Below are 40993 nucleotides of genomic sequence, written 5' to 3' on the forward strand. Positions count from 1 at the left end.
TCCCACTGTTCGGGTTCAGATAATCCTGCAACTGTTCCATTACATATGTAGTAAAAAAAGAATGCTGATATGGAACTAATTTATATAAAAATACACTCATCTCCCATATATCAGTAGGTACTAACATAAACGCCTTATCCAACTGATCATATCTTATTTGTTTTTTTTGATATTTCCCATGTTCAAAATTATCAGCTAAACAAACCTCTTTGTTTGCATCATCATAACCATAAATAAAAGTTGGATGACGAAATCCATAATTTCCACCAAAATCTCTTCGAAAAAATTGATCCAAAAAAGTGGATAAGTAATATCCATTGTTCAAGGCATTCTTTACAAATTCATGAAAACTTTTATACTGCTCCGAAATAAACGATCTTGGTATTATATACTTATTGATAAATGGACATAAATCAAATATATTAGGAGCCAACTGATGTATTCCATAAGGATAAAATGTAATGCTAAAATCAACGGCATCATATTGATAATTTATATAATGAGCTCCTCTCAACTGTATAAATTGATTCATTATCCAATCCCATCCTGTTTCCTGATTTAACAGCAATCCAAACAAAAAGTTTTGTTCCGGCCAAGCCCCTATTTCCACATCACTTAACGGTAAAATCACTTTCTTTTTTGGTTTACTTCTAATTAGCATCCAACTGCCCCTTTATCGAAATCATATTTTCAATCAACTGACTAAATTTTCCAAATTGGCTAAAATTTTCTGTCAGCAAATCCACATCATCAAACGTTATTTTAAAATATTCTTCTGCATCTACAATAAGCTGCATTATTTCTATAGAATCCATCTGTAAATCTTGAATTAAATCTGTATTTTCCGATATACAAATTTCTTTTGAATTACCACAATTGCATTCAATTAAACTAACTAATTCCTCTTTTACATTCATAAATTCTAAATCTCCTCAACTCCTTTATTTCTGACTTCCCTTCTTCTCATAAATCCATTATGCAACAAATTCACAACAATTAAAGCCCAATGTTGTGAATTGGGCTTTAATTGTTGTGAATTTGTTTTTGATTTATATCGTATGTTGTTGCCTAAATTTGCAAAAGAATAATATTAATAGTCCGAGCCTACATTTTTCATCATCTCTCCCATATAATCTGATATCTGCAGTCCTGCTGTTTTCCGTCGAGATGCCACAATCAGCAGTCTTTCTCCCCCTCGAAGAATTAACATATGCTCCCGGTATTCCTCAACAGCATTATAATTTACCAACTCTGACCGGCTGATCTGAATAAATCGTCCGGCATCTGTCTGTCGTTTCACCTCTGACATTTTTCCATAAAACGTGACCACATCTCTATCTATCGTATGTATCTCTATCTTTCTATTATCTGCTCTAAAATACAGGATACGGCTAAACGCGATATAATTCTTATTTCCCTTCGCCTGATAATAAAACACATTTTGTTCTTTTTGGTAAAGCCGGCTATATAATTCCCAAACCGCTTTGAGCTTCTCTTCCGTAACCGGTTTTACCAGAAAATCCATAGGACGTATCGCAAATAACTCCATGGCATAATCTCTGCGGCTGGAGATGAAAACGATTTTGCACTCCTCATCGCCAAGCGTATCCCGAATTGCCCGACCTACAGCGATACCATTCATCTGCTCCATTTCAATATCCAGAAAGATCAGATCAAAATGGTTTCCCTGTTTCATATATTTCCAAAGACCTTTGCCATCAAAAAACACGGAAGTTTGAACCGGCACATCCTCATTTTTTCCAAAACCGAGAATAATACCTTCTAATTGATGACATAAAATAACATCATCATCACAAATTGCTATCCTCATATAATTAACTATACCTCCACGAATATCTGTACCATTATACCTTCTATAAAATAATAAATCTTTCTAGTGATAAGGTCAAGCAATTTGTCTTAAAATCCATTTTTGAATAGATTTTTGTCCTGCTACATCTTCCCTACGATTCCTACTCCATATCCATAATGTCCATCCGGACGATTCGCCCATTTCACAACAACGACCGGTTTATTTCTTTGATCCCAGCCATAAAACTCATATCCTACGATCATCTCCACATGGTAGATTCCTTTGTACCGGCCATTGGATGCGCCTGTCTCAAACATGAGATCTCCCGCCTTAAACTTGAGCTTTGAAGCATTTTTCTGACTAAATCCACCTTTCAGCAGTTTATGATGTCTTGCCAGATATTCCGCCTCTCCTGCTGCAGTCGGTGCGTAGGACGATGCCCCGAATTTGACACCATATTTAGAATACGAACGCCACACCAGCGAGCTGCAGTCATAATACCCCTTCAACATTCGCTTTGGCTGACTATATTGACTGGTAGAAGCAATTCTCTGCGCACACCGGATAACCTTCTTTTTCTTTTTGGTGGTAACTGATATTACACAGCCCAGACGAATGTCTCCGATCTTTGCACTGATAATGGTATTCCCTTCCTTTTTGCCCCGGACTTTTCCCTTTCCAGAAACAGATGCCACCTTCGGACGGCTTGATTTCCACTGAATTTTTCCGCTGTAGCCTTTGATCTTCAGCTTCTTTGTTTTGTGGCGTACCAGCAAAACAGAGGTGTTCGATATTTCAACCACTGATACCCTTAATTGTATCTGAAATTCTTTGTCATACAAGCGGAACGTGACAGTAGTCGTTCCGGCGTCACTGCATGAAAGGATCAGCTTTCCCTGAGACACTCTCGCTGATACATACATTTTGCTGTTGGAGGAGGAGACCTCATAGGTCAGATCTTCGTTTTCATCCTCATCAAAAAGACCGGTATCTCCTCCCTTAATATCAATAGAGACACTGTGATCTGCGCTGTAACTGTTTTTTACAATATAAATATCCACGGATTTTTTTGCCAGAGATACCCCGCTCATATCCGGATATACATAAACAGTATATGTTTTTTCCAACATGATCTCGTCATATCTGCCATCCCATCCGGTCACGGTCACAGTAGTGCTTCCGGTCTTAAGCGCACGATATCCGCCATCTGACGTCATCTGCAATATACTGCTGTCTCCGCTGCGGTAACGAAGCTTTGTCAGATTCTCCAGCGCATACCCGTTAAACTCCTTCCATTCCAGATCAAATTCACCTGCTGCCCCCACGGTTAATATAATATCCTGATGTGCATTTTTCAAATAAATATCCGCTTTGGGTTTTGCCGTCACTACCGGCAATGGTGTCGGCTTCGGTGTCGGGCTGACAATGCCACCGCCGGAAGCTGTGGCCGACGGACGTGCCGTGGCTGTCGGATAAGCAGCCGCCGACACACAGGCACTCTGCCCCATCGGAGGCAGAACGGCACTGATACATATTGCAGCTACAATGCTCCATACCATAAATTTACGTTTCTTTTCAAAAAATGATCTCACGATTTTCCCTCTCTTTCTACGCTTAAACAAAATTTCCCGCAAGCCGTTAGTGACAAGGCAATTTCCAGACACAGCTTCGGGTATTCAGACCCTTAAAAACCAAAAATCATATTCAATACCCAGAAACATCAGAAACAGTCTGGGCATATTATAGTTTTTGGTGTGGGGAGTTTGAGTCAAATACCATTAATTTTTAACATCATTCTATTTCAATGGACTCTCCTTTCGAAATAGAATATATTATTTTTTTCTTTACCTTACGTCCTGTGACCCTCTGTAATGCATCCGCATAATAGTCCAGCTGGATCCGGTATTTGTCCACAAGCTCATGAATATCCCGCTTTACGCGGTCCGTCTTATAATCCACCAGTATGATATCCTCGTCCTCCATAAACCATGCATCAATAATTCCCTGTACCAGCACGGTATCCGTATCCTCTCCCGAAATCTCCGGATGCAGTCTCTGCGCAGGAATTCCCATCATAAACTGCTGCTCCCTGTAAAGTGTTCCGTTTTCTGCGGCCTTTCTCATTCGTTTTCCCAAATCTGTCCGCAAAAACGTACAGAAATCCTTTGCATAAACAATGTCCTTTTCCGGTGACGTCAGATATCCCTTCGCCGTAAATTCATCCAGCCATGTCGCAAATGCCGCCGGCGTTGTGTTTTCATCCATACGCTCATATGGCAGGTGCTCAAAGATGGAATGATATATGGTGCCCCGCTGCGCTCCGGAAAGCTTTTCCTCTCCCTGCAGGAACCGCGGTTTCGGAATTTCGGTCTCGCGGGCAGCTTCCTCCGTTTTCTCCCCCTCATCTTTCGTTTCATCCTCCATGTATTCTACAGATATAGACTGTCTTTCTTCTGTCTGACCAAACACTTCTGGCACATCTGTCGCCTCAGCCCACACATCCTCCTCCAGCTTCTGCGCCTGCATCTCCATACGCTTCAACTCCGTCACCGATATTTTTACCGGTATCTGCAGCTGCGCCTCATACGGATAATGATAATCATCCTCGGACTTCATTTCCTCCTGAATCTCCGGATCATAACAGATATTTTGTTCCCAGTTCTGCAGCTTCTGATAGATTTCTTCATCCTCCACAAGACTCTCTGCTACCCGTCCTGTCACCATACTGCTGTCCCATTTTTCGACCTCAAAATAAGGCGCTGCCGACGCATCAAGAACCAAAGGCATGATCAGCGACAAATAGCTTCTCGCCGAGATCAGATCCGCCATACAATATTCCGGACTTTGATCACTCCATTTGCCCAGATCCTTTTCCAGATCTTTAGACACGCCGGTGATGATGAGCTGCTCCTTCGCTCTGGTCAACGCAACATACAGCACGCGGATCTCCTCCGCCAATGTCGCTGCCACCGAACGGTCAGCAAGGAAATTTTTCAACAGTGTTTTTTTCTTGTATCTTTCCTCCAGATTAATATAATCAATCCCAATGCCGTAGTCATTATCCTTAACAATTCCTCTGGCATCCATCAGATTAAACTGCGTTGCTGTTCCTGCGAGAAACACCACCGGAAACTCCAGTCCCTTACTTTTATGGATACTCATGATCCGTACTGCATCCATTCCTTCATTAACCAGAGATGCCTCTCCAAAATCCACCTGGGATTTTTTCATATTTTCAATATACTGTACAAAGGAAAAAATGCCATGATTTCCTTTTCCGGCATAATCCAGTGCACGCTGCAGCAGCAGCTCCAGATTTGCCGCACGTTTTTCTCCTGCCGGCATTGCCGACATTATATGATAATATCCTGTTTCCCGGTAAATCTGCTGCAACAGATCATACACCGGCAGAACGCCGGCACGCTGCCGGTATGTTTCTATAATGTCCAAGAAACCGGACACCTTTTTCCGGGTATTTTCCGATATATTTCCCCCGGCATTTCTTAAACTGTCATAGTAATTGATTCCCTGCTGCTGCGCTCCAAGCTCCGCCAGTTCATTGTCCGTAAAGCCCCCCAAAGGCGAATGGAGAACCGATGCCAGCGGAATATCCTGCCGTGGATTGTCCAGAACCCGCAGAAAATTCAGGATCACCTCTACCTCCATGGAACTGAAATATCCTGTCTTTGTCTCGGTGTACGCCGGAATCCCCATCTGGGAAAGCACCTCAATATACTTGTCCGTAATCCGGGACGGACTTCGCAAAAGCACCACAATATCCCGGTAACGCACCGGCCGGTAATCTCCTTTATCGTTAATAAATAACGGCTCCTCTCCCTGTACCAGCTCCCGTATTTTTTCACCGATCACAGATGCCTCCAGAGAGTCCTTGTCCATAAAGCCTTTATCCCCCTGAATCACCAGAACCTGTGTTTTGCCTGCTGTCCTGTGAGAATCCTCCGGGAATACTGCCCCCGGCACCAGGCTCGCCGCTTCGTCATAGACAATGCCTCCCAGACACTTCTGCATGATCTTTTCAAATAGAAAGTTTGTAGACTCCAGAACCATTTCCCTGCTTCGGAAGTTCTGATGCAGATCTATTCTCTGTCCCATTTTCGGGTCACTTCCATACGCCTCGTATTTCCCATTAAACAGCTCCGGACGTGCCTGCCGGAAACGGTAAATGCTCTGCTTTACATCTCCCACCATAAACAGATACGGTCGCTGTCCCTGCTCTGCCCGGCTCAGACTGGACAAAAGAGCTTCCTGGATATAACTGCTGTCCTGATATTCGTCAATCATGATTTCCTGATAATACTCCTGCAGCTCCTTTGCTACCGCACTTGGCACATCTCCCTGCTCATGATCCACCAATATCTGAAGCGCAAAGTGCTCCATATCATTGAAATCCAACACACCGTCCTCTCTCTTCCGGACAGAAAATGCCTCCTCAAACAGCTTCGTGGTCTGTACAAGACCTTTGACTGCCGGTGCCATCTGTTCATAGGGACCCTGCAGCTCCTCCCGGAAATATTTCTCCTCCAGCTTCCGGATTCCCTTGTCGATATAAGTTTTTCTCATATCCTGAATAACTTTTTTATTTTCTGCCTTGCTGGAAGCAAGCTTTTTCTTTTGAAAACCACAAATATACCTTGCGTAATCCTCATAATCCGACACCGCCGCACACTGTTCCAGCTGCTCTACATCGGACCAAATCGCCGGCTCGTATTCTTCCGGACCATCCTGCCGGCATATTTCCAGCGTCCGTCTCGCCTGAGCCAGATATCCCTCAAGCATATCTGCCATATATCCCTGCAGCTCTGTTATCCAGTCTGTTGTCTTCTTTTCATAAATGTCCACGATCCCATTCAGCCAGTCCTCCGGCCATGGCGCACTCTGGGACATATTATGTACATCCAGCACCAGATTTCCGGCTGCACTGTCATCTCGTCCGGTAGAAAACGCATCGATCATGGCAATAAAATTTCTGTTTTCCTCTGTCTCCGGTTCTGCCTCCGCCCGTTGATAACACTCCTCCAATACCTCGTCCAGTACTTCCTGCTTCATTAATTTAATCTCTGTATCATCAGCCACGCGAAAAACCGGGTCCAGATCGATCACATGAAAATAATTGCGGATAATGCTCTGGCAAAAGCTGTCAATCGTAGTGATCTGTGCATTGTGAAGCAGAGAAAGCTGTTTCTGCAGACGCTTGTCTCCCGGATGCTCCACCAATGCTTCCTCCAGTGCCTTTCCCACACGCTGGCGCATCTCCCCGGCGGCTGCATTGGTAAATGTCACCACCAGAAGCCGGTCAATATCAATAGGATGTTCGGCATCGGTCACCTCCTGTATGATCCTCTCCACCAGAACTGCCGTCTTGCCAGAGCCTGCTGCCGCAGATACGAGAATATTGCTGTCTCTTGCGTCAATAACACGCTGCTGATCCTCTGTCCACTTCATACTTCCCATATTCCCGTTCCCCTCCTATTCTGTCTTTGCCTCGTTAGCATACTTCTCTTTTAATTCCATATAGACCTGCTCATCCTTTAATTTCATGAGACTGCGGTATTTGTTTCCCAGCCGCGGATCAAACTGGCAGACCCCGTGATATGGACAATATTCACAAGGCGTTTTATCATTTTCCCGGCGATATGGATTTACTTCGATCGCACCTCCGAGAATATCCTCACTCATCTTTTCCAAAGTATCCTGCGTATACTTCATAAAGTAGTTAAACTCCTTTTCCGCTACGCAGTTTTTCGTTGAAGTCACTCCATCTCCGCCAATTCCCTCTACCACCGGATCAGCTTCATTGAGCAGTCCCTTCATTCGAAACTCTTTTATCAGTTTCTTTTCCTTGTCCTTTGCATCGACAGATTCCAGAATCGGATCCTGGGGATGAAAATAAAATATACCGGCCGGAATGATCTTTTTCCGGTTTCCCGTTTTTCTCTTTGCCGCATCCACTGCCGCCTGAAGATAAATAACAAGCTGCATCTGTAGACCATAATAGAAATCCGACAATGATACATCCTTGTCTCCTGTCTTGTAATCCACAATGGAAATATACTCCGCATCTTCTCCGGTCATCTGATCCACTCTGTCCACGCTTCCCCGCAGCCGCAGCGGACCGTGAAGCTGTTCAAAACGAAGCTCGCTGCTGACTGTCTCAAAATTCCCCTGTCCCATCTGTGATGAGATCGCCGCAATTGTCCGGTGCAGCACACGTTTCATAGTTTTCATCAGATAATGGTTTCTTGCCGTATCCTGCAACACTCCGTTTTTGTACTGCTCTGCCACCTGTTGAAAATATTGCTCCGCCTTTTGTCTTCTTTCGCCTTCCTCCACATCCTGCCAGCTTCTCTTATGCAGGATCAGATCCTTCGTGTAAAGCTCCAGTGTTTCATGGATCACATTTCCAATATCATAAAATTCCACGGTTCTTTCCTGCCGTTCTTCCAAATGAAGACCATACTGCAGAAAATGACGGTATGCGCATGACGCATACAACTCAAATCGGGATGCACTTCCATAAAGTGTGTCGCCGTACAGCAGTTCTGCATTCTCCCGGACAAGTTTTGCCTTTTCCGGCTGATAAAAGGCTGCTGCCAGTATTTTCTGCAGTTTCTCCGGATCATGCTCCTTATAATAGGTATAGATCTGCTGCCATCCGGTATCCTCAATACTCCTGTCCCGAAGCCCCTTGATCAGGTATGTCATACCTTTATCCTGTCCCAAAATACGGACAGTATCCCGACATTGATCTTCCACATGAACCGTGATGTCCGGATACAATCTGCGCATCCGCTCAATAAGATATGCCGGCTTTTGCTCCTTACCGTCATTGCCTACTTCGCACAGACACAGATACAAATGCTCCTCCGGCTTGGTCAGGGTCAGATACAGATAGAATTGTTCTGTATAAAGCTTCTGACGTTCTGTCGGTGCCATCTCGAAATCTTCCTGCTCCAGAAAGCTTCTCTCTGACGCTGACAGGATACCTCCTCCACCACTTCTGGAAGGAATATTTGCGTCCGTGACTCCCAGAAAGAATAAGTGCTTCACATGATTTAACCGGGTTCTGGTGAGATCGCCTACGACAATCTGATCAACCCCCGGCGGGATCAATCCCACTCTCGCTTCACTGAAGCCGGTGTCCAAAAGCTCCCGAAACTCCTTGAGAGACATCTTCTCACTTCCCAAAAGCTCTACCAGCCGGTCCAGCACATCCAGTATAATGCCGTAAATCTGGTCATACTCCTTGGCAGCCCCCGCATCTCCTATTTGCCGAAAGGCTTCTACATCTTCCGTCAGCTTTCCATAGAAATTCTGCTCTTCCATAAACTGTATGAGAGCTTCTGCAAATTCTCTGACTGTGTGCTTCCTTGTTTTGATGCTGATATATATTTCCTCAATGTTTTTCCATACATTTTGACGGATATCATTTATTTTTTGATTAAACTCCTGCCCCTGTTCTTCATCCCGGAACGGATATATTTGGGCTGCGTTCCATTCTCCCTTCCATCGGCCCGCTCCGCGAATACCCGATGCCAGCAGATAATTGTCTAACAGGTCCGTTTCCTCTGGGCTCAGCATAGAGTATTTCCCCCGCAGATACCGTATTACCGTATCGTACCGGAAATCATACTGAATCATGTCCAGCAGGGCATCCAGCATATTTACAAGTGGATTGGCAAGAATGGTCTTTTTCTGATCCACAAAGCATGGAATCTGCGCCTGTCCGAAAATATCTCTCGCCAACGGTCCGTAAACCTCCATATCTCCTGCCACCACAGCAATATCCCGATAGCGGTATCCTTCCCGTCGAAGCTTTTTGACACACTCCGCCACAAAGGAAATCTCCTCCTGTGGCTGTTTCAACAGATGAATACTGATGTCTTCTCTGTCATCTCCTTCAACAGCACCTTGATGATATGCCTTCACCGGAAATCGAAATAATGACCGTTCCAGATGCCCCAGCTGTTCTGAATCATGAAATCTTGTTTTTTCAATCTCCTCTCCCACCCGGATAACTTCCGGTTCTTCCATTCCGTTGTCTTTGATCATATGCAGAAAATGTGCTGTCGTTTTTTTACTCAGATAAAACAATTCATGCTTTTCTCCCGGCTGAAAAATCTCCTGGGACTCGTCCATGGTCACCGTCACATAGATGTCGCTGCAGACCCGCATAAGCTCCTCGATCAACTGATACTGCACCGGCGTAAACCCGGTAAATCCGTCCAGACAGATCACCGCATCCTTTAAAAGCTTCGACTGGGACACCACACCACTTAATACGGTAAGTACCTCCTCGGACGTGATATAATTGTCTTTCAGATATGTGCGAAAACTGTGATATGCCACCTTCATATCCTCCAGCTTGCTTTTCAATGCCATACGGGAGCCGGCAGCCTGAATCATATCATCCAGCCCTTCTTCATCAATTCCATACTGCATCATTTCCGAAAGAAAGGATTTGATTTCTGCTACATATCCCTTTTTATGGACATTCCTTCCAAAATAATGTAAATTCTTTTCCTGCTCCAGCAGTACCTTATGAAGGATCAGCGTCTTGCCCATATCGTCCAACGCCGGCAGACTCGTCATACCTGTCTCTCCAAAAATGCGGTATGCCAGGCGCACAAAGCTCTGCACTTCTATATTCATAATCCCCTGATGTTCACTGATATCAACAATCTCTTTCTGAGTCTGCATCGTTGCCTGCTCCGGCACGATCATCAGAAAGGTTTTGTCCTTTTCCGCCTGTGCCCTCTCTACAACGGTATGATTCACAAAATAAGATTTTCCCCGTCCGGAACCTCCCAGTACGAAATAAACTGCCATTTTATGCCTCCCATTCCTGTCTTCCTCAAAAATATTATACTTAATCCGCTATAATTTTCTTTTTCAAATAATACCTCTTTATTATACGTTATTTTCTACCGCAAGAAAAGCGTATCCTTGTTCTATCTTTTTCCTTTTGGAATATACTGTAATAACCGGAAATTTATCATATTGGGAGGTTTTCCTATGTCGCGTACCAGAATTGTCATTTTTCAAATGAAGGAAATTATTTATACTGCTGTTTTTGTGGGGCTGGGCATTTTACTGCTCGTGCTTCTTTTCTTTATGTTCTGGCCGGGCAAGGGAAAAGAAAGTGCCGGCACCTCTTCCCCAGCGGCAATCTCCGGCTCCAAAAAATCTGCATCCACAAGCTCAGGTAAATACATAGCAGGGGTATACAGCAGTGAACTTACCCTTGGGGAATCCAAAATAAATCTACGGGTCTCTCTGGATAAAGACCGCGTAAAATCCGTGGAAGTAGTCAATCTGAAGGAATCTGTAGAAACTATGTATCCTCTGATCAAGCCGGCGGTAAAAGAAATCTCCGACCAGCTTGCTCAGGATATTGCCCCGGATCAGGTTGTGCTGTCCGATGACTCCCCCTATACCTCCCAGCTTATTCTTGACACGGTCTGTCAGGTTATGAACGAAGCCTCGACGGAATAATGTCTAATTCATAAGCCATTTTTGATTATATTATTTTCTTATACAAAATCATTTCAAAAACAAAAAGACAGCCTTTTATGAATTTAGCTGATACGAAATCGCTTCATAAACTGCTGTCTTTTTAAGTTATATATTTCTATTCTAACAGATATCTTTCTGTTTTTTATATTCTCCGGGGTATGACCTTTTCAATTCATTTTGTTTATTTGTGACGGACTGCATTATTGGCTGCAACCGGCTGCTTCTCACTATCCCCGTCACTCTGAAAGATCAGATGACGATACGGAGTCAATGCCTTGATCAATACACTTCCAAGAATACAGCAGGTTATGACCTCACCGGCTCCCACTGTTAATGCCTGAAACGGAATAGATATATCCACACCGTGAACCACAAACGTCATACCATACGCATAGCGGAGAACAAATGGTATGATCACCATATTGGCAATAACCGGCGGCAGAGTTACAAGAAAGGAATGTTCTCTCAATGCATAGCTCCCCAATGCTCCCAGCAATGTTGCCAGACTGCCAAAGATCACATCCGGAAGCATCGCTCCTGTCAGCAGATTACTTAACAGACATCCGATAAAAAGTCCGGGGACTGCAGCAGGGGTAAAGAATGGCAGTACTGTCAGTGCCTCTGATACTCTGATCTGGATCGTTCCTGATGCAAGATTAAACGTGTTGATGAACATTGTCATTACAATGTAGATTGCAGCAATCATCGCTGCCTGTGTGATAAAATAGAGTTTTTTTGTCTTCATTTCTAAATCTCCTTTAGTTTTGTTTTACGAGTGGAAGGTCTCGAACACTCGGTATTTCTGGTGATAAGCGAATTGCACCCCTTACAAAATCGCTGTTAACTATCCTATCACGTTTCTCGTGGAAGTGCAAGACATTTACAGAACTTTGCACACTGCCTGCTACACTATTCCGGAAACAAAAAATACAGCCCTGTGGATCACTCCACAGAGCTGTATGTATCTGCTGCTTTAGCAATATACTGTATGTTTCATACAATAATTACCTGAATACGCGAATATCTCTCACGCTTAGTTCTGAAGCTGATCCTCCAGAGACTTACGTGTAGCAGCCTCTTTCTGAGACCACTCCAGACACTTATCGTAACCATATCCGGCAGTATCCTTCTTCATCTTTGCAACAGCCTTGTCGAACTGTGCATCGTTCTTAGCATAAAGAGCGTTCCAAGACTCGTTCTTGATGGTATCTGTTACCTGCTTCCATACAGTCTTTAACTCATCAGACTTAGCGCTTGCAGAGTAATCGGTTCCCGGAGATACAGTATATTTACCCTTCTCCATGTAATCGTTGATACCCTCGCAGCCTGTCTTCTTCTTCCAGTCTTCCTGAATGTCATACTTAGAAGACTCCTGTGTAGAAGCCCAGTTTTCAGCATTGTAAGTCTCACCATCTGTCTCAGGGTTCTCAGCATCAATATTCCATGTAGATACAGCCATCTGAAGCTGACCATCCTGGAATGTACCCTCATGATCCGGCATCTTAGTCTTCAGAACCTTTCTACAAGACTCACCAAGTTCTGTAAGGTGTGTTTTCTTATTGTCATCATAGTACCAGCACTCATCCTTAGGACCGTAAGCGTACTCAAGACGTCCGGTTGGAGTACAGAAGTAGTTCAGTACTTCCAGTGCAAGCTCCGGATACTCACAGTTAGCACCGATAGATGTTGTATAACCTGTACCAAGAGTACTCATACCGTAAACGATAGGAGATGCCTCACTTGGCTTCATACAATACATATACTGACCTTCTTTCATATGCTTATCAGTATTGAATGCAAGTGATCCAGAGTAATTAAAGATAGAGAACAGTACACCACCGTTGATTACCTTCTCTGACATCTGCTCATATGTCTGCGTCATAGAATCAGGATCTACAAGACCCTGACGATACAGATTGTTGTACCACTTCAGCATCTCAAGATATGGACCATTCTCCTCAAGTGCATCATGATATTTGCCTGTAGCAGGGTCATAAAGACCGATACCTAACTCATCATATCCATAGTATGCAGTTGCAGTTGCCTTTACATACATAACCATTGCATCATCCCAGTCAGGCCACAGAGAAACAGCATATGTCTTTCCGCCTGCATCATCCTTCGGATCCATCTTCTGCATCTTCTTAAGAAGATCAGCCATATCGTTCATATCCTTAACCTTTGGATATCCCATCTTCTTGTACAGATCCCAACGTGTATCCCAGGTATAGAAGAATGACTGATGATCTTTACTAGATGTAGCAACCTCGCCGCCCCATCCGTAAAGCTTGTCATTTCCATCACCAAGAATTGTTGCTGAAAGTCTCTTATTCTTTGCAAGTGAATCCTGCATATTGTCATATACATATGGAGCATTTTCTTTGAGGATGTCATCCTCCTCCAGATCATAGAGCAGACCCGCCTTGATTGCTGCTGCGTAGTTGTCATCTGTATGACCCCAGATAATAATATCTCCAAGATCCTTATCTGACATTCTTGTCTGGAATGTACCACTCTCTTCAGGTACGATATTCAGCTTTACATTAAATTTCTCTTTAATGATATCTGCTGCCCATCCTTTCTGTAATCCTGATGAGTTTGCTACCTGGCTGTATACAGTCAGGGTAATTGGCTCGTTGCTGTTGCTGCCAAACTTACATCCTGTGGCTGCAACGGTTGTTCCTGCTACCATACTGGTTGCAAGGAGCATAGAAAGCATTCTCTTTCCCAATCCTTTTCTCATAATATCCATCCTTTCTTTCTTATTGTGTTTTACACCTACCCAATTATACTATGTCAGTCGTGCAGCTTCCATAAAAAAAGCACACGAAATACACTCTTTTTGTATTATATATCATCCTCATCCCCTGATATAGGCTCTCCGTTCAGCTGCATTGCTTCCTTTTCCTCCTGCTCTGCCATGAGATTTTCTCTCTCAATGACCGTAAAGAAGGAATTGGCAAATCCACTGATCGTAAGAATGATACACGCCGGTCCGATCAAAAGTCCGGCAAACATCGTAGTCAGATTCCATAGGATAATAGCCATCTCAATCACCAGAAGTACTGCCAGAAATGCTGTCCTGCCAAGAAACTTCGCTGCTATGGAATAGGAATTACGCATTGTATTGACGATGCTGTTTTCATAGCGTGCCAATAACGGAAATGCGAATACTATATGCATAAAGATCAGATAGATACCGATCACACCAACGATCAAAAACATCATATTATGCTGCTTCGCTACATGATATAACTGAAAATCAAGATATACCGCATAACACGCAAACAATGCAATAACCCCCAGGATACTTCCCTTTTTCAGATTTGCCTTAAATTCCTTCCAAAAAGGACCGGCAATATATCCTTCCTCATCATTTACCATCTTCAGGGTAATCGTATAAGCTGCTGTCGTCGCTGCTCCCATCGTAACGATTGGAAGACTGCATAAAAGCCACATACAGTTAAGCTTAAACACATCCATCAAACGGTTCATAAATTTGTATAAGGGACTATCAACACTAAAAAACTTCATTCTGTCTTATTCTCTCCTTCGTGTAATCAGACCATTCTCCTTATATATACACATAGACTACATATGGTTAAAATACCAGGGACGCCAGTGTGCCCCCGGTATCTCATAATCTCTCAGAATATCAGTCTGCACTCTGGCATTAACCCTTTACAGCTCCCAGCATGATACCCTTTTCGAAGTATCTGTTCATAAATGGGTACACAATCAAAATAGGAATTACGGAAATCATAGAGATTGTATACTTAATAACCTTCGTGTTCAATGCTGCGTTAAATGCTGATCTTGCGGCCTCACCACCCTGATTCATAGATGCCATCAGGTTGGATGACTGATTCAGGTAAATATACAGTCTGTGCTGCAATGTATACAGTTTTGGTGAGTTACTCATATAAATCAAAGAATCCTGGAATGAGTTCCAATGACCTACCGCACCGAAGATAGCGATTGTAGCAAGAATTGGTTTACTCAGTGGCCAAACGATCTTTGTAAATACCTGCATATAAGATGCACCATCAATAAATGCACTTTCTTCCAACTCAGCCGGAATAGACTCGATATAAGTCTTAACCAGGATAATGTTGTAAGGAGCTACGATACCGGGAATGATATAAACCATATAGTGGTTTGTCAGACCCAGCATTACCAGGTTAAGGTATGTAGCGATCAAACCTGCGTTGAAGTACATTGTAATTACGATTGCACGATACCACAGACTTCTGTGCCACATTTCCTGCTTTGTTACCAGATAACCAACGAAAGCAGATGCAACAACCATCAACGCAGTACCAAAAATTGTTCTGGTAACGGATACGACAAACGCATAACCAAGATCACCTACACCGGTAAGTGCCTTGTAGTTGTTAATATTAATTCCGTGAGGGATAAAGTTGATCAATCCCTGCTGTACCATCGTATTATCTGAAATCGTGTTGATGAACAGATAATAGAATGGGAAGATACAGGTGATGGTGAACAAAATGAAGAATGCATAGTTCAAAATATTGAACACAATGTCACCTGGTTTTAATTTGTACATACGCTTATGCTTTTTGTTGTACTCTTTTTCTCTCTTAGCATCAATTTTTTCTTGTGCTGTCATAGCCATTTGTGTTCACCTCCTTATACAATACTCTCGCCACGGAGTGCCTTAGAAAGGGAGTTCGCTCCGAACAGCAAGATTACACTGATGACCGATTTAAACATACCGACCACGGTTGACAACGGAATACTACCACCACTGCCAAGACCTAGGTTGTAAACGTAAAGATCGAGAACCTCGATATGGTTCTTATTCTGTGGTGTACAGAAGACCAGGTACTGGTCAAGACCATTACTAAGTACTGCTGCAACTGCCATCAGTAACAATACAAAGAAGGTAGGCAGAAGACCAGGCACTGTGATATGCCACATCTTCTGGAAACGTCCGGCACCATCCACCGTAGCTGCCTCGTAAAGCTGCTGGTCGATACCTGCGATACCGGAAATATAGATGATGGCACTCCAACCAACACCCTTCCATGTTCCCCAGGCCCACATCTTAACCCAGGTAAAATGATCTCCCATCAGGAAGTTATGACCATCCGCGTTCTTTGCAAGAAGACCAATGCTCTTAGCAAACTCATTGATGAAACCGTCTGTTGAGAAAATAGCAATTGCCAAAGCATATACCAGTACCCAGCTGATGAAGTTCGGTACTGTTGTAAATGTCTGGATGAAACGACGGAATGTGAGGTTCTTGACCTCGCAGAGGAAGATAGCAAATGCCATTGGGATCCACTGTGTGATCAGTCCTAAACCGGACATTGCCATTGTGTTTCTGATAACACGGATAATATCACTACGGGTTGCACCGTTCTGGAACAGATATGTAAACCACTTAAATCCTACGAAATTTGACATACTCAGCGTTCCACCTGTCTGATAATCGAAGAAAGCATATCTCCAACCCCAGAGTGGCAGGTAACAGAATACAAATGCCAGTGCCAAGAATGGCAGGAACATCAGGAACAACTTGTACTGTGGGTGCATCTCCATCTCTTCATCAGGAGCAGCCTTTGGAAGACCCAGCAGGATAATTACAGATATGATCAGTAATGCTACTGCAATAACTGTGTATACCACCGCCGCTACCGGGAAGGTAGGACCAACCTTTTCAAGCTTAGATGCCATTGTTGTGCTGCATACCATATTGTAAGCAACAATTGTGAGAACAAATCCGGCAATCTCTACGATACTACCAAGAATAGACCAGAGAATACCTGCTCTCTTCATCTTGGTATTTCCAAGAGACATACATCCGCCAACTACGACGAATATAACACCGATCAACGCTACTACTGCACCTGCGTATAAAACGTAGAATGCACTTGGGCTCAGCCAGTTCATACGAAGTGCACGGCCGGCTTCACTGGTTAATGTTGAATAAGATACTGCTGCTGTGAACAGCGAAGTATTCTCATTCACCAGATTACAAATCCTTGTTGGATTCATAAAAGGGAAGAAAACGGAGATTGCACAGAAAATCGCAATAACTCTCTGCAGCATATAGATATAATCTACCGCGCCCCTTTTCTCTGTTTGTGATTCTTTCATAATAACCTCCTGTATTACTTATTTCATCCCACCGTCAAAAGCTCTGTAAACAGACCAAAGCAGACTATCAAGATGATAAATAGAGTTTACGCTATTCTTATTATACATGTATTTTTTTCTGTCGAATACCATAAATAATAGAGAAAAAATACACGACTTTTCCTCCGACACAGTAAATCAGGCTATATCGGATAAAAAAGGAGACAGGTGAAATCCTATCTCCTTTCATAATATCTACTTGTCAGCAGATGTTTTATCGTTATTATTTCTTTTTCTTAACAACGACTACTGCTACAACAGCAACAACTACAACAACGATTACGATCGGAACAACCGGTGAAGACTTCTTAGAAGTTGTAGAAGTTGTAGAAGCATCAGAAGTTGTGTTTGCATCGCTTGATGCGCTTGTTGCATCAGCAGACTCTGCTACAGCATCCGGATTGTCTGAATTAAATCCGGAAACAGTAAACTGAATCTGAATAGAATCTGTAGGAACTACAGTAATGTCAGGGCTGTCTGCATACTCACCCTTATCCTTCTGATATGAGTTCATTGCATCAAAACGAAGAAGCTTAGACTCATCTGTATACTCTGTTGGGTAGAATGGATCGCTAGGAACTGAGATCTCTTTACCGTCACACAGAAGCTTAACATCAGAGATTGTTACAGGGTTATCCTTTGCAGCCATAGGGATATCAGTATCAACATAGATCATGGAAACCTTTGTCTCAGAATCACCCTTTGTATCCAGACAGTTGTTCAGTCCGCTTACACCAACAGTATATGTACCGTTACCCTTAATCTCAGCATCCTGAACCTGTGTACCCTCGATTGCTGTTACACCTTTTTTACCAGACTGGAACAGTGTACCATTATCGAATGCCAGTTTTGCCTTCTTCATATCCTTGCCATCGATACCAAGTGTATCAGAATACCACTCATCACGGAAGATCCATGTACCGGTCTCCTGGAAACCGAAATATGCGTGATATGTACCATCTGCATCAAAGTCAGCCTTAGCTGCCTTCTTACCTGCCTTGCTTGTTGCTGCAGATACATCTGCAGGTACCGCTGTTGCTGTAACTGCTAATGCCAATGCAAGTGCACTGACTGTAGCTGCTACCTTTCTTAATGACTTTCTCATTGTATCGTCCTCCTCATAATCGGTACAGCCGCGAATGAAAACGAATAAATGTTTTTTCGCACTGTCCATATTCACGTTTTATTGTACACCATTGCCATAGCATAGGTCTACAATTTAATTGTTCTTGTCTATTTTACCAAATACATACGGAAATAAAACCTTAATTATTTGACATTTTTACCTAATAAATTCTACATTTTGAGGATTTTCCGTCTGGTACGGAATATGAATCAATACTTTAGTACCTAAATCCCTGGTGCTGTCAACTTCAACCCCATATTCACTTCCATATAATATACGAATTCTCTGACTCACATTACGCACGCCGATATGCATGTCATCTCCGCTTTCATCCCGCATTGTTTTTCTCAGACGCCCCAGTTCATAATAGTCCATACCACAGCCGTTATCCTTAATCTCAATGTAAATTTCCTGTTCTTTCCTATGTACATGTACCGTTAGTCTTCCATCATTCTCCTTTTGCTCCAATCCATGTACAAAAGCATTTTCCACAAACGGCTGTATCGTAAGGGGCAGAATGTAAGCCTTTCCATCCACCTCCGGATCTATGATCAACTCCGATTTGATACGGTCGCCAAAACGGTACTCCTGAATCTTCAGATAATATTCCACCATCTGAAGTTCTTCCTTTAATGTTACAAGCCGGTCTGTCACCTGAATATTATAACGCATGGTCTTAGCAAGCATTTTAACCAGCTCCACGATCTCCGGCTGATGATTCACCACAGCCTTCATTCGGATCGTCTCCAGCGTATTATAAAGAAAATGTGGATTGATCTGGCTCGCCAGCATCTTAAACTCTACTTCTTTTTGTCTGGTGTGAAGCTTTTCCTTCTGCACCTGCTCATCTACCACATTGCTCATCAGCAGCCGGATGTCCTTCATCATCTGCTCCAGTTCAGTATAAAGCTCGCCAATTTCGTCATTTCCCTCGATAGGTTCTACTTTATCATACTCCCCCTGTGCCACGCGGTGCATTTGAATCCGGAGCTGATACATACGATTACTATAAGAGATTGCAAATGCGAAGATCAGAACAACCGACAGCAGAATTCCTATAATCTCCGGAACAAATGCCTGTAAGCTGATCCTATTAACATCCGTCATGATATCCTGATAATCCTGAATACTCACAAGAGAATAAAAGTCATCGGAATCGTCCATCTGAATCCGCTCATATGCCACAAGATATTCCTCAACACCATAAGAAATCCGCTTTGAAGCACGGCTTTTTTCAATCTTACGCATCTCCTCTTTCAGAAACGGATACTCGATCAGACTAAAATTACCGGAAATCCAATAATAATCATTATACAAAATTGCCGTATCGTGACTCCGCTGTGTCAAAGCAGTCTTTGTCTTGTCATACTGGATCAGAACGGTGACAATTCCCGTGACATCGCCATTTTTATTTAGAATCACCCGGCTGATCTGCATTGTCTGGTCCATGTCGGCACTCATCTGACCAAAATACCAGTATCCTTTATTTTTATTTTCAATGGTTTCCTTATACCATGACTGATATTTTATGCTTTCTTTCAGATAAGAAAGATTGTCGATCCTTTCCAGATCGTATATGTCAATGCTGGGATTTTTCAGATAAATTTTTATATTGGAAATATCCTGCTCATAAAAATTAATATAATCCAGAATAACTGTGTTAGCTTTTCGGTAATCCCGGTAAAACTGTGTTTTATTTTTGTAATTTCTGTTGGCAATTTTTAATATCTCATCATTATCACAAAGAAGACGGGCTACATTATCCAATACCGTCATTGATTCCCGGAGCGATGAACCTAGAACAGAAAGCTCCTCTGACTGCGTTTCCTCCGTAACATTGATCATCATTTTCCGTGTCTGCATATTGGTATAAATACTCATAACAAGCAACGGAATAATACCACCGATCAGATAGATCAATATCATACGGTGGAGAAACTTCATATCTTTAAATAAATGAAATCTTTTTTTGTAGTTAAATTTTTTCATAACCAGTCTTATTATCCGTCTATTTTAAACTGTACCTGAAGCGGTTTCTTTAACGGCTTTCCCCCTAAGGATGTCACATTTGTTGTAATATTTAATATGTAAGATTCATTTTTTGCATATGGCTCCAGCGGTTCAATCTCAATCTCATTTTCCAGAGAGTTGTAACGGATCGCTGTTTTCAAAGGAGAAAGATTCATGGATGTCACATACAGATTGACATTATTCACCGTCTTGGGATCCAGCGGAATATTAAATTTGATCTTCCAGACAAAATTTCCCGTTTTAAATTTTAAATCCTGACGCACTTTACTTTCAAGTCCTTCCGTCATAGACTCAAATTCCAAATATTTTCCCACGATGCTCTCCTGCCTTTCTTCTAACTGATCAAGCTGATCAAGGATTTTTCTCTTATTTTATCTTATCACATTCCTGATTTTTTGGGTAGCCTCATTCTGAATTTTCCCTCTCCACAGGACAGTTTTTCTTTGAAGAAACAGAGTGGATATGGTATACTTATAAATAGAATTTTTACTTGTCAGGAAGGCATTTTATTATGAAAAAAGTCAATTTTAAACCGGGAAATATGATCTATCCGCTCCCTGCCGTTATGGTAAGCTGCGGTGACATAGATCACGTATCAAATATATTAACAGTTGCCTGGACCGGCACTCTCTGTACGAATCCGCCAATGGCATATATTGCCGTTCGCCCGGAACGCCACTCATATCCCATGATCCGGGAGTCCGGCGAGTTTGTGATCAACCTCACGACGAAAGAACTCGCACACGCTACGGATTTCTGTGGGGTACGCTCCGGCAGAGACCACAATAAATGGACCGACTGCCGCCTAACCCCGGCTCCTGCAGATACTGTAAAATGTCCGCTGATTGCGGAAGCACCTGTCAACATCGAATGTAAAGTACGCCAGGTTTTAGAACTTGGCTCCCATCATGTTTTTGTTGCCGATGTCACTGCAGTACATGTCGCTGAGAAGTATATGGACGAAAAAGGAACCTTTCATCTGGAAAATGCAGGGCTTCTTGCTTATTCTCACGGCACTTACTACAGCCTTGGCAAGGCTCTGGGACATTTTGGTTATTCTATTCGCAAGAAAAAGGGAAACGGACGGAAAAGCACCAAAGGGAAACCAAAAACATACAATAAAAAAAGGGGCTAGTGCGTACGGAAATGAGGGATAAATATGAAGATCAGCTATCTCAGAATACGAAATTTCAAATCCATCCGTGATCTGGAGATCAACGAGCTGGAAAATGCACTGATTCTTGTAGGCAAAAACAATACCGGTAAAACAAATGTGATCGATGCGATCCTTACGGCTACCGGCAATCATATTCCAAAGACAACTGAATTTCTTGATCCCCAAAAAAGCATTGAAATTACTCTGTCAGTGGAATTTACAGAGGAGGATCTGCTCTATTATCAGAGTCTTGGTATCGTGAGCAAGCACCGGGATTACGATAAATGGCTGGAGGAGTTTTCTGCCCTGCTGCCATCTTTTCAGAAAAATACCGTGACCTTTACCTGTCATATCAATCCGGAGCAAAAGATCCGTTTTAATGATGGTTTTCAGAAAAACAATCCCTACATCCGGGAAATTTTTCCAAAGATCTATCATATTGACCAGACGCGGAATCTTGACGCACTACAGAATGATGTTTTTAGTTTTTATGACAAGGAATCCTTCCAGATGCTCAAGGATAATATGTGTACCTTTGACTCCACACGAAAATGTAACCGTTGTTTTCAGTGTATCGGAGTGATCAACAAAAAAACACCGGAAGAGCTTTCTCTTTTTGAGACGACACGTCTGCTCCAATACAAACTGTTCCGTACCAACCTGAATGAATTCGCCGAGAAAGTAAATCATTATTTCCATCGGAACGGCAATCCTTCCCAGCAGATCCGCTATGTACTGAATTTTGACCTGGATGATCTGCTGCATATCGATACTCAGCTTATTAACCGGGACCGCAACGATTATGTATCCTCTTTAAATACATTGAGCGAAGGTATCAAAAGTATTTACGCACTGTCTCTTTTGGAGGCATATATTGACGAGGCAGATACTCTTCCATGTATTATTTTGATGGAAGATCCGGAAATCTATCTGCATCCGCAGCTTCAGAAGGTAGCAAGTGAGATCCTGTACCGCTTGTCAAAAAAGAATCAGGTTATCTTCTCCACCCACTCTCCAAATCTGATCTTTAACTTTTCTTCCAGACAGATCAAGGAGGTGCTGCTGGATGAGGAATACTACACCACCGTACGGGAGGAAACGGATATTGACCAGATTCTCGATGACCTGGGTTACACGGCCAACGACCTGATGAATGTCAGTTTTGTATTTATCGTGGAGGGAAAGCAGGACAGCAACCGTCTTCCGATGCTTCTGCAGAAATATTACTCTGAAATTTACGACGAAAACGGAAATCTGAAACGCATCACGATCATACCGGTAAACAGCTGCACCAACATTAAAACCTATGCAAACCTGAAATATATCAATAAATTATATTTAAAGGATCAGTTTTTGATGATCCGGGACAGCGACGGCAAAAATCCAAAGTATCTCAAGAAACAGCTTTGCAGCTACTACGGCCAGCGTGCCAAAGAAGATGCCGGCAATCTGCCGAAGGTGGAACCTAAAAATGTCCTGATCCTGAAGTATTATTCCTTTGAAAATTATTTTCTGGATCCAAAGATCATGACAAAGATCGGCGTTATCAAAAGTGAAGAAGATTTTTATAATATTCTTTACAAAAAATACAAAGATTACCTATTTAAATTAAATAGCATGAAACGGATGCAGCGGATCAATAACATACGCATTAAGAGTAAACAGGATATCAAGGATAATATGGAACTGATTAAAATATATGTGCGTGGGCATAATTTGTTTGATATCTTTTATGGACATTACCATGGTCAGGCGGAGCAGGAGATCCTGCAGAAATACATTGACGTGGCTCCGCGGGAAACCTTCCAGGATATCTTTGATGCCATTGACTCTTTTGTTTATTTTGAAAACAGAAGAAAATAGGTTGACATTATAAACGATTTCGATATAATGTATGGTATGTATGTCTTCACTATTCTACAGGAGTGGTGAATCGAGTTTTGCAAAAAAAGTGTTTGATGAGGTGCAAAATGGAAAATCAGTATATTATAAAGGGCGGAAACCCTCTTCACGGTGAGGTTGTCATCGGCGGTGCCAAAAACGCTGCTCTTGGTATTCTTGCTGCTGCCATCATGACAGATGAGACAGTAACGATTGACAATCTTCCAAATGTAAGAGATATCAATGTCCTTCTTACGGCGATAGAAAGTATTGGTGCTACCGTAAAGCGTCTGGGACCTCACGAGGTACAGATCAACGGAAGTACTATTTCTGATGTTACAATAGATTATGACTCCATTCGTAAAATACGGGCATCCTATTATCTTTTAGGTGCTCTTCTTGGCAAATATAAAAAAGCACAGGTTGCTCTGCCTGGTGGCTGCGATATCGGAAGCCGTCCGATCGACCAGCATCTGAAGGGCTTCCGTGCTCTGGGTGCCACGGTCAATATCGAGTATGGTATGATCAATACCTTTGCTGATGCACTGATGGGCAATCACATTTATCTCGATGTGGTATCTGTAGGTGCTACGATCAATATTATGCTTGCATCTTGTATGGCACAGGGCCGTACTGTTATTGAGAACGCAGCCAAGGAACCACACATCGTAGATGTTGCCAACTTCTTAAACAGCATGGGGGCCAATATTAAGGGTGCCGGTACTGACAAGATCCGTATCGACGGTGTGGATCGTCTCCATGCCAGCGAATACTCCATTATTCCGGATCAGATCGAGGCAGGTACTTTTATGGTTGCCGCTGCTGCTACCAAGGGCGATGTACTGATCCGCAATGTCATTCCAAAGCATCTGGAGGCTATTTCTGTCAAACTGATCGAGATCGGTGCAAAAGTCGAGGAGTTTGATGATGCGGTCCGCGTTTCCGCAGATGACCGTTTGGGACATACACAGATAAAGACTTTGCCATATCCTGGTTTTCCAACTGATATGCAGCCCCAGATTGCTACACTTCTGGCTCTTTCCAATGGAACCAGTACTGTTACAGAGAGTATTTTTGAGAATCGTTTTAAATATGTTGATGAGCTTGCCCGTATGGGTGCCAATATCAAGGTCGAGGGAAATGTTGCGATCATTGAAGGCGTAACCGGTCTGACGGGAGCCTCTATCACAGCACCTGATCTTCGTGCCGGTGCCGCACTTGTTGTTGCCGGACTGGTAGCTGATGGTTTTACGACAGTTGATTCTATTCACTTTATTGAGCGCGGATATGAGGACTTCGACAAAAAGATGACAGCTTTGGGCGCATGCATGGAGAAGATTCCTGTGGATGACGAGAGAGAATTACAGAAGTTCAAAATGAAGGTTGGATGAAAATATCCACAAAATCATAACATTATGGAATGTATTAAAAAAGGGCAAAACCAGCGTTTTGCCCTCCAAGAATTGCTTCGCAATTCTCGTTGGCTTCCCTCTACGCTACAAGCATTTTCCTATACACTTAAAAAGCGGAAACTTTTTTCTTAAGTTTCCGCTTTTATTATATCAACAGATTTCTTTCACATCGACATCCGGTGCCATAGCTAAATTCACGATCAATCCGTCCATTTTCACAATAGGATTACTCTGATCTGTAGGGTTTGTATCTACCATTCTCGCCCGCTTCTGATTGGACAAAACCACCTCACACCCAATATAAAATGAAGCCACTCCCTCCATAAATACAGCCAGATAGGTGGAGTCAAATTTATCCCGTTCCTGCTGCAGCATCCGAAACACCTCAAACGGGCAATGCGGCTCTCTATAAACTCTGGCCGATGTCAGTGCATCATAATAATCCGCTATCGCAACAATCTTAGCAAAATCGTCAATCTCATCCGCTTTTAATCCCTGAGGATATCCGGAACCGTCACATCTCTCATGATGCATCAGGGCAGCGTTCATAATCCGTTCGTCCAGGGGATGCTTTTTGAGAAAGTCATACCCCTTTTGGGGATGCTGTTTGATCAGCTCGTATTCTTCATCCGTCAGTAGCCCCGCTTTTTTGATGATCTTCCCCGGTATCCCCATCTTGCCCACATCATGCAAAAGCCCTGCCAGCGTCAGAATATCCTGCTCCTCCTCCGGCATATGCATCCAGTTTGCAAACTCGTGACAGAGTATCGCCACATTCAGACTATGTATATATGTCAGATCATCATATCTGCGAACCCTTCGCAGCATCCGAAACGTGTGAACCGGATCATCACTCAACGCAATAATTTCCCTTGTCTCCTTCAAAAGCTTGTTGGTATTGAGATCCTCGTCCTCCCTGACGATATACTCAGACAACGACTTTTCCAGAAGCTGTGCCGATTTGATAACCCGTTCGTTAAATAGCCGGTAGTCCCTCGATTTTCTGGCCGGACCCGACTTATCTTCCGGCAAAAATTTCCATTCCATCTCCCCGTCTCCTTCGTAATTGTGTCAATACGATACTCCTATTTTATTATGTTTAAATGAAAATATCAAGTCATCCTGTTTCTTGCAAAAGTTCCGAAAAAAGCGTATTATATAAAGTGAGATAATTTAGATGTTTTGACAGTATTTTTCTGCAGAAAATTCTACAATTTAAGAAAGGGTATGGTATATCTATGGGCTCAAAAAAAGGTTGTTTTATTGTATTCGAAGGAATTGATGGCAGCGGCAAATCCACACAGATTTCTCTGTTACAGGAGCATATTCAGGAACACTCCATCAACTGTATGACTACCATGGAGCCAAGCAACGGACCAATCGGAACACTGCTCCGCCAGTTCCTTTCCGGTCGTATCAAAGGTGAAGAAACCACTTTGACGGCACTTTTTGCAGCAGATCGACTGGATCATCTGAACAATCCGGTCAATGGCATTTGCAAGCTTCTGGATGATGGCATTGCTGTACTTTCTGACCGCTACGTTTTTTCCAATTATGCATATCAGAGCGTATCCGTTCCTCTGGAGTGGATCATGAAATGCAATGAGATGGCAAATGAGATTGTCCGTCCGGACTGCCATATTTTTATAGATGTCTCACCGGAAACTGCAATGGAGCGCGTTACCAGGGGACGTCATCAGACAGATATTTACGAGACGAAGGAACGTCTCACCGATGTCAGAGATCGTTATCTCGATTTGATCCACCGGATGGAAGACGTGGAAAATATTATCATTGTTGACGGAAACCGTTCCCCACAGGAAATTTCAGACGATATCTGGGCAAAGGTTTGTCACTACTTTGTATAACACTGTCTATTTAGTTTTGTATTAACGATAGCAGATTGGCTATCACGAAAGGAGGAGTTCTATGGATCTACGGGTAAATCAGCTACAACAGCCGGCGCAAATTGAACCCAAAGCATCAGTTCCGGAATCCGACGGCTCCTTTCGTTTTACCTTGCTCAGCAGTATTCAGGAACAGGAGCTTCAGGCAAGTCTCGCCGTCATGATGGAGGATATCACCCAGCAGGGCAATAAACTCAGCCGCCGGATGGATATCCGGGATATGAAGCTGTACCGCAAAATGATCAAAGAATTTATGAATGAGATCGTCACCCATTCCCACTCCTTCAGCCGTGAAAATTTTCTCGACAAAAAAGGACGTCACCGGGTCTACGGTATGGTAAAGCTTATTGACCAGGCACTGGATGATCTTGCAGAGGAGCTTATGCAGGAAGAAAAGGACCATTTGGCGATATTAAATAAAATTGGTGAAATTCAGGGAATGATCCTTGATCTTTTTACCTGATCATTATAAACAGGAGGCATTTATGGCAAATTTTAAAGATATCATAGGACAAAAGCAGGCAAAGGAGCATTTCCAGACAGCAATCGAGACAGGAAATATCTCTCACGCCTACATTATCAACGGAGAAACCGGTTCCGGACGCCGTATGCTGGCAGACGCCTTTGCAAAGGCGCTTCAGTGTGAAAAACATCCAAACGCCGATTCCTGCGACGGATGCAAGTCCTGTCATCAGGCAGAGTCCGGCAATCATCCGGATATCCGCTACATTACTCATGAAAAAGCGAGCATCAGTGTCGATGATATTCGTGAGCAACTCAATAATGATATCCAGATCAAGCCATACAGCAGTGAGCATAAGGTATACATTATTCCGGAAGCCAACAAAATGACGGAGCAGGCGCAGAACGCTCTTCTGAAAACTATCGAGGAGCCTCCGGCATATGCAGTCATTATTCTTCTCACAGATAATCTGAATGCACTTCTGCCGACGATCCAGTCCAGATGTGTTACGATCAATACAAAACCCATCTCCAAGGAAGAAATTGCCGGTTATCTGGTAAGCCACCTCTCTATGGAACGGGAACAGGCAGAAATTGCTGCCGGCTTCTGCCAGGGAAATATGGGCAAGGCGATTCGTTTTGCCAACTCAAAGGATTTTCAGGAAATGAAGGAAGATACCCTTCATCTGTTAAAAAATATTGAGCATATGGACATTTCAGAGATTGTGGATTCCATCCGTATCTTCTCACAGAAAAAGGGCATGATTGATGATTATCTGGATCTGATGCTTCTCTGGTATCGTGATGTACTGATGTTTAAGGTCACAAAGGACGCAAATCTTCTGCTGTACCGCGACCGGTTCCACGATATCTCCCATCAGGCTAGCGTACACACCTACGAGAGCATCGAGAACATTCTCCAAGCAATCGACAAAGCAAAGGTACGTCTCGGTGCCAATGTAAACTTTGAGGTGACCATGGAGCTGATGGCACTGACCATGAAAGATTAAATTAATCTGCCAATAGAAAGGACATAAATATTATGATACTAATTATCGGAGTCAGATTCCGTAAATCAAGCAAGGTATATTACTTTGATCCCACCGGCTACGACATCAAAAAGGGAGACCATGTTATCGTGGAAACCGCCCGTGGAATCGAATATGGCACCGTTGTTCTGGGACCAAAAGAGGTTACAGACGACAAAGTTGTTTCTCCATTGAAGCCTCTGACACGTCCGGCTACTCCGGAGGATGAAAAAACCAATATTGAGAACGAAAAGAAAGAAAAAGAAGCTTATCAGATCTGTCTGGAAAAGATTAACAAACATGATCTGAAAATGAAGCTCATCGATTCCGAATATACCTTTGACCGCAATAAACTACTTTTTTATTTTACAGCCGACGGCCGTATCGACTTCCGCGAGCTGGTCAAAGACCTTGCATCGGTATTCCGCACACGAATTGAATTACGGCAGATCGGTGTCCGTGACGAAACGAAATTATTAGGTGGTATGGCGATCTGCGGCAGACCTCTCTGCTGTCATACTTTCCTGTCCGAGTTTGCTCCGGTATCTATCAAAATGGCAAAGGAACAGGGACTTTCCCTTAATCCAACCCAGATCTCCGGTGTATGCGGACGTCTTATGTGTTGTCTGAAAAACGAGCAGGAAGCCTATGAAGAACTGAACCATTCTCTTCCATCCATCGGATCTCAGGTGAAAACCATTGACGGTTATACCGGTGAGGTTCAGAGCACCAGTGTATTAAAGCAGCTTGTAAAGATTGTGATTACCAAAAAAAACGGCGAACGGGAGATTCGCGAATACCCTGTTGCCGATCTGAGCTTTAAGGATCACCAGATTTCCAATGAAGGCTCTGAGCTGGAAGCATCCCTCAACGAAATGGTAGATGCTGAGGGACTGGAACAGCTTGAGATCATGGAAAAGCAGGATATGGAAGAGCTTCAGGAGCAGGAAGAAGAAACCGGCAAGTCCGGCGGAAAACGTGAGAATAACAGACGTTCCCGCGGTCAACGCAGAGACGGCAGAGATCGTAACCGGGATCGAAATCAAAACAGGGACAACCGTGGTCAGAACAGGGATGATCAAAACCGAGAGAATCGTGGTCAGAACAAAGATAGCCGGGATCAGAACCGTTCCCGTAATAACCGCAGGGATCGTGATTCGCAGCATAATAACCGCGAAAAACGGCCTGCCAGAAGCAGAGGTGGTTATGAAAACCAGAATATTCACCTGCCTGAAACCGAAAAACAGGAGCAGAGCTTCCGCGGTGGTTATGAACGCCAAAATGACGGACGCCGGGAAAAAGGACGTCCGGAGCGTTTCCGTGAAGAGCGCAGCAGAAAGAGCGAACGGGAAAACTTCCATGGCAGGAGAAATAACAATAATCGCCGGCAGGACAATAATACCAAAGGACAAAACGGTCCTTCCAGCCGACAGAATCATTAAATAAATCACAAAAGGAGCCGCTATGAACGCAGAATTGAAGCCGGGAGAACGACTGGATGACCTCCAGATCAATGGTTATCATATTATACAGCATCCTGAGAAATTCTGTTTCGGAATGGATGCCGTCCTGTTATCTTCCTTTGCCGGTTGTCAGCCGGACAGTAAAGTTGCAGATTTCGGCACCGGTACCGGAGTGATTCCGATTTTACTGACAGCAAAAACAGACGCTGCTCACATTGATGCACTGGAAATTCAGCTGGAAAGCGCAGATATGGCAAAACGTAGTGTCCAATTAAACGGACTCACCGATAAAATTCAAATTATTGATGGAGATATAAAGGAGGCATCACAAATTCTGGGCAAGGCATCTTACGATTATGTGATTACCAATCCGCCTTATATGAATAATAATCACGGACTCAAAAATCCGGATATGCCCAAAGCGATCGCCCGTCACGAAATTCTCTGTACTCTGGAAGATGTCATACGGGAAGCCACTTTGGTTTTAAAACCCGGTGGTCATTTTATAATGGTACACAGACCCTTCCGTCTGATTGAAATTATCACATGCCTTACAAAATATAAACTGGAACCAAAACGGATACGCTTTGTACATCCATTTGCCCATAAGGAACCCAATATGGTGCTGATCGATGCAGTCCGTGGCGGCAATTCCATGGTAAAAATAGAATCTCCTCTTATTATATATTCCGCTCCGGGACAATATACACAGGAGATTCTCAATATATATCACTGCTAGAAATGGAGAAAATAATGACCGGAACTTTATATTTATGTGCCACTCCGATCGGCAATCTCGAAGATATTACCTTCCGAGTGTTAAGAGCCTTACGGGAGGTAGATCTGATTGCCGCAGAGGACACACGCAATACCATTAAACTCTTAAATCATTTTACGATCAAAACACCTATGACAAGCTATCATGAGTACAATAAAGTGGACAAGGCAGCCTATCTTGTTTCCAGGCTTGCCCAGGGAACCAATATTGCTCTTGTGACAGATGCCGGTACACCGGGCATCTCTGATCCCGGCGAAGAAATTGTCCGCCAGGCTTACGCAGCAGGGATTCCGGTCACTTCCCTGCCCGGTGCGTGTGCCTGCGTAACTGCTTTGACTTTATCCGGACTCTCTACACGCCGTTTTGCCTTTGAGGCTTTTCTTCCACCGGACAAAAAAGAACGCGCCGTTATTCTGGAATCCCTGAAAACAGAAACGAGAACGGTAGTTTTATATGAAGCTCCCCATCATCTTCTCGCCACTCTCAAGCAGTTATACAACACTCTCGGAGACCGGAAGATCACTCTCTGCCGCGAGCTCACGAAACTTCATGAAACGGTTCAGCTTATGACGTTATCTGAGGCTGTTTCCTATTATACTGACAACGACCCAAAGGGAGAATATGTTCTGGTTCTTGAAGGCATCTCCCAGCAGACCCTGGATCAGGAAAAACAGGATAACTGGAAGGAAATGGATCTTCAGGCACATATGCAGCTCTATCTTGACCAGAATCTTTCCAAAAAGGAAGCAATGAAAAAGGTAGCACAAGACAGAGGTGTTTCCAAGCGTGATATTTACCAACAATTATTAGATTTATAGTTTATACAGTGTAACATATTTTTAAAACCCGGTAATTACTACCGGGTTTTATCGATTATGCCGGCATCTTCTCTCCCGCCGGCAATTCATTTCATTGCACAGCATGATCTCTACCATGGGACGCAGCCATTTTTGATCGACTCTGTCCCTCTGTCTGCAGTAATGACAGCATATTCCCGATGCCATACGTTCCATTGTCACCTTATCCGGATATTGATCATACATCGGACTCCCATCATATTCCATCTGATCACATACATCCATAACCATTCCGTTTAATTCCGTAACCTCCAGAGGGTAAAGATACTTCAGATCCCGGACCTTTTCTTCCTCCGGTATCTGCGCCAGCTCTAATGGAAATACCATCGCATTTCCCTTTGGATAATTTACTCTTTTATTTCTCATAATTCTATGTCCTTCCCTGTATCAAACATACTTCATTTTTATTATATGGAAATCTTAAAATTTAGTGACTGTCCTTGCCTTTTTATCGGGAACAATCTATACTAAAGACAAGAATGTTTGTATGATCAGGAGGCTTATTTTGAAATATTTTTATAAAGGTTTTGGATTATTTGTATTATTTTGTGCGTCCCTTTTTATATTTGGACAACATATTCCCAGCATAAATGTCGGAACAGCGACGGCAACCAGTCTGCAAAGCTCCGCTTTTCCGTTGATCAATCTCACGGTAAACAAATACACGATCAATACACTTCACGGATACAGCAGTGAACTGGATAGCGGTAATATCCGCGAGTCCATCACGCCGATCGGTGCAGATAAGTCCTTTGATGTGGTCATTTCAGAAAATGACCTGAAGATCAAGCGGCTTGATTATGATCTGAAGGATATTGCCAATGACAAAAGCATTGGCAGCGGTACATTATCTGCCTTCGACGAATCTACCGGAACAAAAACCGCACATCTGACACTGGATGCTGCAATGAATACCAGTACAGAATATGGACTGGAGATTACGCTTACGACAAATTACAGCAAACGTATTCATTTTTATACCAGAGTAAAATATTATGATTCCGATTTCTTTTTGAAACAGAAGCTGGACTTTGTCAACAAATTCCACAACGCAACCTTTGGTAAAGAAAAAGGATTTGATATTAACAATTATCTGGAAACCAATGGAAGCAATGATTCCACTCTGGCAAACGTAAATATTTATTCCAGCAAAAAACTGATCACCTGGAATAAATTAAAACCAAAGATGCTCTCTATCTGTACACCAACGATTAAAGAGCTGAATATCGAAACTGCTGCTGTAGAACAGGTCTATTATGTCCAGACGAAAACCAACACAGGTACAGAGACCTATCAGGTAAAAGAATTTTACCGTGTACGCTATACTACAGGACGCATATATCTCCTGTATTTCCAGCGTACCATGGAAGCCGTTTTTGATCCGGAGCTGACCTCCACCTCCCAGAGTGAATTTAAGATTGGTATTTCCAATGTAGACGATCTGAATATCTCCTCCAGTGAGGATAACAAAAAAATGGCATTTGTCAGAAACGGTAATCTGTGGTATTACGATCTCTCCACAGAAAAGCTGAATCAGGTATTTTCCTTTGTGCAGGATTCTACCAATTATATTCAGGATTATTATGACCAGCATGACATTCGCATTATCAATATTGACAACGATGGCAATATCGACTTTGTTGTTTACGGTTATATGAACTGTGGTGATTATGAGGGTCGTGTAGGCATCATCCTATACAGCTACGATTCCAAAAAGAATCAGATCAATGAGCGTATTTATCTTCCCCTGGAAACAAGCTTCCAGCAGTTAAAAGAGGATTTTGGTGATTTCTGTTATGTAAACCGCAAAAATGTATTTTATTTTTCATTATATGACAGAGTATATGCATACAATATTACTTCCAGACAATATACCGTTCTCACCCGCAATGCATCCAGCGGCAATTTTGCAATGCTGGAAAAGGCAAAATGTTTTGTCTGGTCCAATGCAACGTCCCAAAAACCGGCCACACACATTACAATTCTTGATTTGGAAACAGAACAGAGTCGTACAGTTTCTGCAAAGAAAAATCAAAGTATCAAGGTACTGGGAGCCATTGATTCCAGTGTCGTATACGGTTTTGTGAGAAACTCTGATATTTACAACTCCCAGGAGGGAGAACGTATTTCTCCTGTTTACAAGCTGATCATTGCAGACAGCCATGGTGATATTCTGAAAGAGTATGAGACCAAAAATGTCTATATTATAAAAACCGTGGTTGATAAGGATATTATTCAGCTAAAACGTGTCCGCAAAATAGGACAGAACTTTAAAAAGATATCCGATGACAGTATACAACATCAGCAAGACAATAAAGCAAAATCTTTTGACCTGGCTTCCAGAGTCACAGATAAAATGCTGACAGAAAAATATATCAGTCTGCCGGCAGGCTTTGTGATGAAGGGAGAACCAAAGATCACATATACCAAATATGTAATGGTAACAGAAAACACCACCTTTTATATCAATAATCCGCAGAAAAATGCGGCAGATAAATATTATATTTATGCTTATGGCGGCATTACCGGTTCAAATTATGATGCCGGAACAGCAATCCGCCAGGCTGACGAGCAGATGGGTGTCGTTATGGATAACCGCAATCATATTATCTGGGAGCGCGGCGGCAAATTCCTCAGTAATACCGTTTCTCTGATGGACAAAACCACAGTCTCCGGAAATGTTTCCAGCATGAAGGCATGCCTGCATATGCTGCTCCAGTCTGCACAGGTTACCGAGGATGCTTCCCTGTTAAAGGGAGCCTCTACAATGGATATTCTCAAAAAATATATAAGCACACCTGTCAATCTGACCGGCTGTACCGTAGATGAAATTTTATATTTTGTCAGTAGTGGAAAACCTGTTATTGCTATGAAGAATTCCTCTCAGGCCGTTTTGATCAATTCCTACAATTCCAGCTCCGTAAGCTGGTTTGATCCATCTACCGGATCAAACACAAAAATGTCCTTAAACGGTGCAGAGAAATTCTTTGAAAATGCCGGATATGTATTTATCAGTTATATCTGATATTAAATAAAAATTAGATTGGAGGTTGGTATTATGAGTAAACGTGTATTTTTAATTGTTCTGGATAGCGTTGGTATCGGTGAGGCACCGGATGCCGCCGATTTTGGCGATGTTGGAAGCCATACCGTTTATGCGGCATCCACAGACGAGCATTTTTACATGCCCCATATGCAGAAGCTTGGTTTCTTTGCGATTGATGGAAACCGCGTTCATGAACGTCACGAATGGGCCAAAAAGCAGATTACTCCTGCCGGTGCCGTTATGCGTATGCAGGAGTCTTCCCGCGGCAAAGATACGACGATTGGCCACTGGGAAATTGCCGGAATCATTTCACCAAAGGCAATGCCTACATTTCCAAATGGATTTCCGAAGGATCTGATCCATTCCCTGGAATCTGAAACCGGTCGAAAGGTTCTTTGTAATATGCCATATTCCGGCACGGAAGTTATCGAAAAATACGGCAAAGAACATATGGAAACAGGAAATATCATCGTATATACCTCTGCTGACAGCGTACTGCAGATTGCCGCCCATGAAGATATTATTCCCGTGGAGGAACTTTATAAAATCTGTGAGACTGCCCGCAGGCTTTGTCAGGGACCATATGCCGTAGGCCGGGTCATTGCCCGTCCGTTTATTGGAACACCGGGTCATTTTACCCGCACAAGCAGACGTCACGACTTTTCTCTGACACCACCGCGGGATACCATGCTGGACAATATCAAAAATGCCGGCCAGGATGTACTGGCTGTTGGCAAGATCAATGATATTTTTGCGGGAAAAGGTGTCACAAAAATGACCCGGACAGAGGATAACGAAGATGGCATCAATAAAACACTGGCATATATGGACGAAGATTTCCACGGTCTTTGTTTCATCAATCTGGTAGATTTCGATATGAAATATGGACATCGAAATGATGTACCCGGCTATGCCGCTGCCCTTTCCTACTTTGATAAACGTCTACCGGAGATTATGGCCAAATTACGGCCGGAGGATATCTTAATGATCACAGCAGATCATGGATGCGATCCAAGTACACCATCTACAGATCACTCCAGAGAATACACTCCTCTTGTGATTGCCGGAGAACCTGTTCTTCCGGATACCAATCTTGGCACAAGGCCTACTTTTGCGGATATCGGTACGACAATCTGTGATTACCTTAAAGTACCTCAGAAGCTGGATGGGACATCTTTCCTAAAAAATATTCTGAAATAACGACAATATTACCAATAATTTTTTTATCCGAGAGACAGATTATCGTAAAATCTGTCTCTTTTTTTGACAAAATTTTGTAATGAATTACGGATAGTTTTTTTCTTACAAATCCGCTACAATGAAATTGGTTTTGAGGTGAAGAAAGGACTTATTTATGAAAAAACATCTTTTCTTCCGAAATTTATTTATTTCAATTATTATATGTCTGTTTTTTTCAGATAAAGTATTTTCTTATGCCGATACTTCCATAGGGAGTATGACTGTGAAAGCAGCAACGGCATCCCATAACAATACCGATATTAAACACGCAAAAACACTTCAAAAGGGACAACAATACAGTACCTCTGTTTCCTCTCGCTCCTTTCATTATTACTGTATTCCGGAGCAGGAAAAAGAAGGGAAAATCACGATTGAGATTTTTTCCACCAAAAAGCTTTCTCTCTCCTTTCAGCTCTATGACGCAAAAGGAAATCTGTACCCGCCGTCTCATTACATTATGGATTCGATTCACTGTAAATTAACAATCCTCTATTATTTTCCTGCCGGAAAAAGCTATCTTTTCGGATTATATAATGATAAAAATGAATCCCTAACATATGATATCATTTATCGGAACAGCACCAATAAAAACACAAATAAAAACAAAAACACCAACTCAAAAAAGATACCCAAAAAAACAAAAAAACTCACCAAAAAACCATCCGCAAACCATACAACATCACCTCAAAAACCATTACCGGAAACCAAGAGACCGCAACATACTGATACGTCTGAAAAAAATACCAGAAAAACTGAAAGCTTCAGCCTGAAATTAAACAACACATTTCTTCAAAAAAAGTGCGGCGAAACAATTGTTTTGAAATCCACTTTTTACGGAGCAGACGCTGATTCCCTAAAATGGGATATATCCACAAAGGGTCACATAAAGAATAAATATATTCACAATAAAAAGCATTGTTCCACATTAAAACTCTGTTTTATGCAAAAAGGTATTTATGTCATCACATGCAGGTTGGATTCCGGACAAAAAACGTCCGCTTCCTGCACGGTCAAAATATCATAAATCACGGCATAAAGGGACTTGTTCACTTGTGCATAATCAAATTTTTGATTGCCAGAATTTTTAAAGCGCAAAATTAAAAAGTATTATTTATGAAAGGGTCTGTAATAACTATGAATACGACAAAATCTTTTACTCTGCCTGCAGAGCTTTCCTCCATCTGGAATCTCATAAAAATCATATCATTTACAAAAGACGTAGCAATCTGTAAGGTGCAAAATACAGAAACAAAGATTGATTATATTTTAAAAATATACGCATCCCATATTTTTTCAAAAAGAAAGAAGGAAGCTCTGTCCAATATAACAGATAGTCATTTTTTACTTCCAAAAGCACATCATCATATTCATCACAGAGAATATGTCTTCTATCCACTTGAAGAGTCCCTGAAAGAAATCTTATATGATACCGGTTTATCCTTTCATGACCTTCTCTGTCTGGGTACCCATATGATTGATGCTATATCTATTCTATGTGATACAGGAATCTATGAAGCCGACATTAGTCCATGCAATATTTACCGTAACTCCAGGGGAATATTCTGCCTTGGAGATATTAATCTGGAGAAATGTACTATTTTAGGGACACATCCTTACGTTGCACCAGAATACACCCATCCATTAACAGATGAACATGCTTTCAAAGCAGCAATGCAATATTCCATTTGCAGCCTTTTGTATTCTATCTGTAAACTCCAGAAGGATTTTCTTTTTGATGAAATGCAGGACATCTTATCCAGGGGCATGGCAAAGAATCCCTCTGACCGCTTTGCTTCTCTTACTGAGTTAAAACGTGCTCTTGCTTCTCTTTCTTCCCATGAAAAAACACAGAAGTTAAGTAATTTATTACTACACCGTGAAAACCACCCTCTCTTTTACACAAAAACAATGCCTGTCCCAAAAAACGGTCACTCTTTTATTCAATATTTTGTAAGTATTTTTCTGATGCTTTCCATTATATTTTTTATTATCTCTCTGCAGCGTTATCATGCCGTCTATATGACAGCGGCCAAATCCAATGAATATATTGCCATTTTGGATACATCCATTCCGTCGGGCGGTCCTGTGACCGCAACAACCGGCGCCATTACCTCCGGAGAAAACATAATGTCAGAAAATCCAGCCATTACAGAAATCGATCTTCAAAATCAGGATTATAATTTTTTTTCTGATGCTGTAGACAATACCATAAAAAACATATCAATCCCCTCTGACATCACATGTATTTATGCCGGAAATAATTCTTTCAAAAATCTGGACGGCATTTCCTCCTTTAACAATCTGCAGGAACTTTATCTGAACGATAACAAACTTACAGATCTGTCTGCAGTATCTGACTGCAACAGGCTGAAAACTCTTGTTCTTTCTTATAATAAGATCCGGGATCTGTCATTTTTATCTTCACTGACCGCCTTAGAGTATCTTGATATTTCTTCAAATAAAAACATCAAAGATATCTCTGTTTTATATCGGCTTACCCACTTAAAAACACTAAACATATCCAGTACAAATGTGTCCCAAAAAGAGTACAGACAGCTTATCAAAAAGCTGCCTGCCTGTCAGATTATTTATTAATAACTCATTCTATGATCCTTTGTTGAACGTAATCCCGTGTAACATATCCGATAATCTCTTCCATCGGTGTCACTGCTGCATCACTATACTGATATGCTGTTTTCAGATATTTTACAGCATCTTTTAACTTTTCCTGATCAGATGCATATAACTCTGCCAGTACCTCCCCTTTTTCCACATATTCTCCTGTTTTGAAGTAAAAACGAATTCCTGCCTTCGGGTCGATCACGCTCTCCTTTTTTTCACGTCCCGCACCTAAAATGACAGCCGTTTTTCCGCATTTTTCAGTATCCATAGCAGAAATATATGCCGATTGATCTGCAATCAGTTTCTTTTGATATGGTGCTTCCTCAAACTTTTCCGGATGATAAATATAACTTTCATCCCCTCCCTGCGCTTTCACCATCTCTGCCAGCTTTTCGATTCCTTTTCCTGTTTCAATGGCATCATAAACCATATCACGACACTCCTGCAGATCTGCAATTTTTCCCAGATAAAGCATCTGTGATGCAAATTCCACACAGATTTCTTCAAAATCCTCCGGCCCATTTCCTTGAAGTGTTTCGATTGCCTCAATTACTTCAATATCATTTCCCACTGCTACTCCCAGTGGCACATCCATATTAGTCAAAATAGCAATCGTTTGACGTCCTGCTCTTTCTCCAATTTCAACCATCCGCTGCGCAAGCTGTATCGCATCCTCCGCATTTTTCATAAATGCTCCGCTTCCCACCGTGACATCCAGCACAATTTTATCACTGCCTGAGGCAAGCTTTTTACTCATAATAGACGCCGCAATTAATGGTATACTATCTACAGTTGCCGTCACATCCCGGAGTGCATACAATTTCTTATCTGCCGGTGCGATCTCTGCAGACTGACCGATCACACTAAGTCCAATCGTATTAACAATATCAAAAAATTTTTTTTCCGGAATTGCCGTCTGAAAACCGGGAATCGATTCCAGCTTGTCTATGGTTCCACCTGTAAATCCCAGACCTCTTCCACTCATCTTGGCAACCTTTCCACCACATGCAGCTACCAAAGGTGCTACGGCCAGCGTGGTTTTATCGCCAACACCACCTGTACTGTGTTTGTCCACCTTTATTCCATCAATGGCAGATAGATCAACCATATCTCCGGATTTTGCCATTCTGTCCGTAAATACGGACAGTTCTTTTTCGGTCATCCCCTGATAATATACTGTCATCAAGAAAGCAGACACCTGATAATCCGGTATTTCGTTTGCCACATATCCATCTACCACATAGGATATTTCATCTGCTGTAAGCTCCAGCCCCTTTTTCTTTTTATCAATAATGTCATACATTCTCATAGTCGTTGCCCCCTTATGATACTTATAATAAATTGCCCCCGAAACTCAATGGCAACAATTCTTTCAGAAGAAATGTTTTATATTTTTCTTCTGATTCTGCCAAAATAATTTGAAAATTTTCCGGATTACAAAACTCTGCCATAACCTGTCTGCATATTCCACATGGCGGACAAATTTCTAACTTTCCTCCTTCTTTTCCACCCACGATCACAATACACTCAAATTCTGTAATGCCTTCAGAAACCGCTTTAAAGATAGCGGTTCTTTCCGCACAATTTGTAGCAGGATAACTTGCATTTTCGATATTGCACCCCTGAAATATCTGACCATTTTTTGCCTTCAAACAAGCACCTACCTGAAAGTGAGAATATGGCGTATAAGCCATTTTTCTAGCTTCAATCGCCTTTGCAATCAACTCTTTCATGGACATCTTCCTCTCCTGATTTCATTTGGTCTGTTCTACTGTTCTGCTTCTAATATTTTTACCAGACGGCTTGTCCCTAACCGGTCTGCCCCAAGTGTAATAAATTTTTCCGCATCATCAAAGGAACTGATTCCACCAGCCGCTTTAATTTTTACATGAGAATCTACATGTGCTTTAAAAAGCATGATATCCTCAAATGTTGCCCCGGCCGTAGAAAAACCGGTAGAAGTTTTAATAAAATCTGCTCCGCTTTCAGAAACTACCTGACACATTTTTATTTTTTCCTGCTCTGTTAAAAGACAGGTTTCAATGATCACCTTTAAAATGTGATTTCCACAAATCCTCTTCAACTGCATAATTTCTTCTTTTATCTTATGGAACTGCTGATTTTTAACATCTCCCAGATTGATAACCATGTCAATTTCTTCTGCCCCGTTTTTTAAAGCATCCTCTGTCTCAGCCATTTTAACTTTTGTTGTCTGATATCCATTCGGAAATCCTATCACGGTACATACAGGAATTTTTTTTGCAAGATACTCCGAAGCTCTTTTCACATAAGATGGTGGAATACAGACCGAAGCTGTTTTATACTTTATTGCCTGACTGCATATCCTTTCAATTTCTTCCCATGTGGCAGTCTGTGTTAAAAGGGTATGGTCAACCCTTTTCATAATTTCATTTTTATCCATAATCTTCCTCCATTCCACAATATCATCGCAAAAAGGTAAAATTAAATTTAC

31 protein-coding genes and 1 pseudogene are annotated in these 40993 nt (G+C 42.3%); 13 read left to right on the forward strand and 19 right to left on the reverse strand.

The annotated features are described in order from the left end of the window. The 6 genes from H8704_RS12720 to H8704_RS12745 all read right to left on the reverse strand — a co-directional run. Positions 1–661, reverse strand: a 661-nt coding sequence (locus H8704_RS12720) for a hypothetical protein (protein ID WP_249298504.1), incomplete at its 3' end; no start/stop codon positions are given. Then, positions 651–917 (reverse strand): acyl carrier protein, encoded by a 267-nt coding sequence (locus H8704_RS12725; protein ID WP_249298505.1) that lies wholly within the window; start codon positions 915–917, stop codon positions 651–653. The genes H8704_RS12720 and H8704_RS12725, both read right to left, overlap by 11 nt. Before the next feature lie 173 nt (positions 918–1090). Next, positions 1091–1831, reverse strand: a complete 741-nt coding sequence (locus H8704_RS12730) for a LytR/AlgR family response regulator transcription factor (protein WP_249298506.1) — start codon at positions 1829–1831, stop codon at positions 1091–1093. Between the two features lie 122 nt (positions 1832–1953). Beyond that, on the reverse strand, positions 1954–3405 hold the full coding sequence (locus tag H8704_RS14300) for an Ig-like domain-containing protein (protein WP_249298507.1): 1452 nt from the start codon (positions 3403–3405) through the stop codon (positions 1954–1956). A gap of 199 nt (positions 3406–3604) precedes the next feature. Beyond that, on the reverse strand, positions 3605–7285 hold the full coding sequence (addA, locus tag H8704_RS12740; protein WP_249298508.1) for a helicase-exonuclease AddAB subunit AddA: 3681 nt from the start codon (positions 7283–7285) through the stop codon (positions 3605–3607). Between the two features lie 15 nt (positions 7286–7300). Further along, a complete protein-coding gene (locus H8704_RS12745; protein ID WP_249298509.1) occupies positions 7301–10660 on the reverse strand; it encodes a PD-(D/E)XK nuclease family protein in 3360 nt (1119 codons plus the stop codon). Between the two features lie 186 nt (positions 10661–10846). Here H8704_RS12745 and H8704_RS12750 point away from each other — a divergent pair, with 186 nt between their 5' ends. Then, complete coding sequence (locus H8704_RS12750; RefSeq protein ID WP_118679297.1) at positions 10847–11326, forward strand: hypothetical protein; 480 nt, start codon at positions 10847–10849, stop codon at positions 11324–11326. Positions 11327–11528: 202 nt separating this feature from the next. Here the strand turns inward: H8704_RS12750 and H8704_RS12755 are convergent, their stop codons facing one another. The 8 genes from H8704_RS12755 to H8704_RS12790 form a co-directional block, all read right to left on the reverse strand. Next, positions 11529–12092, reverse strand: a complete 564-nt coding sequence (locus tag H8704_RS12755) for a QueT transporter family protein (RefSeq protein WP_249298510.1) — start codon at positions 12090–12092, stop codon at positions 11529–11531. Between the two features lie 288 nt (positions 12093–12380). Then, positions 12381–14090, reverse strand: a complete 1710-nt coding sequence (locus tag H8704_RS12760) for a type 2 periplasmic-binding domain-containing protein (protein WP_249298512.1) — start codon at positions 14088–14090, stop codon at positions 12381–12383. 104 nt (positions 14091–14194) lie between these two features. After that, positions 14195–14881: a YesL family protein gene (locus H8704_RS12765; protein ID WP_249298513.1), complete on the reverse strand. Its 687-nt coding sequence runs from the start codon at positions 14879–14881 to the stop codon at positions 14195–14197. Positions 14882–15020: 139 nt separating this feature from the next. Next, the gene (locus H8704_RS12770) at positions 15021–15986 is read right to left on the reverse strand and encodes a carbohydrate ABC transporter permease (RefSeq protein ID WP_249298514.1); all 966 of its coding nucleotides are present in this window, start codon (positions 15984–15986) and stop codon (positions 15021–15023) included. Positions 15987–16000: 14 nt separating this feature from the next. Then, positions 16001–17473: an ABC transporter permease subunit gene (locus H8704_RS12775; RefSeq protein ID WP_022465949.1), complete on the reverse strand. Its 1473-nt coding sequence runs from the start codon at positions 17471–17473 to the stop codon at positions 16001–16003. Positions 17474–17735: 262 nt separating this feature from the next. Continuing rightward, positions 17736–18617, reverse strand: coding sequence for a hypothetical protein (locus H8704_RS12780; RefSeq protein WP_118679305.1), 882 nt, complete (start codon positions 18615–18617; stop codon positions 17736–17738). A gap of 177 nt (positions 18618–18794) precedes the next feature. Further along, complete coding sequence (locus H8704_RS12785) at positions 18795–20627, reverse strand: sensor histidine kinase (RefSeq protein ID WP_118679307.1); 1833 nt, start codon at positions 20625–20627, stop codon at positions 18795–18797. 11 nt (positions 20628–20638) lie between these two features. Next, on the reverse strand, positions 20639–20983 hold the full coding sequence (locus H8704_RS12790; RefSeq protein ID WP_022465952.1) for an Ig-like domain-containing protein: 345 nt from the start codon (positions 20981–20983) through the stop codon (positions 20639–20641). A 197-nt stretch (positions 20984–21180) separates the two neighbouring features. On the opposite strand from H8704_RS12790, the gene H8704_RS12795 reads away from it, so the two are divergent. The 3 genes from H8704_RS12795 to H8704_RS12805 all read left to right on the forward strand — a co-directional run bounded on the left by H8704_RS12795 (position 21181) and on the right by H8704_RS12805 (position 25097). Next, a complete protein-coding gene (locus H8704_RS12795; protein WP_022465953.1) occupies positions 21181–21804 on the forward strand; it encodes a flavin reductase family protein in 624 nt (207 codons plus the stop codon). A gap of 24 nt (positions 21805–21828) precedes the next feature. Continuing rightward, positions 21829–23688 carry an ATP-dependent nuclease gene (locus tag H8704_RS12800; RefSeq protein WP_249298515.1) on the forward strand — a complete coding sequence of 620 codons (1860 nt, stop codon included), beginning with the start codon at positions 21829–21831 and terminating at the stop codon, positions 23686–23688. Positions 23689–23795: 107 nt separating this feature from the next. Beyond that, positions 23796–25097 carry a UDP-N-acetylglucosamine 1-carboxyvinyltransferase gene (locus H8704_RS12805; protein ID WP_249298517.1) on the forward strand — a complete coding sequence of 434 codons (1302 nt, stop codon included), beginning with the start codon at positions 23796–23798 and terminating at the stop codon, positions 25095–25097. A gap of 171 nt (positions 25098–25268) precedes the next feature. Here H8704_RS12805 and H8704_RS12810 read toward each other — a convergent pair whose 3' ends face one another. Beyond that, on the reverse strand, positions 25269–26165 hold the full coding sequence (locus H8704_RS12810) for an HD-GYP domain-containing protein (RefSeq protein WP_118679313.1): 897 nt from the start codon (positions 26163–26165) through the stop codon (positions 25269–25271). A gap of 191 nt (positions 26166–26356) precedes the next feature. Between H8704_RS12810 and tmk the strand changes: the two genes are divergently transcribed. The 6 genes and pseudogenes from tmk to rsmI all read left to right on the forward strand — a co-directional run bounded on the left by tmk (position 26357) and on the right by rsmI (position 31574). After that, positions 26357–26986 (forward strand): dTMP kinase, encoded by a 630-nt coding sequence (gene tmk, locus H8704_RS12815; RefSeq protein WP_022465957.1) that lies wholly within the window; start codon positions 26357–26359, stop codon positions 26984–26986. Positions 26987–27047: 61 nt separating this feature from the next. Further along, positions 27048–27488: a YaaR family protein gene (locus tag H8704_RS12820; protein ID WP_022465958.1), complete on the forward strand. Its 441-nt coding sequence runs from the start codon at positions 27048–27050 to the stop codon at positions 27486–27488. Between the two features lie 22 nt (positions 27489–27510). Then, positions 27511–28497: a DNA polymerase III subunit delta' gene (gene holB, locus H8704_RS12825; RefSeq protein ID WP_118679315.1), complete on the forward strand. Its 987-nt coding sequence runs from the start codon at positions 27511–27513 to the stop codon at positions 28495–28497. 32 nt (positions 28498–28529) lie between these two features. Further along, a pseudogene (locus tag H8704_RS14425) lies at positions 28530–29447 on the forward strand (PSP1 domain-containing protein); the annotation flags it as partial. Positions 29448–29979: 532 nt separating this feature from the next. Continuing rightward, complete coding sequence (locus H8704_RS12835; protein ID WP_249298519.1) at positions 29980–30717, forward strand: tRNA1(Val) (adenine(37)-N6)-methyltransferase; 738 nt, start codon at positions 29980–29982, stop codon at positions 30715–30717. A 14-nt stretch (positions 30718–30731) separates the two neighbouring features. After that, the gene (rsmI, locus tag H8704_RS12840; protein WP_022465962.1) at positions 30732–31574 is read left to right on the forward strand and encodes a 16S rRNA (cytidine(1402)-2'-O)-methyltransferase; all 843 of its coding nucleotides are present in this window, start codon (positions 30732–30734) and stop codon (positions 31572–31574) included. Positions 31575–31622: 48 nt separating this feature from the next. On the opposite strand, the gene H8704_RS12845 is transcribed toward rsmI, so the two are convergent. Next, the gene (locus tag H8704_RS12845; protein WP_022465963.1) at positions 31623–31979 is read right to left on the reverse strand and encodes a hypothetical protein; all 357 of its coding nucleotides are present in this window, start codon (positions 31977–31979) and stop codon (positions 31623–31625) included. 139 nt (positions 31980–32118) lie between these two features. Here H8704_RS12845 and H8704_RS12850 point away from each other — a divergent pair, with 139 nt between their 5' ends. The 3 genes from H8704_RS12850 to H8704_RS12860 all read left to right on the forward strand — a co-directional run bounded on the left by H8704_RS12850 (position 32119) and on the right by H8704_RS12860 (position 38493). Beyond that, the gene (locus H8704_RS12850; protein ID WP_249298521.1) at positions 32119–34638 is read left to right on the forward strand and encodes a hypothetical protein; all 2520 of its coding nucleotides are present in this window, start codon (positions 32119–32121) and stop codon (positions 34636–34638) included. Positions 34639–34671: 33 nt separating this feature from the next. Beyond that, on the forward strand, positions 34672–35859 hold the full coding sequence (locus tag H8704_RS12855) for a phosphopentomutase (RefSeq protein ID WP_249298523.1): 1188 nt from the start codon (positions 34672–34674) through the stop codon (positions 35857–35859). Between the two features lie 1173 nt (positions 35860–37032). After that, on the forward strand, positions 37033–38493 hold the full coding sequence (locus H8704_RS12860) for a leucine-rich repeat domain-containing protein (protein WP_249298525.1): 1461 nt from the start codon (positions 37033–37035) through the stop codon (positions 38491–38493). Between the two features lie 4 nt (positions 38494–38497). Here the strand turns inward: H8704_RS12860 and H8704_RS12865 are convergent, their stop codons facing one another. Genes H8704_RS12865 through deoC form a run of 3 tightly spaced genes read right to left on the reverse strand, consistent with a single transcriptional unit; the run spans position 38498 to position 40942 of the window. After that, positions 38498–39829 carry a thymidine phosphorylase gene (locus H8704_RS12865; RefSeq protein WP_249298526.1) on the reverse strand — a complete coding sequence of 444 codons (1332 nt, stop codon included), beginning with the start codon at positions 39827–39829 and terminating at the stop codon, positions 38498–38500. 22 nt (positions 39830–39851) lie between these two features. Continuing rightward, positions 39852–40259 (reverse strand): cytidine deaminase, encoded by a 408-nt coding sequence (gene cdd, locus H8704_RS12870; RefSeq protein WP_022465970.1) that lies wholly within the window; start codon positions 40257–40259, stop codon positions 39852–39854. Between the two features lie 29 nt (positions 40260–40288). Continuing rightward, positions 40289–40942 (reverse strand): deoxyribose-phosphate aldolase, encoded by a 654-nt coding sequence (gene deoC / locus H8704_RS12875; RefSeq protein ID WP_022465971.1) that lies wholly within the window; start codon positions 40940–40942, stop codon positions 40289–40291. Positions 40943–40993: the final 51 nt, after the last annotated feature.

Source organism: Jutongia huaianensis, assembly GCF_014384985.1.
GTDB classification, from domain to species: domain Bacteria; phylum Bacillota; class Clostridia; order Lachnospirales; family Lachnospiraceae; genus Jutongia; species Jutongia huaianensis.

What these genes read in the sequence shown, in the direction of transcription:
- H8704_RS12725 (WP_249298505.1), bottom strand. Translation starts at nt 917, where the DNA reads ATGAATGTAAAAGAGGAATTAGTTAGTTTAATTGAATGCAATTGTGGT.
- H8704_RS12730 (WP_249298506.1), bottom strand. Translation starts at nt 1,831, where the DNA reads ATGAGGATAGCAATTTGTGATGATGATGTTATTTTATGTCATCAATTA.
- addA (WP_249298508.1), bottom strand. Translation starts at nt 7,285, where the DNA reads ATGGGAAGTATGAAGTGGACAGAGGATCAGCAGCGTGTTATTGACGCA.
- H8704_RS12745 (WP_249298509.1), bottom strand. Translation starts at nt 10,660, where the DNA reads ATGGCAGTTTATTTCGTACTGGGAGGTTCCGGACGGGGAAAATCTTAT.
- H8704_RS12750 (WP_118679297.1), top strand. Translation starts at nt 10,847, where the DNA reads ATGTCGCGTACCAGAATTGTCATTTTTCAAATGAAGGAAATTATTTAT.
- H8704_RS12755 (WP_249298510.1), bottom strand. Translation starts at nt 12,092, where the DNA reads ATGAAGACAAAAAAACTCTATTTTATCACACAGGCAGCGATGATTGCT.
- H8704_RS12760 (WP_249298512.1), bottom strand. Translation starts at nt 14,090, where the DNA reads ATGAGAAAAGGATTGGGAAAGAGAATGCTTTCTATGCTCCTTGCAACC.
- H8704_RS12765 (WP_249298513.1), bottom strand. Translation starts at nt 14,881, where the DNA reads ATGAAGTTTTTTAGTGTTGATAGTCCCTTATACAAATTTATGAACCGT.
- H8704_RS12770 (WP_249298514.1), bottom strand. Translation starts at nt 15,986, where the DNA reads ATGGCTATGACAGCACAAGAAAAAATTGATGCTAAGAGAGAAAAAGAG.
- H8704_RS12775 (WP_022465949.1), bottom strand. Translation starts at nt 17,473, where the DNA reads ATGAAAGAATCACAAACAGAGAAAAGGGGCGCGGTAGATTATATCTAT.
- H8704_RS12780 (WP_118679305.1), bottom strand. Translation starts at nt 18,617, where the DNA reads ATGAGAAAGTCATTAAGAAAGGTAGCAGCTACAGTCAGTGCACTTGCA.
- H8704_RS12785 (WP_118679307.1), bottom strand. Translation starts at nt 20,627, where the DNA reads ATGAAAAAATTTAACTACAAAAAAAGATTTCATTTATTTAAAGATATG.
- H8704_RS12795 (WP_022465953.1), top strand. Translation starts at nt 21,181, where the DNA reads ATGAAAAAAGTCAATTTTAAACCGGGAAATATGATCTATCCGCTCCCT.
- H8704_RS12800 (WP_249298515.1), top strand. Translation starts at nt 21,829, where the DNA reads ATGAAGATCAGCTATCTCAGAATACGAAATTTCAAATCCATCCGTGAT.
- H8704_RS12805 (WP_249298517.1), top strand. Translation starts at nt 23,796, where the DNA reads ATGGAAAATCAGTATATTATAAAGGGCGGAAACCCTCTTCACGGTGAG.
- H8704_RS12810 (WP_118679313.1), bottom strand. Translation starts at nt 26,165, where the DNA reads ATGGAATGGAAATTTTTGCCGGAAGATAAGTCGGGTCCGGCCAGAAAA.
- tmk (WP_022465957.1), top strand. Translation starts at nt 26,357, where the DNA reads ATGGGCTCAAAAAAAGGTTGTTTTATTGTATTCGAAGGAATTGATGGC.
- H8704_RS12820 (WP_022465958.1), top strand. Translation starts at nt 27,048, where the DNA reads ATGGATCTACGGGTAAATCAGCTACAACAGCCGGCGCAAATTGAACCC.
- holB (WP_118679315.1), top strand. Translation starts at nt 27,511, where the DNA reads ATGGCAAATTTTAAAGATATCATAGGACAAAAGCAGGCAAAGGAGCAT.
- H8704_RS12835 (WP_249298519.1), top strand. Translation starts at nt 29,980, where the DNA reads ATGAACGCAGAATTGAAGCCGGGAGAACGACTGGATGACCTCCAGATC.
- rsmI (WP_022465962.1), top strand. Translation starts at nt 30,732, where the DNA reads ATGACCGGAACTTTATATTTATGTGCCACTCCGATCGGCAATCTCGAA.
- H8704_RS12845 (WP_022465963.1), bottom strand. Translation starts at nt 31,979, where the DNA reads ATGAGAAATAAAAGAGTAAATTATCCAAAGGGAAATGCGATGGTATTT.
- H8704_RS12855 (WP_249298523.1), top strand. Translation starts at nt 34,672, where the DNA reads ATGAGTAAACGTGTATTTTTAATTGTTCTGGATAGCGTTGGTATCGGT.
- H8704_RS12860 (WP_249298525.1), top strand. Translation starts at nt 37,033, where the DNA reads ATGAATACGACAAAATCTTTTACTCTGCCTGCAGAGCTTTCCTCCATC.
- H8704_RS12865 (WP_249298526.1), bottom strand. Translation starts at nt 39,829, where the DNA reads ATGAGAATGTATGACATTATTGATAAAAAGAAAAAGGGGCTGGAGCTT.
- cdd (WP_022465970.1), bottom strand. Translation starts at nt 40,259, where the DNA reads ATGTCCATGAAAGAGTTGATTGCAAAGGCGATTGAAGCTAGAAAAATG.
- deoC (WP_022465971.1), bottom strand. Translation starts at nt 40,942, where the DNA reads ATGGATAAAAATGAAATTATGAAAAGGGTTGACCATACCCTTTTAACA.